A 57,671-nucleotide genomic window follows, 5' to 3' on the forward strand; every position below is an offset into this window, starting at 1 on the left:
GCCAGCGCTGCGCATTAGCCCTACAAAATGGCGCTAGCGCGTTGCGATTGCTCATCACCCCAATGCCTCCTCGACAATCCTCCCCAGTTCCGGGGCAATGGCAGTCAAATCCTCCTCGTCCTTGATCAGTACGCCGATGGCGCGGCGGAAGGCTTGCGGCCATGGGCTGCCGCCTTTTTCGAGGATCGTAGCGGCATTCGCCCATTCGACCGCTTCGGCGATGCCGGGCGGCTTGGCCAGTGGCCGCGCGCGGATCTCCTGCACGGCGTTGGCCACGGCACGCGCGGTGGCTTCCGCGACGCCCCCCGCGCGCAGCATGATGATCTCGGCCTCGCGCGCGGCGTCGGGATAGCCGATCCAGTGATAGACGCAGCGCCGGCGCAAAGCCTCGGCCAACTCGCGGGTTCGGTTCGAGGTAAGGATGACGATCGGCTGCGTCGCGGCGCGGATCGTGCCGCGTTCCGGGATGCTGATCTGGAAGTCGGACAGGAATTCGAGCAGCAGCGCCTCGAACTCGTGATCCGAGCGGTCGATCTCGTCGACCAGCAGCACGCGCTGCTCCGGCGCGCGAAGCACCTGCAGCAGCGGCCGGGCGATCAGGAAGCGGTCGTCATAGATGTCGATCTCGTGCTCGCCGGCATGGCGGATGGCGAGCAGCTGGCGCTGGTAGTTCCACTCGTAGAGCGCATGCCCGGCGTCGATGCCCTCATAGCATTGCAGCCGCACCAGCTCGCGGCCGAGCAGTTCGGCGACAGCCTTGGCGGCTTCGGTCTTGCCGACGCCCGGCGCGCCTTCCAGCAGCAGCGGCTTGCCGAGCCGGATCGCCAGGAAAATCGCGGTGGCGAGGCTGTCGTCGGCCAGGTAGCGCGAAGCGGCAAGGCGCGCGGTGATCGCCTCCGGCGAAGCCGCGACCTCAACGGCGTCGCTGCTGGTCATCTCCCCTCAACCCGCCGCCTGCGTCTTCAGCGCGCGCAGGATGCGCTCCGGCGTGATCGGCAGCGTGTCGATGCGCACGCCGACGGCGTCGAAGACGGCATTGGCGACGGCCGGGATCTGCGGGTTGGCGCACATCTCGCCCGGACCCTTGGCGCCGAACGGCCCATCGGCGGAAGGACGCTCCAAGACGATGATCTCGGTCTCGGCCAGGTCCCCTGGGCCCGGCATCAGATACTGGTTGAAGTCCGTGCCGCCATGGTCGCGGCTCGGATAGTACGGTTCGGTCGTCTCGTAGAGCGCGTGGCTGATGCCCATCCAGGAGCCGCCGACGAGCTGCTGCTCGACCATCTTCGGATTGAGCGCGCGGCCAATCTCGAAGACGTTCTTGACGGTGAGAACCGTCACCTCGCCGGTCTCGTCGTCGACCTCGACCTCGGCCACCGTGCACGCGTGGGCGTAGCACGTGGACGGCTTCATCGCGCCCGTCTCCTTCTCCGGGTAGGAGCGCGGAATGAGGAACATGCCGCGCCCCGAGATCGAGCGGCCGCGCTTGAAATGCGCCGACAGCGCGACATCGAAGATCGAGATCGATTTCTGCGGCGCGCCCTTCACCTGTATGTTGCCCTGGCCGTCGGTCTCAAGGTCGGAGGCGTTCACCTCCAGCTCCTCGGCGGCCACTTCCAGCATCACCTGGCGGGCTTCCTTGGCCGCCTGGATGACAGCATTGCCGGCGCGGTGCGTGCCGCGCGAGGCGAAGGTGCCCATGCAGTGCGGACCGGTGTCGGTGTCGGCGGTGTCGATAACGACGCGGTCGGTTGGCACGCCGATCGTCTCGGCGCAGATCTGCGCCATGATCTGCTTCATGCCCTGGCCGAGATCGACGCTGGAGAGCGTGACCATGAAGTTGCCGGTCGGCGTCGAATGGACCAGCGCCTGCGTCGGGTCGCCGCCGAGGTTCATGCCGGTCGGATAGTTGATCGCGGCGACGCCGCGTCCACGCCGGATCGCCATCTTAGACTCCCTTCCTGTAGGAGGACATCGCCATGTATTTTTCCGCCACCGGCCAGTTGGCGGCCCGCGAGGCTGCCTGCATGCATTCGATCAGCGCCGCGCCTTCGGTCGGCTGGCGATGCGCCTTCATGTCGCCGTCGCGATAGGCGTTGATGAAGCGGAATTCGAGCGGGTCCATTCCGATCAGCCGCGCCAGCTTGTCCATCTGCACCTCCAGCGCGAAGTCGCCGATGGTGACGCCGAAGCCGCGCATGGCCGACGATGGGGTGCGGTTGGTGTAGACGCAATAGGTGTCGATCCAGACATTCGGGATCGTGTAGGGGCCGGGATAGTGCGCGGCGCCCTTCTGCGCGCCATAGGGCGAGTGACGCGAATAGGCCCCGGCATCGGTGTAGCCGGTCACCTTGCGCGCGACGATGCGGCCGTCTTTCATGACGCCGTCCTTGATGACGACCTTCTCGGCGGCGCGCGGCGAGGAGATCTGCATCTCCTCCTCGCGGCTGTAGATAAAACAGACCGGGCGTCCGGTTAGCTTGGCCGCGAGGATGGCGATCGGCTCGACGATGACGTCGACCTTGCCGCCGAAGCCGCCGCCGACGGTGCCGCCGACGAAATGCAGCTTCGAGCCGGGCATCTGCAGGATGATCGAGGCGTTGTCGAGCGTGAAGAACATCGCCTGCGTGTTGGTGTAGCAGGTGAAGCGGTCATTGCCCTCGGGCGTCACCACGCAGCCCGTGGTTTCGGTCGGCGCGTGCTCGATCGGCGAGGACTGGTAGGACTGTTCGAGAATGTGGTCGGCCTGGGCAAAGCTTGCGTCGACATCGCCGAAGCGCACCTTGCGGCACTCGCCACTGTCATAGAGATAGTAATTCTGGCCGTGATATTCGTTGACCAAAGGCGCGCCTGGCTTCAGCGCCTCCTCCATGTCGAAGACGGCGGGGAGCACCTCGTAATCGACCTTGACCTTGGCGGCGGCTTCCTGCGCCGCGCGCTCGGTCTCGGCCAGCACCGCAACCACGGCCTCGCCCTTCCAGCGCACCTTGCCGTCGGCGAGCACGGTTTCGTCCTCGGGGCCGATCTGGATCAGGATCAGGATGGTGTAGACATTGTGCGGCACATCCTTGGCGGTCAGCACGCGCACGACGCCCGGATGCTTTTCCGCTTCCGACGTGTCGATCGAGCGTATGCGGGCATGGTGGTGCGGGCTGCGCACCATCTTCAGATGCAGCATGCCCGGGAAGTTGCGGTCGGCGAAATAGGCGGTCTTGCCGGTGACGTGGCCGGGCGAATCGAGCCGCGGGCGGCCCTGGCCGATCTCGTGCAGGCCGTCCTTGCGGACATCGGCGAAATAATCCTTGCGCAGTTCCATGGCTCGTCCCCCCTCAGGCGGCGTTCTGCGAGTTGGCGCGCGCGGCGGCGAGCACCGCCTGGATGATCGGCTCGTAGCCGGTGCAGCGGCAGATGTTGCCGGACAGCGCCTCGACCACATCCTCGCGGCTTGGGTTGGGCGTGCGGTCGAGCAGCACTTTTGCGGCCATGATCATGCCCGGCGTGCAGAAGCCGCATTGCGTGGCGAAGGCATCGAGGAAGGCGCGCTGCAGCGGATGCAGCACGCCGCCTTCGGCGAGACCGGCGGTGGTCCTGATGTCGGCGCCGCCGCAGGTCTCGGCCAGCGTCAGGCAGGAGAGCCGCAATTCGCCATCGATGATGACCGAGCAGGCGCCGCAGGTGCCTTGGTGGCAGCCGCCCTTGGGCGAGGTGTCGCCGATCTTGTCGCGCAGCGCGTGAAGCAACGTCGTGCCGCTTTCGACGAACTCGGCTTTTTCGGAGCCGTTGAGTGTGAATTGAACCGGGACCTTCGCCATTTTTCCTCCCTGCGCGCCTGCCCGGATCGGCCGGACAGACGCGCGTCCCCACGGATGTTAGTCAAGCAGCAGCCGGCCGAGATAGACCGGCAGGACCTCGGCGCGATACCAGGCGCTGGCGATCGGGTCGGTGATCGGCGCGATGCCTTCGCCCGCGGCGGCCAGCGCCGGCGCGATCTCCTGCGGCGTGAGCTTGCAGCCGAGCAGCGCCTTTTCGGCCGCTAAAGCGCGGATCGGCCGATCGGCCATGCAGCCCAGCCCGATGCGCGCCGATGTCACCGTGCCGTCCGGCGCGAGTTCCAGAAGCGCGGCGATGCTCAGCACCGACACACCTTTCGGCTTGACGCGCGATACTTTCAGGAAGCGGAAGCTCTCGGCTTTGGGCGATGCAACATCCACCGCCGTCGCTATGGCGCGGCTGGTGTCGCGATCGGCCAAAAAAGTCTCGACCGGCACTTCGCCGTCTTCGGTGACGACGGTCGCGTCCAGCGCCAGCAGCGCCACCGCGAAATCGCCGTAAGGGGCAGGGGCGAACAGATTGCCGCCGACGGTCGCCATGTTGCGGATCGCCGGCCCGCCGACGGCGCGCGCGGCCGGCGCAAGCGCGGTGAGCTCTGGATGACGGGCAATCGCGGCCATGGTGACGGAAGCGCCGAGCCGGACCTTGCCGCCGGAAATCACTATTTGCGAGAGCCCGGGATCGGTGACGCGCACGAGGCTGGAGACGGAAACGTCGCCTTCATTGGCGGCGCGCACCACAAGCGTGCCGCCGCCGAGATAACGCGTGCCGGCGGCCCGCAGCGCGGCGTTGGCGTCTTTCACGCTCGAAAAAGTCTGCAGCGCAAGCGACATGGCGCGCTCCCGTCAGCTCTGGCCTGCGAAATGGGCCTTCAGGGCGTTGAAGCCGCCCTGGAAGACATTGGCGCCCATGCCCTCGGCCAGCTTGTCGGCTTCCTCGGGCGCTGCGTCGAAGCTCGCTGTCCATTCGGCATAGGTGCGGTTGCCGTCGGTGACGCGCCGCAACTGCAGCGTCGCCTTGTGATTGGTGAGCGGTTGCGGCGTTTCGAGGATCGAATAGCTGACCAGGAAGTTTTCATCCGAGAAGTCCAGCAGCTTCTCGCGCAGCCTTGCGCCGCTGACCAGTTGGAAGTTGCGCACGCAGCCGATCGTGGTGGCGTCCTTGCCGTCCTCGATATGGCTTTCCACCATGCGCGGATGCCAACTGGGCAAACCGTTGAAGTCGCGGATGCGCGCCCAGACCTGCTCGACCGGCGCGTCGATGACGCTGGAGATGGTGACTTTCGCCATAGACTGGTCCTCTTGCAAAGATCGGGAGCAGGCTAGAGCGGCCGACGGGCTCGCGCTTATCAATGCGTCTTGAGCGCATATCAACCAGTCGGAAAAACCGGCGCGTCGATATTCAGGTGATGCCGGCCTGCAAATGGCGGCTTCCTGCGCTTCCGGTGCTCACGTACCTAAAGTACGCTCCGCTCCGGTTCTCGGAAGCCACCACTTTCGGCTCGGCCTGACCTGAATCTCAACGCGCCTTACGCTGTCGCCCGAGCGGCTTCGCGGTAGAGCGTCGGCGGCACGCCGACATGGTCGCGGAAGAAGCGCGAGAAATTGCCCTGGGTGGTGAAGCCGAGATTGCAGGCGACGGAGATCAGCGGTTCCTGCGACCACTGCAGCTGGCGCACGGCTTCCTCCATGCGCAGCGTGTTCCAGTAGACGTTTGGCGTCAGGTTGGTCTGTTCCTTGAAGAGCGCGAAGAAATGCGGCCGGGAGAGCCCGACCGAACGAGCCACGTCGTCGAACGAGATGCGCTCGCAGACATTGGCCTTCATCAACTGGATCGCCTTGCGGACACGGAAGTCGAGCATCGTGTTGATGCGGGCCCGCGCGGCTTGCGGCGCCGAAGCATCCGCCGCGTCGAGCACGCTGTCGACGAAACGCTCGATCTCGTAGTTGGCGACGTCGTCGATGCTCTCATTGTCGGTCAGGTGATCGAGCAGGTTCGCCGCCGCCTGGTGCAGCCAGGGCTCCAGCGTGATTGCGGCCTGCGTGAACAGCGGCGCCGACGAGGGAAGGTCGCGGCGCCGGCGCGCCCAATCCGGATCGATGTAGAAGGCGAGGAACAGGCCGGGCTTGCCGTCGCGGGAAAGGGCGTGGCTGTGCGGCTGGAACGAGTTGATGCCGGCTGCCGTGTCCGGTCCAAGCCGCACCGTTTCGCGGCCGATGGTCATTTCGCCTGCCGTGCCTTCCAGCCATATGATGAGATGCGCCTCGCCATGGGCATGGGTGACGAAGTCATTGGCGACATTCAGCACGGAAACATGTCCGAACCGGCCCCAGTAGAGCCTGATCGCGTCCGTCATGGGTATCGTTCCTCCCGCAGGCGACTGGCCTCCCTTCGCCTGCCTGGGGATTGTGCGGCTGAGTTCGGGTGCGCGTCAAGGCGCGGCGGAACGGAGGGCGTCACGCGTCGTCCGTCAGGGCCGATTTTCAGACTGGGCGATAGGAGCGCCCACCTTCTCCCACAAGGGAAAGCTAATCACTACGCCTGAAATTGCGGATGCGGTCGAACAGCACCGCCAGGATGATCGCGCCGCCGATGAAGGTGCCTTGCCAGAAGGCGTTGATGCCGAGCAGGCCGAGGCTGTTGCGGATTACCTCGATGAGGGCAGCGCCGACGACGGCGCCGAGCGCGGTGCCGACGCCGCCGGCGAGATTGGCGCCGCCGATGACGGTAGCGGCAATCACCTGCAGCTCCATGCCGTTGCCGAGATTGGTGGTGACGGCGCCCAGCCATCCGGTCTGGATGATGCCGGCAATCCCTGCCGACAGCGCCGAGATCATGTAGACGACGACCTTGATCTGCTTGACGGGAACGCCGGTCAGCGTCGCCGCATGCTCATTGCCGCCGATGGCGAAGATGTGCCGGCCGAATTTGGTCAAGCGCAGGATGAAGCCGGTGATCAGCGCCAGGATGATCATGTAGAGCACCGGATTGGCGATGCCGAACACCCACGCGCCGCCGCCCAGCGCCAGAAGTTTTTGGTGGTCCGGTCCGAACTGGAAGACCACCGTGTTGTTGGACGCGACCATGGCGAGGCTGCGCGCCACCGACAGCATGCCGAGCGTCACCACGAAAGGCGGGAAGCCGAGATAGGCGATGAGCATGCCGTTGAAGGCGCCGATCGCAAGCGCGGTGGCGATCGAGGCCAGGATGCCCACCTCAATCGAATAGCCGGCATGCATGGTGACGGCGAGCACCATCGAGGAAAGACAGAGCACCGAACCGACCGAAAGGTCGATGCCGCCGGTGATGATGACGAAGGTCATGCCCAGCGCGACGATGGCGACGAAGGTGACGTTTCGGGTGATGTTGAAGATGTTCTTCGACGTGGCGAAGGAATCGGTGGCGACGGACAGGAACAGGCAGGCGAGGATGACCGCTATCACCACCCAGAAAGTCTGGTTGGCAAAGAGCCGCGACACGAAGGTGTGCTGCTTCTGCGCGATCGTCTGGTCAAGTGTGACTGCCATTATCGACCTTTCCTGAGAGGCGGGGCGCGACGTTCCGCGCGATCACGCAACCTGTTCGATGGCGCCGGTGATCAGCCCGGTGACTTCCTCGGGCGAGCTCGAGGCGATCTTCTTGTCGGCCACCTTGCGGCCGCGCCGCATGACGATGACGCGGTCGGCAACGTCGAACACGTCGGGCATGCGGTGGCTGATCAGCACCACCGCGATGCCCTGGTCGCGCAGGTGGCGGATGAGATTGAGCACTTCGGCGACCTGCCTGACCGAAATCGCCGCGGTGGGCTCGTCCATCAGCACGATCTTGGCCTGCGACAGCATGGTGCGGGCAATCGCCACCGCCTGGCGCTGGCCGCCCGACATCTGCTTGACGAGGTCGCGCGGCCGCGTTTCGGATTTCAGCTCGGCAAAGAGCTGGCCGGCGCGCTTGTACATCGCGCCATAATCGAGGATGCGGAGCGGGCCGAAGCCGCGGCGTAGCTCCCGGCCGAGATAGACATTGGCAGCGGCCGTCAGATTGTTGCAGAGCGCAAGGTCCTGGTGGACGATCTCGATGCCGTGCTGGCGGGCTTCCGCCGGCTTGTGCAGGACAAGCTCCTTGCCGTCCAGCCGCATGGTGCCGTGGCTCGGGTGGAAATTGCCGGCAATCATCTTCACCAGCGTCGACTTGCCGGCGCCGTTGTCGCCCATCAGGCCGACGACCTCGCCGGCTTCCAGCGAAAACGATACATCGTTGACCGCCTGGATGGCGCCGAAATGCTTCGAGATGTTGGCGAGTTCCAGAACCGACACCAGCCTTAAGCCTCCCCTTTATTGGCTTTATTGGCGCAACTGGCCACCGAACCCGGCGGCGCCGCTTGCGTCTTGCCCCGTCCATCTCCTCCGGAACGGTGCTTCCACGCATTTAGGCAAAAGCGGAGGGGGGCGTCAATCAATTGTCTGACGATTAATTTCGAGACTCGACGAAAAATCGGTTTTGTAGGACAAATAGCAATTGACGCTGGCGAAAAGCCGATATTAGCTAAGCTTCGAAGGAAGGCTTTGCCAATCGTCCGTCCATCCGGCGGAGGGCGGGCAGATGGTTTGATGGTCAAGGATTCGGCTGCGTCGGTATTCGGGCAGACGGATCGGCAAATGCTTATCAGCCCGGGGGCGGGACGCGAACATCATGAGATGCTCGTCATGGTTCTTATGCATCCGGACTGATCAGTGTGGCGGGCACGCGGTGTCCGTCTGTTTCAAGGGAGGACTGATATGAGGAAAACACTTTTGCTTGCCGCCGTCGCCGCCATGGCGTTGGGCGCCGGGCCGGCTTTGGCCAAGAAACAGCTCGTCATCGTCGTGAAAGGTCTCGACAATCCGTTCTTCGAGGCCATCCATCAGGGCTGCGAGAAATGGAACAAGGAAAACGCCAGCTCGGAATATGAATGCTTCTACACCGGCCCGGCATCGACCTCGGACGAAGCCGGCGAGGCGCAGATCGTGCAGGATATGCTGAGCAAGCCCGACACGGTAGCGATGGCTATCTCGCCGTCGAACGCGCCGCTGATCGCGCAGACGATCAAGAGTGCCAATCCGTCGATCCCGATCATGACGGTCGACGCCGACCTTGCCAAGGAAGACGCCGCCCTTCGCAAGACCTATCTCGGCACCGACAACTACCTGATGGGCAAGAAGATCGGCGAGTACATCAAGAAGGCCAAGCCGAATGGCGGCACGATCTGCACGATCGAGGGCAATCCGGCGGCCGACAACATCCTGCGCCGCGCGCAAGGCATGCGCGATGCGCTGTCGGGCAAGGAAGGCCTCTCGGCGCTGAAGGGCGAAGGCGGCTGGACTGAAGTCGCCGGCTGCCCGGTGTTCACCAATGACGACGGCGCCAAGGGCGTGCAGGCGATGACCGACATCCTCGCCGCCAACCCGAAGCTCGACGCCTTCGGCATCATGGGCGGCTGGCCGCTGTTCGGCGCCCCGCAGCCCTATCGCGACCTGTTCAAGCCGATGGCCGACAAGATCGCCAAGAACGAGTTCGTCATCGGCGCCGCCGACACGATCGGCGACGAGGTGGCGATCGCCAAGGAAGGCCTGGTGACCGCGCTGGTCGGCCAGCGGCCGTTCGAGATGGGCTACAAGGCGCCGGCAGTGATGCTCGACCTCATCGGCGGCAAGAAGGTCGACGATCCGGTCTTCACCGGCCTCGACGAATGCACCAAGGAAACGGCCGACACCTGCATCCAGAAGTAGGTGCCGGCCATCCGGAACAAACGAAAAAGGGGCGCCGCGAGGCGCCCCTGACTTTTTCAAAGTTTGCATTCTGGATGAAGGGCGCTTTCGTCTCTCAGATCTTCTGCTTCACGCCGTCCTTCGACGGCATCAGGTCGACGCCATTGAGCTTGCCGATATGGGTGGCAAGCATCGGCACATACTGTTCCGCAGGACCGGTGGCGAAGGCCGTCGCAAAGGAATTCTTCGTGGCGTTGCCGAGCGGGTTGGCGATGCCGGCCGCGCCCGCCATCGATTCCAGATAGGTCAGGTCCTTGAAGGCGTTGGCGATGGTGAACTTGTGCGCGTCGCGGTCGCCTTCCAGAGTCCAGCGCATGAAGGTCTGGTAGAAGCCGCAATCCATGCGGCCATTGCGGATGACGCTGTCGAAGCGCGCCGGCGAGATGCCGACCTTCTCGGCCAAGGCGAGCGCTTCCGAATAGATCGCGGCGTAGCCGAGCGAGACGAAGTTGTTGAGCAGCTTCATGCGGTGGCCGTCGCCGGTGTCGCCGATATGGACGATGCGGCCTGCCCAGGTCTCGATCACCGGCTTCAGCCTGGTGAACACCGCGTCCGGCGCGCCGACCATGGCGTCGAGCGTGCCTTCCCAGGCCTCCTTCGGCGTGCGGCTGAGCGGCGCGTCGACATAGTCGACGCCGAGCGCCTTGAACTCGGCAGCCAGGGCCATGGTCGAGACCGGGTCGGAGGTCGAGCAATCGACGACCACCGAGCCCTGCCTCAGTCCTTCCTTCAGCCCGCCGGGGCCGCGGATGATCGCCTCCACCTCACGCGAGCCGGTCACGCAGATGAAGACGATGTCGGAGGCAGCGGCCACCTCCGTGGACGTGGCCGCTTCCCTGGCGCCGCGTCCCAGAAGGTCTTCCGCAGGCTTGCGGTTCTTGCGGCCAAGGAAGGTGAGCGGATAGCCCTTGTCGACGATGTTCTTGGCGATGCCGTGCCCCATCAGACCAAGGCCGATGAAACCGATGTTCTCGCGGGCAGCGTTGGTGCTCATGTCGTCTCTTCCCTGTCTTTCGTGGTGATGGGCGCCCGCGCGGCGGGCTATTGTCGAGAAGGTTTCCGCGGATCGCGGGTGGCGGGCGGTCGCGGAATACCATATTGTCTGACAATACACATAATTCTCAAGCCTTGTGGAGAGCAAAATGACGAAGCGGATCATGTTCACCGGCGGCAGCGGCAAGGCCGGCCGGCATGTCGTCGAGTATCTGGTCGAACATGGCTGCCAGGTGCTCAACATCGACGCCAAGCCGCTCGATAATCCGAGGGTTCGCACCTTGATCACCGACATCACCGACAGCGGGCAGGTGTTCAACGCGCTGTCGAGCTATATGGGCCTGCACGAGTTCGACCCGTCGCTAAGGGCACAGCCGGTCGACGCCGTAGTGCATTTCGCCGCCATCCCGCGCATCATGATCACGCCCGACAACGAGGTGTTCCGCATCAACGCGATGGGCACCTACAATGTCATCGAGGCGGCGGTGAAGCTCGGCATCCGCAAGGTAATCATCGCCTCCTCGGAGACGACCTATGGTCTGGTCTTCGCCAACGAGCCGCGCAACCCCATGCATTTCCCGCTCGACGAGGATTATGACGTCGACCCGATGGACTCCTACGCGCTGTCGAAGATCGTCAACGAGAAGACGGCTCGGGCCTTTGCGTTGCGCAGCGGCGCCGACATCTATGCGCTGCGCATCGGCAACGTCATCGAGCCGCACGAATATTCGCTGTTCCCGAAATGGTTCGCCGATCCCGGTTTCCGCAAGCGCATCGCCTGGAGCTACATCGACGCGCGCGATCTCGGCCAGATCACCTTGCGGGCCATCGAGAAGGACGGACTGGGCTATCAGGTGTTCAATGCGGCCAACGACGATACCTCGTCGGACCTGCCGACCGCAGAGCTGTTGAAGCGGTTTTATCCAGGCGTGCCGGTCAAGGCCGAACTCGGCGAATATGAGACGCTGCTTTCGAACCGCAAGGCGCGCGACGTGCTCGGCTTCCGGCCCGAGCACAGCTGGCGCAAATACGTCAAGGCGGCGTGAGGCGGCGGCAAATGGCGGTTGAGCTGTGCACATCTTGGCAGGTTGTGGCAAAGCGGGCTTGCCGCGCTTGACAGGCTCTGAAAACGGGATTTTGTGAACCTATGCGGGACGCGAAGCCGAACAACGAAAAAAGGTCGACAAAAATGGCAACGGCGGAACGTCCGTCCGGCATTCGCAGGGCCAACGCGTCACGCATCCCCGGTGCCAGCGTGCATGCTTCGCTTGCGAGCGAAATCGGCCTTCGCATCGTGCGCGGCGACTATCCGCCGGGCACCATCCTGCCCAATGAAGCCAAATGGTCGGAGACCTTCGACGTCAGCCGCTCCGCGGTGCGCGAGGCGATCAAGATGCTGATGGCAAAGAGCCTTCTGGCCTCGCGACCGAAGATCGGCAGCTGGGTCGAACCGAAGGAACGCTGGAACCTGCTCGATCGCGACGTGCTGTCCTGGTACGCGACGTCGCCGGATCGCGAGGTTTTCCTGAGGACGGTGCAGGAATTCCGCCACATCATCGAGCCGGAGGCGACGGCCTTCGCTGCGCTGCGGCGCACCGACGAGCAGATGGCCGAGATCAGCCAGGCCTGCCGCGAAATGGGCGAGGCTACCAATCTGCAGGAGCGCACGCGCGCCGACACGCGTTTCCATCTCGCGATCCTCAGGGCCTCGGGCAACGACCTCCTGGTGCCGCTGGGCGTCTTGATCGAATCCGCCTTCGACCATCTCTTCACCTACACCACGCGCGAGCGGGACGACCTGCATCACGCCCAGAAATTGCATGAAGCGATCGAGAGGAACATTCGCCTGAAGAGGCCGGACGCGGCGCGCAACGCGGTCCGCAAACTGCTGGCCAATACCGACGAAGTTATTCAATCGCGTTAGGGTCTTGTACTGGACCAGTTCGCCAGCACAGAAACTTTGACCGCTGCCCGTGCGTGCGTTGGCAGATCCCATGCCTTGGCGATTGGCCAAGACGCCTATCCCGATCGTCATCCACGGGCGGAGCAAGGAGCGAAGCGACGCGCGCAGACCCGAGGATCCATGCCGTGACTTGGAAGCGCTGCGGCGGTCCAGAATTCTGCACCGTTGCACACTTCGGTCGATGTAACGGCATGGATTCTAGGGTCTACGCTCCGCTTCGCGTAGCTCCGCCCTAGAATGACGAGGTTGGGGTCTTCAGCTCATCGCCAGCGTTTGCGCTGGCTACCCCAAACGGACGTTGATAGCCTTGCCCGACAAGCCTGCATCCAAATCCCTGTGTTGAGGAGCTGGTGCTGGCCAGCTCTCAGCAACCTCAATCCTGCTTCTCGCGGCCGAAGGCGACACGCAGTTCGTCCTTTGCTTTTTCCAGCACCCTCTTGCGCTGTTCGGGCAGATTCTTGCCAGCACGGTTGATGTAGAAATTCAACATCGACATGGCGGACTGGAACGGCTCGGCCTTGCGGCGGTCGCTGTGCTCGGCCGAGCGCTTCAGCGAGGCGGCGATCTTCTTGGCGTCATCGGATTCGAAGACGTGCTCCTCGAGATCGAGCGCGTCGCTATGCTCGGTCACGTCAGCCGACCATTTCCTTTTGGCGGTCATGGCGAAACTCCTTCCTTTCAGAGAAACCCCATGAGGCGAGGCGGGTTCCCGGCTCTGGAGCCACGGATTTGCCCGTCGTGGCGCTGCTCGGCTCAGGAAATGGGCCGATAGTGCGCTCAAACGCGCGATCTCGAAGAAATCGCGAACAGGAGACGCCGTGACGACAATTCCAGGAAACGCGGCAAACAGCGCCGGCATAGACAGCTTCTATGCATGGACGCGGCTCGGCATTTCCTTGCTGCTGGCGACAATCGGCGGCGTCGGCATGTGGGCCGTAGTCGTGGTCCTGCCCGCCGTGCAGGCCGAGTTCGGCGTCGACCGTGCCGCCGCGTCGATGCCTTACACCGCTACCATGGTCGGCTTCGCCGCCGGCAATGTGCTGGTCGGCCGCGCCATCGACCGCGTCGGTTACTGGATCCCGGCGTTGGTTTCCTCGATGGCCCTGGTTGCCGGCTTCGCACTGGCGTCGCTCTCCACTTCGATCGTGCAATTCACGCTCGCCCAAGGCTTGCTCATCGGGATCGGGACATCGGCGATTTTCGGACCGCTGATCGCCGACATCTCGCACTGGTTCAACCGCCGGCGCGGCGTTGCCGTGGCAACGGCCGCGGCCGGCAGCTATCTCGCCGGAACGGTCTGGCCAGCAATCATACCGCCGCTGATGAAGGCGGAGGGTTGGCGCTTCACCTATGTGGCTATCGGCATCGCTTGCCTAGTGACTATGGCGCCGCTGGTCATAATGCTGCGACGTCGCGCCCCGGTTGTCGTCGCAGGCTCGCCGGGCGCACGGCCGGTCCAGCCGATTTCATTGTCGCCGGCCGCCCTTCAGGCGCTGCTCGTCATAGCCGGTCTTGGCTGTTGCGTGGCGATGTCGATGCCGCAGGTGCATATCGTCGCCTATTGCATGGACCTCGGCTATGGCGTCGCCCACGGCGCCGATATGCTGTCGATCATGATGGCCGCCGGCGTCGTCAGCCGCCTTGTTTCCGGCTTCGCCGCCGACCGTATCGGCGGGGTGAAGACCTTGCTGATCGGCTCGGTGCTGCAGTGCCTGTCGCTGTTCTTTTATATTCCCTTCGACGGTCTTGCCTCGCTCTATGTCGTCTCGCTGATGTTCGGCCTATCGCAAGGCGGCATCGTGCCCTGCTATGCGATCATCGTGCGCGAATACATGCCCGCCAAGGAAGCCGGCCAGCGCGTCGGCATCGTCATCATGGCGACGATTTTCGGCATGGCTATCGGCGGCTGGATGTCGGGCTGGATCTACGATCTCACCGGGTCTTACGCGGCAGCGTTCCTGAATGGCATCGGCTGGAATCTCGTCAACCTCGCGGCCATCGCGCTGTTGATGTGGAAAGCAAACCGCAGCGTCACGGCGGTCGCCTGACCGACCTCGGGCACCGACATCGGCTTGCTTGACAACGGTTGACGCATGCGCGACGCCAATCGGCAATGCTGATTTGGCGGGCTGACTTGGTGGCGCGATGACACGGATGCCGATCCTGATGTTGCAGCCGCGCGTCGAAGGCAGCGGGACAAGGCGTTGACCAGGCCGCGCTCCCGTCGTGGCGGCGGCCGTCCGACCATTGCCGACGTGGCGCGCAAGGCCGGTGTCGGCGCGATCACCGTGTCGCGCGCGCTGCGCGAGCCCGGACGGGTGTCGGAGGACCTTCGCCGGCAGATACAGGCCGCGGTCGACGAGCTCGGCTACGTGCCCGACCCGAACGCCCGCGCGCTTGCCTCGGCGCGCGCCGAGGTGTTCGGCGTGCTGGTTCCTTCGCTGACCAACAACGTCTTCGCCGAAGTTGTGCGCGGCATCTATGACAGCCTGTCCGACAGTCCGTTCCGCATCCAGATCGGCAACACCCATTATTCGGGCCTCGAGGAAGAGCGGCTGTTGCAGGTCTTCGGATCGCAACGACCGGCGGCGCTGATCGTGGCCGGCATCGACCAGACCCCCGGCGCGCGACGACTGCTGGAGAATGCGGGCTGCCCGGTGGTCCAGGTGATGGAGACCGGGCCGGACCCGGTCGACATGATGGTCGGCTTCTCGCATTTCGACGGCGGCAGGACGGCCGCCGAGCACCTCCTTGAAGCGGGATACCGCAAGATCGGCTTTATCGGCGCCAGGATGGATCCGCGCTCGCAGCGGCGTCTTGCCGGCTACCGCGCCGCCATGGAGGCCGCCGGTCTGTTCGATCCGCGGCTGATCACCACAACGCCCGTGCCGTCAAGCGTGAGCCTCGGGCGCGAGCTGTTCCGCGACGCGCTGGCCAAGATGCCGACGCTGGACGGCGTGTTCTGCAACAATGACGATATCGCGCTCGGCGTTCTGTTCGAATGCCGTCGCGCCTCCATCGACGTGCCCAAGCAGATCGGCATTGTCGGGTTCAACGATCTCGACATGATGCAGGTGTCGTTTCCGTCGATCACCAGCGTGCGGACGCACCGCTATGAAATCGGCACCCGCGCCGTCGCCATGGCGTTGTCGGCAATCGCCGGAAACCGGCCGGAACAGCGGATCGTCGACCTCGGTTTCGAGCTCAAGCGGCGCGAGAGCACCGCGCGCTGAGAATACCGAAAAATGATGAAACGCGGCGCTTTACAGCCTCACATGGTAGCGCTACCATTTGTCTGTAAAATCGACATTAATTCGGAATCGAACTTGTTTATTATACATAAGCAACAGACGCTCGCTTGTTTATTATGGATAATATGATAAAGTTCTAATGTCGCGCAGGTGAGGGGGAGAGGAGGATCAGGGCGGCGCAGACCGCTCGCCAGGCTGTTCGCCGGCGAATGACGCCGAACGACAGCGCCAGATTTCATAAACAAGCAGAACTGCAACTGGGAGGAATATCGATGATCAAGTCACTCGTTGGCGGCGTCATTGCCGCCACTGCATTCGTCATGCTGAGTTCATCGGCAATCGCCGGTCCTGAAGTGGTCAAAGGGCCTGGGGCGGAGCCGGGCTGCTTCGCGCCTTGGGCGGCCGACACGCAGTTTTTCAAATATCCGAAGAAGGAAGGGCCCTACCGCATCGCGCTCGCCAACGGCTACATAGCGAACACCTGGCGCATTCAGATGATCCAGACCGCCAAGGCCTATGCGGCGCAGCCCGATGTCGCCAAGAAGCTCAAGGAATTCAAGGTCGTATCGACCGGCGAGGATGTGCCGGCGCAGATTTCGGCGATCAACAACTTCATCGATTCCGGCTTTGACGCGATCGTCGTGAACGCACAGAATCCGACCGCCTTCGGACCGGTCATCAAGCGCGCCAAGGAAGCGGGCGTCGTGCTTGTCGCCTTCGACAACATCCTCGACACCAAGGACGCCATCAACGTCAATGTCGACCAGAAAGGCCTCGGCGAGCTCTGGGGCAAATGGCTGGTCGCGCATGTGCCGAACGGCGGCAAGGTGCTCGAGGTGCGCGGCGTTGCCGGCACTTCCGTCGACACCGATCGCCACAAGGGTATCCACGAGGTGCTCGATGGGTCGGGCAAGAAATGGAATGTCACCGAGGTCGTCGGCAAGTGGGATGACGGCGTGGCGCAGAAGGCCACGGCCGATGCGATCGCCACCAGCGGACCGTTCGACGGCATCACAGGGCAAGGCGGCGACACCGGGATCGTGCAGGCGATGATCGACGCCAAGCATCCGTTCGTGCCGTTCGGCGGCGAGACGGAAAACGGCTTCCGCAAATTCTGTGCCGCGCATGCGGCCGACGGGCTGAAATGCTCGTCCGCCGGAACCGGCCCGGCCCAGGTTGCGGTCGCCATCAAGACGGCGATTGCCGCGCTCGAAGGCAATGTCGTGCCGCAGTCGATCAAGCTGCCTTTGGCCATCGTCGAGGATCCGAACTTCAAGGCGGGGCAGGATTTCTTCCCCGACCAGTCCGACAATTTCTTCGTCGGCAATTCCTTCCCGACCTGCGGCATCAATTTCACCGCGCAGGAAATCATGGGCCAGACCAAGGAAAACAAATAGTCTGACACGCCGGCGTCGCGAAAACCGCGACGCCGGCGCTCGATGCCAATCACGAACTGGCCTAGGGAGGGCAGATGGACGGCGCGGCTCCGCTCTTCCGCATGGAAGGCATATCCAAGCGCTATGGCGGCGTGCGCGCTCTGGAAAAGGCCGATCTCACCGTCACAGCCGGCAGCATCCACGCCATTCTCGGTGAGAACGGCGCCGGCAAATCGACTTTGATCAAGGTCATGGCCGGTGTGGTCGCGCCGGATGAAGGTGCTATGAGCTTGGACGGCCGCGAGGTGACATTTGCGTCGCCGGCCGCGGCCAATCAGGCCGGCATCGTTTGCATTTTCCAGGAACTGTCGCTGATTCCGGAATTGAGCGTTGCCGACAACATCGTCATTTCCGATCCACCGAAGCGCTTCGGCATGATCGACCGCAAGGCGCAGCGGCGCATCGCGGAGGAAGCGCTGGCACGCGCCGGCGCCTCCGACATCCATCCCCGAGCCCTGGTCAAGGACCTGCCGCTGTCGCGCCGGCAGATGGTGGAGATCGCCAAGGCGCTGGCTCGCAAGCCGCGCATCCTGATCCTCGACGAAGCGACCTCGGCGTTGACCGCGGCGGATGTCGCCAAGGTCTTCGCGGTGTTGAAGCGGCTGCGCTCGGAAGGACTGGCGCTGCTCTATATCTCGCACCGCATGAACGAGATCGCGGAACTCGCCGACCATTGCACGGTGTTCCGCAACGGCCGCAATGTCGCCAGCTACCCAGCCGGCTCGAAGAGCGACAATGAAGTGGTCGAGTTGATGATCGGCCGCGAATACAGCCATATCTTCCCGCCGAAACCCGTTGGCGCCTCGGCCGCCACGCCGGTGCTCGAAGCGCGCAATCTCTCCTGGGCCGACCGGCTGGACAACATCTCGTTGAGCGTCAGGGCCGGCGAAGTCGTCGGCCTGGGCGGCCTCGATGGGCAAGGTCAGCGCGAATTGCTGTTGGCCTTTTTCGGTGTGCTGCGCGGCCTGCGCGGCGAGGTGCTGATCGACGGCAAGCCGGTTTCGATCGCCAGCCCGACCGCGGCCAGTCATGGCCGCGTCGGCATGGCGCTGATCCCTGAGGATCGCAAGACCGAAGGACTGATGCTGCCGATGACGGTGCGCGAGAACCTGTCTTTCGCGGCGCTCGACAGGTTGTCGAAAGCGGGCATTATCGACCGCGCCGCCGAACAGCGCCTGATCGACGACATGGTCGGGCTGCTGGCGATCAAGACGGCGGGGCTCGACATTCCCGTCGGCGCGCTCTCGGGCGGAAACCAGCAGAAGGTGGTCATCGCCAAATGGCTGATGCGGCAACCGCGCATCATCCTGCTCAACGATCCGACGCGCGGCATCGATGTCGGCACCAAGCAGGAACTCTATCAGCTGATGCGCAAGCTGGCGGATGCGGGCGCCGCGATCCTGTTCTATTCGACCGACTATGACGAGCTGATCGGCTGCTGCGACCGTGTGCTGGTGCTCTATGACGGTGCGATCAAACGCGAACTGGTCGGCGAGGGGATCACCGAGCACGCGTTGATCGCCACCGCGCTCAACATCCATGGCGATGACCGCCGCACCGGGCTGGGAGGAAAGGCGTGAAGGATTGGCGCTACTGGCTGGCCGAGGAGCGCGGAACGCTTCTGGCCTTCGGCATCTTCATCGTCATGTTCGCCATCTACAGTGCCAACCACCCGGCGGGCTTCACCGCCAATGTCGTGCAGACGGCCGCCAACAAGGGTGTGCTGCTCGCCTTCGTCGCCATGGCGCAGACACTGGTCGTGATCACCGCCGGCATCGATCTTTCCGTCGGCATGATCTTCACGCTCACCAACTGCATGGCTTCCTGGCTGGTGGTCGGCACCGGCCTGGAGACGGTCTTCGGCGTGTTGGCGGTGCTCGGCACCGGGCTCATCTGCGGGGCGGTCAACGGCGCCATCGTCATCTATGGCCGGCTGCAGCCGATCGTCGCCACCATCGCCACGGGCGCTGTCTTTTTCGGCCTGGCGCTGCTTTTGCGTCCGGTTCCCGGCGGCTCGGTCAACGAGGACCTCGCGGATTTCCTGACCGGGCGTTTCTTCGGCGTGGTGCCGGCGAGCCTCCTGGCGCTGCTCGTCATCGTGCTTATCGTCTGGGTGCCGTTCAGTCGCTCCGAACTTGGGCGCGCCGCTTATGCTGCGGGCTCATCGGAGACCGCGGCCTACATGTCTGGCGTGCCGATCCGCAGAGGCAAGTTTCTGGCATACACGCTTGCCGGCCTGCTTGCGGCCATCGGCGGCCTGTTCCTCACCTTCTTCACCTATACGGGCGAGGCGGCCTATGCGAGCGGCAACGCCTACACGCTGTTCTCGATCGCGGCGGTCGTGCTCGGCGGCGTGTCGTTGTTCGGCGGCAAGGGCAGCGCCATCGGAGCGATCTTCGGCGCGCTTGCCTTCCGCACCATCGGCGACCTCCTGTTCGTCTTCGACTTCGATCCGCTCTGGCAGCCGTTGTTCCAGGGCGTTATCCTGCTGATCGCGGTCAGCCTTGGCGCCTTCGCGCTGTTTCGGGTACGCAACCGGCTGGAGTGGTTCCTGTGAGCGAAACGACGCTTGGCGGCATCATGGGCGGCATCGCCGGCCGCATGCCGAAATTCATCCGCCGCGCCGACCCGGCGGTGCTGACGGCCTTCGCCTGCATCATCATCCTGCTGCTGCTCGGCAGCCTCTATTCGCGCAGCTTCCTGTCGCCGGAATATCTGCTGCAGCAATTGAAGGTCGCATCCTTCCTCGGCGTCATCGCAACCGGCATGATGCTGGTCATCCTGCTCGGCCAGATCGACCTCTCCGTGCCGTGGTCCGTGGCCGCCGGCGCCATGATGGCCTGCGCGGCCGCCGCCTACGGCCCGGTCGGTGTTGCCCTCGCCATCCCCTTCGGCGTGCTGTGCGGCGTGGCGATCGGCATCGTCAACGGCATCGGTGTCGCCTATCTGCGCATCCCTTCGATGATCATAACTTTGGCCACCAACGCCGTCGCGCAAGGGCTGATGGTGGTCTACACGGGGGGCTTCTCGCCGCAGGATTCGGCGACCGCCGCGATGCGATACCTAGCGACTGGCTTCACCATTCCGGGCGTTCCCAATGCCGTCATCATCTGGGCGCTGATCGGCGCTGCGATGGTCTTCGCTTTGACCCGCACCAGCTTCGGCCGCGCCGTCTACGGCATCGGCAATCGCGAGCGTGCCGCCTATCTTTCCGGCATCGACACGCGCCGCATCGTGATGATCGCCTTCGCCGTCTCCGGCGGGCTGTCGGCCTTTGGCGGGGTGCTTCTGGCGGGCTATGCGTCGAAGGCGGCCCAGTCCATGGGCGATGCCTATCTCCTGCCGTCGATCGCTGCCGTCGTGCTTGGCGGCACGTCGATCCTGGGCGGGCGCGGCTCCTATCTCGGCACGGTGGCCGGCGTGATTCTGATCACGCTCCTGCAATCCATCCTCTCGGTCATGCAGATGCCGGAGGCGGGGCGGCAGATCATCTATGGCGTCGTCATCGTCGCCATGCTTCTGCTCTACGGGCGCGCGCCGGCAAGCCGCTGACCGTGGATGAGGCGAGCGCAAGACCGCAGACCCCGGAGCTTTGCATGAACGATCTTCGTACGGCGCCGGCCATCGTCGTGATGGGTGTTGCCGGCTGCGGCAAGACGGCCGTCGGCGAAGCGCTCGCCGAGGCGCTGGGCGCCGACTTCATCGAAGGCGACCGGTTGCATCCGCCGGAGAATGTGGCGCGCATGGCGCGCGGCGAGCCGTTGACCGATGCGCTGCGCGCGGGCTGGCTCGACGCCATAGGCGAGCGCATCGCGGCCTCGCTCGCCGGCGGGCGGAAACCAGTGGCGGCGTGCTCAGCGCTGAAGCGAAGCTATCGTGACCGGCTGAGCCGCTTCTGCCCTGATATGGCCTTCCTCTATCTCAAGATCGATCGCGAGACCGCCTGGCGGCGGGTCGCGAACCGCAAGGGGCATTTCATGCCCGCAAGCCTGGTCGACAGCCAGTTCGCCACATTGGAAGAGCCTGCCGCGGACGAACAGGCGGTAACGGTCGACGGAACGCGAAGTGTTGCCGGGATCGTCAAACAAGTCGTCGACCCGGGTCGGTGATTTCAGAATACGCACCGGACGGAGGCTTCAGGCGCCCTCGTTGCCGATCGCGGCCTCGGTTGGCCGCTCCGTCAGCCGCACGGCGCTCGACCAGGCCATCATCTGCTCAGGACAGAGTTTGAGCGTCTCCAGCATCTGGTCCCGCTTCGACAGGATAAATCCCGCCTGAACGACGAGGTTCTTCCCTGTCGTATCCCTGGCAGACGATGCGGGCGCCTCTGGGCTCGCGCTCAGCTCTCTGACAATCGCCCGATATTGGCGAAAGGGCGCCGTCTCGATGGTCGCCATATGAAACAGCGCAGCGCCCGCGCGCGCGGCGAAGTTTGCCGGCGCCGAGGCGAGGTGGGTCCAGCCGCGCTCGCCCATGGCCGCCTCGGTGAAGGCGGAGCCGGCATAGATGGTGTTGGTCATCAGCACCACGCCGTTTGCTTTCAGCACTTTCTGGATGCGCGTGGTAACCTGATAGGCGTCGGTGCGCTCAAAGACGATCCGGCTTTTCAGGAAGCGGTTCTCGACCTTGACCAGCGGCGGGTTGATCATGCGCAGGCCGAACTTGGTCGGCGAAAAGCCGTGGTACTGCGCGCTCACCTGATGGGTATCGACGCCAGCCTCATGCAGGGCGCGCTTGCCCATGATCGTCTGCGCCGTGAACTGGTCGCACCATATGATGGCGCCGCGCCCGTTGCGCAGGGCCTGTTGCAGCGCCTCAAGGCCTTCGAGCCGGATCTCAGGCGGCCAGCGCCAGCCGGCGACGAGATGCGCCGCAAGCGTCAGCCGCCGGCGGTGAATGGCGGCGAGTAGCGCCTCGAACATGCTTTTCGTGTCGACGGCATCGCCGAGCACGGCTCTCACCGCGATGTCGTAACGGCCAAAGTCCTTGCGGAAGTGGCGCTTGCGCCTGAGCCCGGATACCCAGCCGCAGATCGGGCTCCACCAGGAGACCGGCAGCATCGCCGCGACGCCGAGATAGAAACAAGACAGCAGGCTCTCGCGCAGGTCCCGATTGGTGAAGCGGCGCAGTTTTCCGGGCCGGGTAACCTTGCGGCTGAAGAAGCGAACGGACTCGTTGCGCTCCGGCACCGGCACGTCGGCGATGATCTCGGTATGATAGATGTCGTTCGACGATGGCTGCCGGCTGGCCCTGCGGGAATTGCCAAGCCAAGGCAGCCTCATGCGTCAGAGCCCTGTTTCATCCTCCAGCCGCTTTACTGCGTCGGCGGTAGACTGGCAACGGGGCGACAGGTCAGGGCCGCGGCTCGTCGTTTGGCGCAATTGCGGGCGGAAGCTTGTGGCGAAGCGGCCGAACCTGGCCGCTGCACGCTTGGCTCAAATCTGAGACGTGAGTTCCGCCGGGAAATCGTCGTTGTCGGCGTCGCGCATGGCGGCGAGGCTGCGGTTGTCCAGCACCTCGGCGATCGCCTGGCGCACTTCCAGCATCATGTGGCGGACCTGGCAGGTGGCCTCGTCGCAATCCTCGCAGCGTTGGTACTGCGTGCGGCTGGCGCAGGGGATCGGCGCCAGCGGTCCGTCGAGCACGCGCACGACATGGCCGATCTTGATCTCGGAAGCGGGCCGGGCGAGGCGGTAACCGCCTTCCTTGCCCTTGCGGCTCTGGACGAAACCGGCATTGCGCAGCTCGCCCAGGATGGCATCCAGGAATTTCTTCGGGATGTTGTTGGCGACGGCGATGTCGTTGACGAATGCAAGCTGGCCAGCCGGCAGGCCGGAAAGATGCACGAGGGCCTTGAGGCCGTATTTGCCTTTTTTGGTCAGCATGCCCGATTCAATTCATCAAACCCCAATGCGCCTGCATCTGGCGGTTGTTTGTGTGCAAATCATGACAGTTGACCGCCTGGCACAATAATTTGCCCGGCAGCTTAGGCACAAACGCGTTGATTCTTCGTAACGTTTTTCACATTGGACACCGGATTTCTCCCGCGAAATGCCGGCGGGCTCAAACGAGGAAAGCCGGCTAAAGCCGGCTTTCCTGCGCTTCCTGATTGTGCGGCGGCTCAGCGGCTGCCGTAGGCCTGATCGAGCAGTCCGCCGGCGGCGAAATGCTCCTTCTGTACTTTGTCCCAGCCGCCGAAGACTTCCTCAACGGTCAGCAGCCGGACATCCGGGAAGTCGGCCTTGTGCTTGGCGGCCACCGTCGTATCGCGAACCCGCAAGCCGTTTGTGGCGGCGATCTCCTGGCCGTCCGGCGTGTAGAGGAAGTCGAGATAGGTCTTGGCGAGATCGCGGCTGCCATGCTCGTCGGCAACCTTGTCGACGATCGCCACGGGGAACTCGGCGAGCAGGCTGACGGAAGGCGTGACCTGCTCGAATTTGTCGTCGCCATATTCCTTGCGGATGCCGCGCGTCTCCGACTCGAAGGTGATCAGCACGTCGCCGATCTCGCGCTGGACGAAGGTGGTGGTGGCGGCGCGGCCGCCGGTGTCGAAGATCGGTACGTTGTTGAACAGCTTGGTGATGAATTCCTTCACCTTGGCGTCGTCGCCCTTGAAGGCTTCCTTGGCGTAAGCGGTGGCGGCGAGATAGGTGTAACGCGCATTGCCGGATGTCTTCGGGTTGGGGAAGATCACCTGCACGTCGTCACGCACCAGATCGTTCCAGTCCTTGATATGCTTGGGATTGCCGGCGCGCACCAGGAAAGACGGCAGCGAATAGAAGGGCGAGGCGTTGTCTGGAAAATCCTTCTGCCAATCGGCTGAGATCAGTCCCTTCTTGACCAGGAAATCGACATCGGTGACCTGGTTGAAGGTGACGACATCGGCGCCAAGACCTTCAGCGATCGCGCGCGCCTGCGCCGAGGTGCCGGCATGCGACTGATCGACCGTGACGCCGGGGTGCTTGGCGATGAAGGCCTTGTTGATGTCGACGAACAGCTCGCGGCCGACGTCGTAGGACGCATTCAAAAGCTTGTCGGCCGACCAGGCTTGGGAGGACGCGAGGACGAGACCGGCAACAGCCGCGATGCCGAGCAATAGACGCTTCATGAAAACAGGCTCCGACGAAAATATGCTAACTGACGAACGATAGCCGGAGTCCCGGTTCGCGGCGAGACATGCGGGCGGCACGATGGCGCCGCAACGAGAAAAGATATCGCTGACGTAGTCGGTTATTAGGATTTCTTTCCGGCGAGAGCCTCGCTTTAGCCAGGCCTAGAAGCAAAAAGATTGCATTTTGGCGCTTCAGCATATACATTTGGCATATACAAGGAATGCTACATGACCCGATATCGCCATGCAGCGACGCCGCCGAAGGAGGCAAAGCTGTTCCGCAACAACCGCAGCCAGGCGGTACGGATTCCAGTCGAATTCGAACTTCCCGGGGACAAGGTCTTGATCAGCCGCGAAGGCGATCGTCTCGTCATCGAGCCGGTTCGTAAATCAGGTCTCACGGCGTTGCTTGCGCAATGGGCGAAAGAGCCCCCGCTCGGTTCCGAGGATGACTTCCCTGAGATCGACGATGGTCCGGTCAAACCCGAGAGCATCTTTTGATGCGGTTCATGCTCGATACGAACATCATAAGCGATATGATCCGAAACCCGGCCGGCAAGGCCGCCGGCGTCATGGCGCGCGTGGGAGACGCTGCCGTGTGCACCAGCATTGTCGTCGCTTCGGAACTGCGGTACGGCTGCGCCAGAAAGGGATCGACCAAGCTGCTCAAGAAGGTCGAGGAGCTGCTGGCAGAGATTCCGGTCCTGCCGCTCGACGTGCCGGTTGATGCCGAGTACGGCGCGTTGCGCGCCGAACTGGAAGGCAGGGGCGAGACCATCGGCCACAACGACCTTTTTATCGCTGCTCACGCCTGCGTATCGGGCACCACGCTGGTAACGGCCAACACAGCCGAGTTCGCCCGCATCAGAAAGCTGAAGGTCGAGAACTGGCTGGAATAACGCTCGACGCGACGGTCAAGCCGCCGGAAAAAGCTTCCAGCGACGCGGCCTGAAGGCCACGCGGCTCTTCTGCGCCGCGGGATGGTCGACCGGCAGCTCGATCTCGACGCGCTGGCGCTCGCCGCCGACCTCGAGCTCGACACGCCTGGTGCCGGCGACGCGGCGGCTGGCGGCAACCGTGCCGGCGATGCAGCCGCTGCAGCCGTCGAGCAGGTCGACATCGTGCGGGCGGAAGTAGAGAACCGCCTCGCCGGACGGCGCATGCGGCGCCGAGAGCCCGATCGGCCGGTCGGCGATCCAGACCTCGCCGTTCTCGACCTTGACCGGCAGTGAGCTCGACTCGCCGATGAAGGAATAGACGAAGGGCGAGTTCGGCGTGTCGTAGATGTCGTCGGCGGTACCAACCTGCTCGATGCGGCCCTGGCTCATGACCACGACGCGGTCGGCGAGCTCCAGCGCCTCTTCCTGGTCATGCGTGACGAAGACGGTCGTGTGGCCGGTGCGGTCATGGATCTCGCGCAGCCAGCGGCGAAGCTCACGGCGAACCTGCGCGTCGAGCGCGCCGAAGGGTTCGTCGAGCAAAAGCACCTTGGGCTCGATCGCCATGGCGCGCGCCAAAGCCACGCGCTGGCGCTGACCGCCGGAAAGCTGCGCCGGATAGCGCTTTTCCAGGCCAGACAACTGGACGAGGTCGAGCAGTTCGAGCGCCCGGCGGCGGATTTCCTGCCCCGAGGGCCTTGCGCCGTGCCGGACTTTCAGGCCGAAGCCGATATTGTCGGCAACCGTCATGTGGCGGAACAGCGCGTAATGCTGGAAGACGAAGCCGACATTGCGCTCCTGGATCGACTTCTGCGAGGCGTCCTCGTCGCCGAAGAAGATCGCGCCTTTGGTCGGCCGCTCCAGGCCGGCGATCAGGCGAAGCAGCGTCGTCTTGCCGGAGCCCGACGGGCCGAGCAGCGCGATCAGCTCGCCGGACCTGATGTCGAGCGACACATCGTGGAGCGCCGGAAACCGCTCGAACTCCTTGCGCACGTTGACGACGCGAACTTCCATGCAAATCCCTCAGTCCGTTGATGCTGTCGTTGTTCCCAAAATTGCCAGGCAACTCTTCGGCGACAGATAGTGTTCAGTGTCCGCGCGTCGCGGCGATCTCGGCGCCGTAGCGCATCTCGAGAAGCGTTTTCAAGACCAGCGTCACCAGCGCCAGGCCGGCGAGCAGCGAAGCGACGGCAAAGGCGCCGACGGCGTTGTATTCGTTGTAAAGGATCTCGACATGCAGCGGCATGGTGTTGGTGAGGCCGCGTATGTGGCCCGACACCACCGAGACCGCGCCGAACTCGCCCATGGCGCGCGCATTGCACAGAAGCACGCCGTAGAGCAGTCCCCATTTGACGTTGGGCAGCGTCACATACCAGAAGGCCTGCCAGCCGCTGGCGCCCAGCGAAAGCGCCGCCTCTTCGTCGCCATTGCCCTGTTCCTGCATCAGCGGGATGAGCTCGCGCGCGACGAAGGGGAAGGTGACGAAAATGGTAGCCAGCACGATGCCGGGCACGGCGAAGAGGATGACGATGCCATGCGCCTTCAACCAGGCGCCGAGCAGTCCCTGCGCGCCGAAGAGCAGCACATAGACAAGGCCCGAGATGACCGGCGACACCGAGAAGGGCAGGTCGATGAGGGTGGTCAGGAACGCCTTGCCCTTGAATTCGAACTTGGCGATCGCCCAGGCGGCCGAGATGCCGAAGATGACGTTGAGCGGCACCGAGATCGCCGCCACAAGCAAGGTCAGGCGGATGGCGGAGCGCGTGTCGGGGCTGGAAAGGGCTTCCGTGTAGGCGCCGATGCCTTTGGCGAGCGCCTCGTGGAAGACGACGATCAGCGGCAGGAGCAGGAAAACGGCGAGGAAGGCAAGGGCGATTGCCATCAGCACGGCCTTGACGGGTCGGCTTTCGGTCACTGCGGCCGACTGGCTCTCGTGATGCAGCTCGTAGGATTTGATCTCGGGATCAGCCATAGCGCTTGCGGCTCCATGTCTGGACGAGATTGACGACCAGAAGCATCAGGAAGGACAGCGCCAGCATGATCGCGGCGATCGCGGTCGCCGCCTCGTAATTGTATTCCTCGAGCCTGATCACGATCAGAAGCGGCGCGATCTCGGACTTGAAGGGCAGGTTGCCGGCGATGAAGATGACCGAGCCGTATTCGCCGACGCCGCGCGCGAAGGCGAGCGAGAAGCCGGTGATGATCGCCGGCGCCAGGCCTGGGAAAAGCACGCGGGTGATAATCTGGAAACGGTTGGCGCCGAGCGTGGCGGCAGCTTCCTCGACCTCCTTGTCGATCTCTTCCATGATCGGCTGGACGGTGCGCACGACGAACGGCAGGCCGATGAATACCAGCGCAACGACGATGCCGAGCGGCGTGTAGGCGACCTTGATGCCGAGCGGCATCAGAAGTTGGCCGATCCAGCCGTTCGGCGCATAGAGCGTGGTGAGCGCGATGCCGGCGACGGCCGTGGGCAGGGCGAAGGGCAGGTCGACCATCGCGTCCGCGATGCGGCGTCCGGGGAAACGGTAGCGCACCAGCACCCAGGCGACGGCCGTGCCGAACACGACGTTGACGACAGCCGCGAGGAAGGCGGTGCCGAAGCTTATCTTCAGCGCGTTGAGGGTGCGCCGGTCAGCGGCGATTGCCCAGAAATCGGCCCAGCCAAGCGCGGCCGAGCGCCAGACCAGCCCCGAAAGCGGGATGAGGATGATGAGCGTGAGGTAGGCAAGCGAGAAGCCGAGCGTCAGTCCGAAACCCGGAATGACACTCGGCTGCCTGAATCGCCACCCCGTCTTGACGGGTGCTGTGTTCATACTGTTCTGGATCGTCCCTTCTATTCAAACCAGAATGGCTTTGCGCAGTCGCATTTGGCTGCCGTGGCTCGCCGGCCGTCCGGCCTCACTGCGCCGGCTTGTAGATCTGGTCGAATATACCACCGTCGCCGAAATGGTAAGGTTGCGCTTTCTTCCAGCCGCCGAATTGCGGGTCGTCGATGGTGACCAGCTTGATTGCCGGGAGCTTGGCGAGGTCCTCGGCAGGCACAAGGTCGGGCTTGGCTGGGCGATAGTGGTTCTTGGCGATGATGGTTTGCGCTTCCTTGGAATAGAGCCAGCTCAGATAGGCCTCCGCGACCTTGCGCGTGCCCTTGGCATCGACATTGGCGTCGACGACCGCAACCGGCGGCTCGGCCAGGATCGAGGTCGGCGGGTAGACGATGTCGAAATTGTCGGCGCCGAATTCGTCGAGCGCGAGATAGGCTTCATTCTCCCAGGCGATCAGCACATCGCCCAGGCCCTTCTGCGCGAAGGTCACCGTCGAGCCGCGCGCGCCGGTATCGAGGACCGGGACGTTCGCATAAAGCTTGCCGACGAACTCCTTGGTCTTGGCTTCGTCGTTGCCGTCATTGGCGTTTGCGTAAGCCCAGGCGGCAAGATAGTTCCAGCGGGCGCCGCCGGACGTCTTCGGGTTCGGCGTGATGACCTGGACGCCGTCCTTCACCAGATCGCTCCAGTCGTGGATGCCCTTGGGATTGCCCTTGCGCACCAGGAAGATGATGGTCGAGGTGTAGGGTGCGGAGTTGTTCTCGAACTTCGTGCGCCAGTCCGGGCTGATCTTCTTCGTCTTCGAGACGATGGCGTTGATGTCGCCTTCGAGCGCCAGCGTCACGACGTCGGCGTCGAGGCCGTCGATCACCGCCCGAGCCTGCGCGCCGGAACCGCCATGCGACTGCTGGATGGTCACGGTTTCGCCGGTCTCAGCCTTCCAGTGCGCGGCAAACGCCTCGTCATAGGCTTTGTAGAGTTCACGTGTCGGGTCATAGGAAACATTCAGAATGGTCGTGTCGGCAAACGCGAAACCGAGCGCGCCGAACTGGACAGATGTGGCGACCAGCGCGCCGAGCAGTTTCCTGAAATGAGGTTTGGTCATTCCGGCCTCCGTTGAACTGCTGCGAACTCTACCGAGTTTATAGAATTTAGATGCATTGAATGTTGCCTTTTTCATCTCCCTGAAGCAATTTTTCGCCGAGCTTGGGTCGGCTGAGGAAATAACTTCCTCAGCCAGCGGCCGCATGGCTCTTCATCCGCCGGCCCTAATTAGAAGCGGTCAGGGTAATGACAACCCTGGGCGCCTCAATTGGCGTTGACCGGAAAATCGAAGCGCTGTTTTGGGAAAGGCTCTTTTGCCAGGGTGAAGTGCCACCATTCGCGCGCATAGTTGCGAAAGCCGGCGGCACGCATGGCAGTCAGCAGCGTTTTGCGGTTCGCGGCGGCTTCGGCGCCGATCAAGGCGCTGGCGGTTTCGCTCTTTGGATCGAAGCAGTCGAAACCGGTGCCGAAATCGAGCGTGCCGCCGTTCGGCGCACCGCAGGCCGGATGAACTGCGCTTTTACTATCGGCGATAGCAAGGTCCACCGTCGAGCCTCGAGAATGGCTGGAGAACTCGCCGATATAGCCTTTGGCGATGAGATCGCCACGTTCGACGGTCGGATACCATTGCGGGTCGGGCCGGCCGCCTTCTCGCGTCCATTTGCCCATATCGGCAACCGCGCGCGCCGGCCGGTAGCAGTCGAACACGACCAGCGTCAGGCCTCTGGCGGTCATGGCTTTCTGGACGCTGGACAGTGCCTTCGCGGCCTGAGCAGTGAGGATGCAGACCGGCGCGTCATAGCCGTCGGCCTTGCGGTGCAGGAAGTTTTCCAGGCCGGCGTAGCGGATATCCTGGCGAATGGTCGGGTCGATATCGGCTAGTCTTACGAAGCCGGCGGGCAGGGGATCGGCGCGAACTGGGGCGGAGGTTGTGAGTAAAAGCGCTAGCGTGGCGAGGATGGCAGCGGCTGATTGCCAAAGTTGGCGCGAGGCACCCCCCTCTGCCCTGCCGGGCATCTTCCCCGCAAGGGGGGAGATTGGCAGTTTCGGCGCTGGCTCTATCTTTCTCAGGTTGATGATTGGCGAAAGCGGTGAAGCGAATAATCTCCCCCCTTGCGGGGGAGATGGCCGGCAGGCCAGAGGGGGGTGCCTCGCGCCGGACATCAGGCCAAGAAACGCAATTCCCTGAATCGCTTGCCGCGTTCTATTCAACGAACACCTTCACGCTCGCCGCGCGTCCGGCCGCATCGATCACGGTCAGGGTCGAATAGCCGGTGCCGTCAGGCTGCCAGGTCGCCGTGCGGCGACGGTCGATGCCGGCGAGCGGCTTGCCGTTGGCGAGCCAGCGGAACGGCGCCCGGCCGCCCTGCAGTTTCAGCACCAGCGGCATCGCCTCGGCCGAATTGGTGCCGAGGTCGACGCGGGCGCCATTGGGCGGGAAGATGATGGTCGGAGCCGGCTCGGTGGCGGTCGCCTGCATCAGACCGTCGGCGCCGGCGCCGAAGCGGGCGAGCGTCACCGGCAATTCGCCGCGCTTGGGGTTGAAGACGCCCGGCGGCGGGCCGGGCAATGGCACGCTGGCAAGGCCGGAACGGACGAAGCCTTCGAACAGGATGGGCGCCGCCGAGACATAGCCCGACAGGCCGGGGATGGGGCTTGCATCGGCGCGGCCGACCCACACACCCAGCACATAGCGGCCGTCGAAGCCGACGGACCAGGCATCGCGATAGCCGTAAGAGGTGCCGGTCTTGTAGGCGATGCCGCGCTGCATGGCGCCTTCCGGCGGCTTCACGCCGGACAGGATGTCGTTGATCTGCCAGGCCGCCTGGTCGTCGAGAATGGTGGCGGTGGTGCGCTCGGCGGCCGGCTCGGTGCCGTCATGCAGCGTGTGCATCTTGCCGCCATTGGCGAGGCCCGTATAGAGCTGCACCAGGTCGCGCAAGGTCACGCCGACGCCGCCAAGCCCGATCGCCAGGCCCGGCGCCTCGTTGACAGGCAGGATCGGGTTTACGCCGGCCTGGCGGAAGCGCGCCGTCAGCCGCGCCGGACCGACGGCGTCGAGCACGCGGATCGCCGGCACGTTGAGCGACAATTGCAGCGCCTGGCGGATCGAGACGTCGCCCTGGTAACCCATGTCGAAATTCTTCGGACGGTAGCCGCCGAAATCGGCCGGGCTGTCCTCGATAATGGTTTCCTGCGCCACCAGCCCCTGCTCGAAGGCCAGCCCATAGATGAAGGGCTTGAGCGTCGAGCCGGGCGAGCGCACCACCTTGGTCATGTCGATCCAGCCGGAGCGGCTGGCGTCGAAGAAATCGGCGGAGCCGACTTCGCCGAGAATGTCGCCGGTGCGCGCATCGGCCATGACCATGGCGACGGAAAGTTTCGGCCCGAGCTTCTTGGCGGCATCCCTTGCCACCTGTTCCAGCCCCTGCTGCACGCTTTTGCGGATGGTGAGCTGCAGCGGCCGGCCGGGCACGGCCTTGGGCAGCATTGCATAGGAGGCATGCGCGGCCAGCGCCGGCAGCTTGCGGCGTAGGCCGGCGACATCGTCGAGCGCTGCGCGCGCGGCTTCGCGTTCGCCGAGCAGTCCGGCCGAGACCATGCGGGTCAGCACGCGGTCGCGCGCCGCATGGGCGATGCCGAGATTGCGGTCGGGACGGCGCTTTTCCGGCAATTGCGGCAGCGCGACGAGCAGGGCGGCTTCCGAGACCGTGAGCCGCTTCGGCTCCTTGCCGAAATAAGCGAGCGATGCGGCGCGCACGCCTTCGAGATTGCCGCCATAGGGCGCCAGCGTCAGGTAGCGTTCGAGGATTTCCTGTTTGGTGAGCCGCCGTTCGATCTGGATGGCGCGCAGCAACTGCTTGAGCTTGGAGCCGAGGCTGCGGCTGTCGCGCGGCTCGATCAGCCTTGCAAGCTGCATCGACAAGGTCGAGCCGCCGGACACGATATGGCCGCTGGTGACGAGCTGGCCGGCGGCGCGGCAAAGCGCCAGGACGTCGACGCCCCGGTGATCCCAGAAGCGCTTGTCCTCATAAGCCACCAGCATGTCGACGAACTGCCTGTCGACCTGATCGAGGCGGGTCTCGAGCCGCCAGTAGCCGTCCGGCGTCGCGAAGGCGCGCAGCAGCTGTCCGTCGCGGTCCTGCACCTCGGTGGAGACCGTCAGCTTTGCCGGCAGCGGCGGCGGGAAGGCGCGGTCGAGCTCTACGAGCGCAGCGACCGAAAGCGCCGCGAAGCCGGCTAGAGAAATCCCGGCGATGGCGGTTCGACGCAGGAATTTCCTGGAGAGCATGGTGCTGCCCCTCATTGCCCTGCCGAGCATTTTTCCCCGTATAGTGACGGCGAGAAAGGGGCTTGCGCAGAGGCTTTCGCCAATTTCCAACGCTGCAGGAAAGAGGCCAATAATCGTGACGGTCCCCTTCTCCCCGTCGCTATGCGGGGAGAAGGTGCCGGCAGGCGGATGAGGGGCAGCGCCATCGTCCTGTCCATATTTCCTCGGCGCCTTATTCCGACTTGACCTCCATCACGCCGGTGGCAGTGCGGGCCGAATATTGCGGCCGGTACATATCCTCAACCGTTGCCGCCGGATGGGCGTAGGTGCCCGGCGTCACGGCGCGAACGACGTAGGCCAGCGTGATGTTGCGGTCGTGGTCGCCTTCATTGGGGTTGAAGGCGGCGACGAAGCGATCATCGCGGAACTCCAGATGCGCGGCATCGGTCTGCGCCAGCCAGGAGAAGTTAGACAATTGCGCGCTGGAAACCAGGCTCGGATTGTCGATCTCGAAGCCGGCCGGCAACAGGTCGGTGATCAGGAGCCGCGACGGCCATTTGTTCTGCTCATAGATTTTGAGCACGACCACATAGCGCTCGTTCTGCTTGGCCTCGGTGACATTGGCCTCGGTGCCGTCGAGCTTGTAATAAGTGCGCGCGATGGTGAAGCCGTCGCCGCCGGCCGGCAGCGGCTCGACCGGCGCGGCCACCGCGGTCACCACCGCCTGCAGCGGCGTCGCGCCGGTGTTGGCGATGGTGAGCGGGCTGTCGACAAGATTGCTGCCGGCAACCTGGTCGGAATAGCCGCCCGAATGCGGTGCGCCGTTGACGGAAAGCGTGATGGAATCATTGCCTTCCTTCAGCGCCCGCGCGGCGAGCAGCATCCAGGATTCGTCCTGCGTGCTCGTCCAGCGGGCATCGGCGCGCGCCACGCCTACCAGCTTGATCAGCTTCGGCATGATGCTGGGCACCGGCTTCGATTCCGCCGCCAGCGCCAGTATCGCCGCGCCGTCGCGCAACCGCGAGCCATAGTCCGAGCGGTACCAGTCGTAGTCGGTTTCCGACTGCGCCAGCCTGAGCGCCGTCTGGAAGGTGGCTTCCGAACGCTGCGCGTCGCCGTAGAGCGCCAGGCTTGCCGCCAGTTGGGCGACGGCCATCGGGCTGGAGAAGGCTTCGAGCTGCGTGTCGGCGTAATAGCGCAGATCGCCGATCGAGGCCTTCTTGTTGCGGGCGAGCACGTAAAGCGCATAGGCGATCTCGCTGCCCTTGTCCTGGACATCCTGGTCGTAGCCGAGCGAGTTCTGCAGGTTGTTCAGTGCCTGGCTCATGGCCAGCGCCGGCACATCGTACTTTTCCTCGCGCGCCCGGGTCAGGAACTCGGTGACATAGGCGTCGAGCCACAGATCGCCGGAGCCAGGCCCCCAGAGGCCGAAGCTGCCGCTTGCCGCCTGGTAGGACAGCACCTTGTAGATGGCGTCCTGGATGCGGCCATGCAGGTCCGGATCGGTCTCCATGCCGATGCTCTTGGCCATGTCGTTGACATAGAGCAGCGGCATGGCGCGGCTGGTGGTCTGCTCGGCGCAGCCATAGGGGTAGCGATCTAGCGACATCAGAAGCGACGGCACGTCGAGCGCGGACGACTGCGAAACGCCGACGCTGACCGAAGCGCCGTCGAGCACGCTGGCGGCAAGCAACTCCTTGTCGACGCGCAACGAGCCGCCATTGGGCTTCAGGTCGACAACCATGCGGTTGGTGACCGGAAGCTGCGCCGGGCGCACCGGCAGATAGAGCGTCTGCTCGACCTCGGTGCCGCCGGCATGGGCCAGCTTGACGGTGACCGAGGCATCGCCCGCGGTCTTGGCGACCAGCGGGAACGTGAGCGACTGCCGCTTGCCCTGGGCGAGCGTCAGCTTCGCGGGCAGCGGCTTGTCGCCGGTCGACAGGTCGCCGGTCGTGGTGACCGAGAGCGCATAGTCGCCGGCCGGACCGTCGGTGTCGGCGATGTCGAGGCGCATGGTCGCCGCATCGCCCGGCGCCAGGAAGCGCGGCAGGCCTGCGGTGATCACCACCGGATCGCGCACGATGACGTCGGTCTGGGCATGGCCGACCGCATCCTTGGTCCAGGCGACGGCCATGACGCGCACGGTGCCGTTGAACTGCGGGATGTCGAAATCGACGCGCGCTTTGCCGTTGGCGTCGAGCTCGACCGGGCCGGAGAAGAAGGCGACCAGCTTTTCGGTCGGCGGGCTGCCTTGCGCCTGCATGTTCGCCCCGTCGCCGCCGGTGCGTATCTTACCCATGGTGCCGAGCGAGCCGTCGATCAGGCGTCCATAGAGGTCGCGGATCTCCAGCCCCAGCATGCGCTGGCCGAAGAACCAATCCGCCGGATCGGGCGCCTTATAGTTGGTGAGGTTGAGGATGCCGACGTCGACGGCAGCCACCGTCACATAGGCATTGCTGCCGGCCTGGGCGCCGCTAACGGCGACCGGGATCGACAGCTGCTGGCGCGGGACGGTTTTTTCCGGCGGCGTCAAGCTGACCGCCAGCTTCTTCGAGCCCGGATCGACCGACAGCCATTGGATGCCGATGGCGCGGGCCGGCATGCGTGATTCCTGCGCGTCGCCGGGCCGGAACAAGGTCGCCGTGACATAGGCGCCGGCGCCCCAGTCGTCGCCGACAGGGATGTCGACGGTGCTGCCGCCGGCAGGCACCGAAGCGGTGACGGTTTTCAACAGCTTCTCGGCGCCAATGGTGACCAGCAACTCGCCGGCAAAATGCGGCGAGACCTTCAGCTTGGCAACTTCGCCGGCAGCGTATGTGTCCTTGTCCAGCGCGATCTCCAGGCCGTCGGGCGTCTCGGTGGTGGTGGAGGCGACATACCAGCCGGCATCGAACTCATAGCTCGTCGCCGGCCCGTCCGGATCGGCGGTCTCGACCTCGAGCCGGTAGCGGCCCCAGTCGACGGGCAGCGACACGGTCGCCTCGCCATTTGCCTTCAGGTCGACCGCGCCATTGGCGACGGCCTTGGTGAGGTTCACCGCCTCGTAGTTCCAGGAATTGTTGGAACGGTACCATTGATAGTTCCGCTCGACCTTGACCAGCGACCACTGCGCGCCCTTCAGGTCCTCGCGCTTGCCGTTCGGGTCGACGGCGATGATGCTGAACTTGGCGGTCCCGCCCTGCGGCACCTCATCGCCCTCGAAGTCCGGGCGAATGCCGATGACGTCGCGTTGCGGCCGCACGCCGATGTCGAGCGAGCGCTCGACGGCGCGGCCGCCGGCCTCGCGCATGCGCACGGTGACCTTGGCATTGACCAGCTTGGTGGTCGACGGCAACTGGGCGATCGTGACCGGGAATGTCGCCTTGCCGTCGTCGCCGACCACGGGAAGGTTGGCGAGAGGCGTCACGGTCGGCTCGCTCGACTGCTCGTCGGCCAGACCGAAGCTGAAATCCTTGAAACTGTCCCAGGTGCTGGTGGTCGACAGCGTCAGCTCGCCTTCAAGCGCGAGGCCCGCAGCCGGCGCGCCATAGAGGAAACGGCCGTCGACGGTGGCGTTGGCGGTCTCGCCTTGGGCGATCTCCTTCTTGTCGGCGGTCAGGTCGAATTCGATACGATCCGGCACGAAGTCTTCTACCAGGAACATCTGGCTGGCGACCGGCGACTGCTTGGGATCGGTGTAGATCGACACCGTCCAGGTGCCGCGCATGGCGTTGGGCTCGAGCGGCAGGTCGACAGCGTGGCCGCCGGCGGACTCGCCATTGCTGACGATACGGCGGTTCTCGACGCCGTCGGGGCGGGTGAAGATGAAGGTGAGCGGCAGGTTCTCGACCGCTTTTGCCGCGCCGTCGCGGGCAAGGGCTGCGACATGCACGTCCTCGCCGGCGCGGTAGATGCCGCGCTCCGTCCAGGCATAGACATCGAGCGCGCCTGGCGAGGCGCGCCCCTCGACGCCGCGATCCGACAGGTCGAAGCCGGCCTTGCCCATGTCGAGGAAGACGAAGTCGTTGTCGCCCTGCTTGGCCATCAGCACGGCCGGCACCATGCCGTTTTCGCCGCGGGTCAGACCAGGATTGAAGACGGCGTGGCCTTCGGCATCGGTGGTCGCGGTGCCGAGAATCTCGTTGTTCTTGGCAAGCAGCGTCAGTTCGGCGCCGGAAATCGGCTTGGCCGAGCCCAGCGAACGGGCAAAGACGTTGAGTCCGTCCTGGCCGGTATAGGTGGAAAGGCCGATATCGGAGACGACGAACCACTGCGTGGCGCGTGAACCATAGTCGTCGCTCTTGTCATCGACCGGCTGCGCGGTCAGCACATAGACGCCGGGCTTGCGCTGCGGGATCGCCTCGTCCACCGGGAACGAAGTGGTAACCTCCTTATTGAGATCATTGGCGATATCGAGGGTGCCCGACCAGACGGGGGCGCCCATCTGGTCGGAAATGGTGGAGATGTCATAGCCATCGAGCTGATGCAGGAACTGATAGCCGGTCAGAAGCTGCGCCAGCGAACGATCGCCGATCCGGTAGAGCGTCATCTTGGCGGCGTTCATGTTGACGGTGACGACCGGAATGCCGCGGCGCGCGCCGGCCGGCAGCACGAAGCTGTCGCCGGTGAAGCGTGCGGACGGGGCGCGGTCCTGGATGTAAATCGACAGCACGACGGGCGCGGCGATCGTCTCGCCGATCGCCGCCGGCAGGCCGGCGCGGAAGGTCACGTCATAATGCTGGCCGTGTTCCAGGCCTTCGACGCAGATCTGCTTATCCTTGGCCTCGACGGCCTTGGGCGCTGCGTTGTCGACCGTCACGAACTGCGAATAATCGACTCCGGTCTTGACCAGTTCCTCGGAAAACTGGGCGCAGATTCGCGGCGAGGACGAATCGGCGTCGACAGTGTGCTCGACGACGCGAAAGCCCTTGCGCGCCTTGAGGTCGGCATAGTCGGCCTGGACGGCCGGCGAGCTGACCAGCGCAAGGCTCGCCTCATAGGCCTGCAGCGAAGGCCGGTAGAGATCGCGCTTGTCGAGGCCGGCGCCAAGCAGCGCCAGCGCTTCGGCCCGGGTCTTCGCCGTGCGCACCAGCTTGTAGGCGTTGAAGGCCGCCGAGGTGACGTTCATCGGCAAAGTCGAAGGTTCGGTGGTGTTCGACGCCGGCTGCACGGCAAGCGTCTCGCGCGCCAGCGCCAGCCACAGCGCGCCGTCATCGGGCAGGACCGAGACCGCGGACTGGTATTTCTGCATGGCAAGGCGATGGTCGCCGGTAAGCGACGCCTGCTCGGCGGCGGCCTGCAGGGCGGCAAGGCCCTCGGTCGGCTTGTCGTAGGCCGGATCGGTCAGCTTGTTGCGGAACTGCTGAGCCTGGTCGGCCATCCAGTTGGGGAAAAAGGCCAGTGCCGGCGGAGCGCCGATATCGGGGTCGCCATCGACATTGGCGACCTTGCCGGCGACGGCGCCGGTGAAGGATTTCAACTGGTTATAGTCGGATTTGAGAAAACACCATTTGGCCTTGGTGTTGTAGGTGAAGGCCCGGCAGGCCGGGTCGCCGAGGCATGTTGTCTTGCACTGGTCGAGGCTGACATTCTGCTCCGACCTCAGGTCGAAACCGAAATAGTCGGAATTGTCGGTGGTCACGATTCGCCGGGCTTCGGCGGCAAAGGCCGCCCCGCCCAGGGCGAAAAAGATGAGAAGAAGGAGAGAGAGACCACGAGCCGCGCGCATTGCCATACCACCCTCCAGACATCGCCAGCGTCCGGGCATGATCAAGCTTCGTGCAGGCTTGTCAACGCCGGAGCGCCGCGGGTTTATTACCCGCGAACGGTTTCCATGCCGGCCAAAGGCCGGTATTTCGACAGAACCTCTGTGAGACGGATCACACTTTCTTGCGAAATCGCAAAAGGTGTGAATTCCAAGCCCGGTCTGTTTCAGACAATTGGATTGTGGCCCCTTTACGAACGTTGCGGAACTTCATTCCAATTTTAGTTTTGTCGACTAGGTTGTCTTAATGCCGGCGCATGAAACGCAGATGTCAAAGGGGATCGCGCCAGGGCGCGGGCTCCCGCGCGCCCTGCTTTTGGCGCTCGTCTGCTCGACCGTGCTGGCCGCGGAGGTACGGCAGGCGGCGGCTTTCGAGATTTTCGGCATCAAGCTTTGGGGCTCGTCCAAGGACGAAGATGCCGACATCGTCGATCCGCTGCGCTACTCGGTGACGATCAATACGCCTGATGCCGACAAGGATCTGATCAAGAGGCTCGAAAACGCCTCGGCGCTGAAAAATGACGAGGATCATCCGGTGTCGGGGTCGCTCGGCCTGATGGCCAAGGCGCGTGGCGACCGCGAACAGCTCGTCGCCGCTCTCTATGCCGATGCCCGCTACGAAGGCGTGGTCACCATCACGATCGAAGGCAAGTCGATCGACGAATTGCCGCCGGATGCCGAATTCAAAGGGCCACAGCCCATTCCGGTGGTCGTTACGGTTTCCCCCGGGGCGAAATTCACGCTGGGCAACATCCGGCTGAAGGGCGATGCGGCGGGGTTGGCGGCAGCCGATTTCGGCCTGATCGCCGGCGGCGATGCCGGCTCCGGCGCGGTGCTCAAGGCCGAAGCGCTGATCGTGCGGGCGTTGAAGGAAGAGGGCAGGCCGCTTGCCAAGGTCACGGACCGCGAGATCGTCGCCGAGCATGCCAGCTCGACGCTGGACGTGACGCTGACGGTGGCCGCCGGCCCGGTCGCCGGCTATGGCGACACGACGGTCGAGGGCACGGAGAAGGTCGATCGCGACTTCACCGAATACATGACCGGGCTGAAACGGGGCCAGCAATATTCGCCGCAGGAGATCGACGACGCGCGCGACCGGCTGCTCGGCCTCGAGGTCTTCAACAGCGTGACCATCAAGGAAGGCGACCGCCTCGACGCCAACGGCAACATCCCGATCGGCGTCCAGGTCAGCGAGCGCAAGCCGCGCTATTTCGGCGTCGGCGGCACCTTCTCGAACACGGAAGGCCTGGGGCTCGAAGGCTATTGGGGCCACCGCAACCTGTTCGGCCAGGCCGAGAAGCTGCGCATCGTCGGCTCGATCAGCGGCATCGGCAGCAATAGCCTTTCCGCGCTCAACTACAATGCCGGCGTCATGTTCGAGAAGCCGGGCGTGCTCGGGCCGACCTCAAAGTTCTTCACCGGCGTCAAGACGGTGCTCGAACACCCCGATGCCTATGACCACTTCTCGGTCAAGGGCGACGTCGGCGTCTCCTACGATCTCGACAAGAAGCAGCGGGTCTCGGCCGAATTCGATCTCGATTATTCGAAGATCACCGACGCCTTCGGCAAGCATACCTATCTGATCGCCAGCGTGCCGCTGCAATATGTCTATGACAGCCGCGACAACAAGCTGAACCCGACCAGGGGGTTCCGCTTCCTCGCTTATGCCGAGCCGAGCTACGACATATTGAACGGCGCAACCTTCCTGAAGCTGAAAGGCGAAGGCTATGCCTACCAATCGATCGACACGGCAAGCAGGTTCGTGCTCGCCGAACGCGCGACGCTGGGCTCGATCGTCGGCACCGGACTGCAGAACGTACCGGCCGACCGGCGCTTCTATTCAGGCGGCGGCGGCTCGGTGCGCGGTTATGCCTATCAGGGCATCGGCCCGAAGGACATCAACGGCCAGCCGATCGGCGGCCTCTCCCTCTTCGAAACCTCGGTCGAGATGCGCATCGGCGTCACCGATACGATCGGCATCGTGCCCTTCGTCGATGCCGGCACGGTCTCGACCAAGTCCTTCCCCGATTTCTCGAATGTGAAGGTCGGCGCCGGCGTCGGTCTGCGCTATATTACTCCCTTCGGGCCGTTGCGCATCGACGCTGCCGTGCCGCTCAACCGCGATCCAGGCGATCCGCATTTCGGCATCTATGCCGGCATCGGCCAGGCGTTCTGACGATGAAGATCTTCTGGCGCATCCTCCGCATCTGCCTCTACGCGCTGCTCATCCTGCTGGTGGTGGCGATCGGCGCGCTGGTTGTTTTGACCGGCACCGAAGGCGGCCGCCAGAATCTTGCCGGCCTCATTTCGAAGATGGCCTCCAACGAGGACCGCAAGGTCACGATCGCCGGCATCGAAGGCATCTGGTCGGGCGCGCTCAGGGTCGACCACGTCGTGCTGGAAGACCGCGCCGGCGCCTGGATGGTGGCGCGCAAGGTGGCGCTCGACTGGTCGCCGGCGGCGCTGCTGTCCCGGAATTTCAATGCCGACCGCTTCGCCGCCGAGCGCATTGAGCTGGCGCGGCTGCCGCAGCCGAGCCAGCAGCCATCGCAAGGTGGCTCGTCCAGCCTGCCGGTGTCGATCGACGTGAAGCAGATCGACCTGCCGGAGATCGCGCTGGGACAGGAGCTTGCCGGCAGCGGCATCGCCGAACTGGCCGCCAAGGGTTCGCTCAGGGCCGATCCGTCGCCGCTGGCGATCGAAAGCGTGCTCAACGTCAGCCGCCATGACGGCAAGCAAGGCAATGTCGACGCCAAGATCCACTTTGCGCCGGCCGACAACAAGCTCGACCTCGACCTCAAGGCGTCGGAGCCGGCCGGCGGCATCATCGCCAATTTGCTCAAGCTGCCGGATGCGCCGCCCGTCAACATCATCGTTACGGGCAGTGGGCCTTTCGCCAATTGGAGCGGCGTCGGCACCTTCATGGTCGACGGCCGGATCGTCAGCCAGTTGACCGGCCGGCACCAGCTGACCGACAAGGGCCACCGCATCGAGGCCAAGGGCGACGGCCAGTTCGAAGGATTCCTGCCGGAGAAGATAAAGGCGCTGTTTGCCGGCAAGACGAGCTTCGACCTTGCCGGAACGGCGACCGCGTCGGGTGGGATCGATATCGAGCAAGCCGTCATAGAGAGCGCATCCGTGCACGGCACTGCCACCGGCAATGTCGATCCGAAAGGCGCGAGCGACCTGTCGGTCGAGCTCTCCGCAAAGGACAAACCGGTCACCGTCGATGTCGGCAACAGCGCGGTTCCGATCCTGGTCGCGGTCGAAAAGGCCACGGTGCGCGCCTTCGGCGGCGGCAAGGCGCCGAAGGTCGATGTCGGCACGTCCCTTACTTCGGTCGCGGTCGGCGGCACCCAGCTCAACAATATTACGGGCGAGGTCCATTCCGACGGCTTCGACATCGAAGCCCTTAGCGGTCCGGTCGCCATCAAGCTCGCGGCCGCCGGCCTGAAGACCGATGTGGCGACACTGGCGCCGCTGGTGACCGGCAAGCTTGCCGCGGACCTTTCCGGCACGGTCAGCCGCGAGACCGTGACCATCGACAAAGGGACTTTGCGCAGCGATGCGCTCAATGCCGGGCTGACGGCAAATGTGGCGCTGGCCGACCTTTCGATGACGCTGAAGATGAATGCCGACGCCGTCTCGAAGGCATTGCCGCCGCAGATCAGCTCGCTGCTTGGCGAGCGGGTGAAATTCTCGGCCACTGCCACGCGCGATCCGCAGGGCGCCTTCGCCGCCAACTCGCTGGAGATCAGCTCCGGCTCCCTCAGCGCCAGCGGCACCGGCAGCATGCAAGGATCGGATATCCAGGCCAGCGTCAAAGGCACGTTGGGCGACGTCTCGCCACTGTCGTCGCTCGCCGGCACGCCGCTCGCGGGCGGGGTCAATTTCGCGCTGACGACCACCGGTCCGCGCTGGGCGCCGGATTTCTCCGTTTCAGCCGACAGCGCCAGCCTGACGGCGGCCGGCCGCACGGTGAAGGACATCAAGCTCTCGGCCAAGGGCAAGGCCGACATCGCCAATCCCACGGCCGAAATCTCGCTGACCGGCAGCGCCGAGGGGCAGGCGCTAGACATCGCAGCCTCACTGGTGACGGCCGACGGCAAGCGCTCGATCAGGGGTCTCAGCCTGGCGCTCGGCGACAACAAGGTGTCGGGCGATCTCACGCTCGACGACAAGTTCCTGCCGCTCGGCACGCTGACATTTGCCGTGCCCGACATCGGACCGCTTGCGGCGCTCGCGGATCAGACCGCCACCGGCGACATCAACGGCACCATCGCCTTCGCCAAGGACGGCGAGGCGCCGACTGTCACCATCAATGCGGCCAGCACGTCGATCGCGCGCGGCGATCTGGCGGCGAAAGCCATCACTGTCAACGCGCTGATCGCCAACTACCTCAAAGGGCCGGCGATCTCAGGCACCATCAAGGCCGACAGCGTGACCTCCGGCAGCACGGTCATCAGCGGCATCGGCATCGACTTGAAGCGCGACGGCGATTGGACGAACTTTACCGGCGGCGCCACGGCGTCCGGCATTCCGGCCACCGCCACCGGCCGCGTGAAGATCGCCAACGGCACGACAAGCGTGGAAATCGCTTCCGGCGAGGCGACGGTGCGCGGCATCAAGGCGGCCATCGCCGAGCCCTCCAGCCTCTCCATCGCCAATGGCGTGACTTCCATCGAGAAGCTCGCGCTCAATCTCGGCGGCGGCTCGGCAACCATTTCCGGCAGCGCCGGTCAGATCCTCGACCTCACGGCAAACCTCGCCAACCTGCCGTTGGCCCTCGCCAACGACTTCATGCCCGGACTTGACGGGACCGGAACGCTGGAGGGCACGGCACACGTCACGGGTCCATCGTCCAACCCCGACATTCAGTTCAACGCGAAGATGGCGGGCGCCGAGACCAGCCAGACCCGGCAGGCGGGGCTCGGGCCGCTGGATCTGGACGCCGCCGGCACCTACACGCTGGCAGGCGGCGTCGCCCTGGACCACGCTACGCTTTCGGGCGAAGGGATTTCGGGCAAGGCCGCCGGCACCCTAAACCCGAACGGCGCCAGCGATTTCTCCCTCGATCTTACCTCGTCCGGAGCCAGCCTGCCGTTGACGGTCGGCAGCGCCGAGAGCCCGGTCAAGATCGCGGTCCGGTCCTTGTCGGCAAAGATGGCGGGCGAAAGCACACAAGCGCGGCTCGATGTGTCAGCAATCCTGCCTTCCGTTGCCGCCAGCCAGGCGACGGTGGACGGCCTCACCCTGGTACTGCATTCGGAAGCCTTCGACCTGAAGGGGCGGGCAGGTCCGGTTTCCGGCACGGTGTCGGTGGACAGGATCGGCCTCGACAATCCGATGATCGCGCCGCTGATCGCCGGCAAGGTCACGGCCAAGGTCAATGGCCGCCTGACGACCGATGCCGTCGCCGTGAACAGCGGCTCCTTGACGAGCGATGCGCTCAACAGCCAGGTAGCCGGCCGGATATCGCTGGGTGACGGCGCGGTCGACCTCAACATGACAGCCAATGTCGCTTCTTCCGCTTTGCCGCCCGCAGTGCGCGGCGCGCTTGGCGAGAGGGCTGAGTTGAGCGCCGTGCTGAAGCGCGATGCCAATGGTAATGTGAATGTCGACGGGCTGAAGCTGAATTCGGGCGCGCTCAGCGCCGATGGGCAGGCAAGCCTTGCCGACGGCAAGCTGGCCGCCGGGATCAGAGGCGCGTTGAGCGACGTTTCGGGGCTGTCGAAAGACGCCAAGGGCGCCATCGCCTTTGCCTTGAACGCGCAAGGCCCGGTTACCGCGCCGGACCTGTCGATGACGGTGAGCAGCGACCGGCTTTCGGTGGCGGCGCGCGAGATCACCGGGCTGAAGCTCACGGCCAGCGGCAAGGCCGATGCCGCCAATCCGGCGGCCAATGTTGAGCTAACCGGCAATGTCGCCGGGCAGAATCTGCAAGGCAGCGCGGTGCTGGCCACGACCAATGGCAGCCGTGCGATCAATGGGCTTTTGCTGTCGCTCGGTCCGAACAAGATTTCGGGCGATCTCGCGCTCGACGACGCCTTCGTGCCGGTCGGCACCGTTTTGCTCGACCTGCCCGATATCGGGCCGCTGGCCGCGCTGGCCTTGGAAAAGGCCGAGGGCAATGTGCGCGGCACGATCGCTTTTACCAAAGCAGCCAACGGACCCAATGTCGCCGTCAAGGCGAACACCTCGCAGATCAAGCGCGGCGATCTTTCCGCCAGGAATGTCGCCATCGACGCGCAGATCGCGAACTACATGGCAGCACCGGTCATCGCCGGTACGGTGCGCGCCGAGAGCGTGACTTCCGGCGGAACCGCCATCACCGGTATCGATGTCGACCTCAAGCGCGACGGCGACTGGACCGGCTTTTCAGGCGGCGCCACCGTCAAGAATATTCCGGCCAAAGCCGCCGGCCGGGTGAAGGTCGCCAACGGCACGACGACGGTCGAGCTCGCGTCGGGCCAGGCGACGGTGCAGGGCATCAAGGCCGCGATCGCGCAGGCCTCGACGATCAAGGTTGCCAACGGTGTGACGACGCTCGACCGGCTGGTGCTCAACCTCGGCGGCGGCACGGCAACGGTGACGGGCAAGGTCGCGCAGGCGCTCGACATCAACGCCAATCTGGCGAAGGTGCCGATCTCGCTCGCCAACAGTTTCTCGCCGGGTCTCGACGCGGCCGGCTCGGTCTCGGGCACGGTCAAGGTCACTGGCGCGCCGGCGGCCCCCTCGGCCGCCTTCAACATCGATGCGTCCGGCGTGCAGACCTCGCAGACGCGCGGCGCCGGTCTCGGCGGCATGAATGTGTCGTCGTCGGGAACCTTCGCCGGCAACAAGCTCGCTTTCGATGCCGACGTCAGCGATGGCGCCGGCCTCGGCCTCAAGGGTGGCGGCACGGTGACGACGGCGGGCACGCCCACCTTGGCGCTCGACTTCAAGGGCAAGGTGCCGTTTTCCTTCCTTGCCGCCAAGCTTGCCGCGCAAGGCCTGGCGCTCAACGGCACAGCCAATGTCGATGTGCAGGTGCGCGGTCCTGCATCCGCGCCCGTGATCAGCGGCAAAGTGACGACGTCGGGCGCGCGCCTTATCGATGCGCGTTCCGGCCTGGCGGTCAACGACATCGCCGCCGACGTTTCGATCGGCGGCGGCGTCGCCAGGATCAACCGCCTGACCGGAACGCTGTCGACGCGCGGCAGCCTGTCGGCGAGCGGCACGGTAGGCATCACCCCGGCGCAGGGCTTTCCGGCCGACCTGTCCATCAAGCTTACCGACGGCCGTTATACCGACGGCCGGGTGGTGACCGCCAATCTCGGCGGAGACCTGACGATCAAGGGACCGCTCGTCTCGGCGCCGGTGATCGCCGGCACCGTCAACCTGGCGAGGACGGTCATCACCGTTCCGGACAAACTGCCCGGGTCACTCTCGGAACTCAACGTCAAGCATAAGAATGCGCCTCGCGCCGTGCGGGCACAGGACAAGGCCTTGCACCCGGCGACATCCAGCGGCAGCAATGGCGGCAGCGGGCTCACCCTCGATCTGACAGTGAATGCGCCTAACCAGATTTTCATCCAGGGCAGGGGCGTCGACGCCGAACTGGGCGGATCGCTCAAACTAACGGGCCCGGCGTCGTCACCGCAGGCCGTGGGCACCTTCACCTTGCAGCGCGGGCGGCTAACGATCCTCGCCAAACGGCTGACATTCACGGACGGTACGGTCGGGTTCCAGGGATCGCTGGTACCTTACCTCAACCTCACCGCGACCACGACGACAAGCAGCGCCACCGTGACAATCGTGGTTTCCGGCGAGGCGACCAATCCGAAATTCAACTTCTCCTCTGTTCCGGCGCTGCCGGAGGACGAGGTCTTGGCGCAGCTGATCTTCGGCCGTTCGATGTCGAATCTTTCGCCGCTGCAGATCGCCCAGCTCGCCGACGCTGCCGCTCAATTGGCAGGCGCCGGCGGCTCGACCTCGCTGCTCGACAACCTGCGCAACGCGATCGGCATCGACGATCTCGACGTGACGACGGACGAGAAGGGCGGCACCGCGGTTTCGGCTGGCAAATACCTCAACGACCGCACCTATGTGACCATACAGAAGGGCGACAAGCCGGGCTCCGGCAAAGCCACGATCGACCTTAACGTCGGTCGCGGCGTGAAGCTGCGCGGCGAGGCCAACGATGCCGGCGAAGCAAAGGGCGGCGTCTTTTACGAACGCGAATATTGAGGCCGCGCCGGCGCTTCTCTGCCTGCCCGGCGGACTGTCCGCCGCGGGGGGGCGGGCCGTTATCCGTATAAAATTTATTGATTTAATCGCCCGCGACGATTTTTTGAGAAATCCGCCTCGCGATAACAAATTTGCGTCATGACTGTCGCTATCGCGCGAACCGGGTTGCAGCCAAAGATGCACATTCCTGGCATGTTCCTACTCCACACCGTCTTTTGACAACGCGGTCTGGATGCGGAATGTTAAAAGGCGGAAAGCCAACAATGGGAGTAAGTCATGGCAATCTATAAGAGCAATGGTGATCGCGTTCCCGATCACATCCTGAAAATGGCCGAACAAGCCAAATCGGGCGGCGTGGACCGCCGCGAATTCCTGGCTTTGGCCAGCGTCTTCGGCGCATCGACGGCAATGGCCTATGGCATGCTCGGCCTCGCCGCGCCGACCTCGGCCCGGGCCGAGGACGTGCAGGGCAAGAAGGGCGGCGTGCTCAAGGTCGCAATGTCGATCAAGGATCCGAAGGATCCGCGCACCGCCGACTGGTCCGAAATCGCCAATGCCGAGCGCCAGGCGCTCGAGCCGTTGGTGAAATACACCAAGGAATACACCTTCGCGCCCTACCTCCTGGCGAGCTGGGACATCAATGACGACGCCACCGAATACACGCTGCATGTGCGGCCGGGCGTCGAATGGAACAACGGCGACAAGTTCACCGCCGACGACGTGATCCACAATTTCACCCGCTGGGCGGATAAGGGCGCGGAAGGCAACTCGATGCCTGGCCGTCTCGGCAGCCTCGTCGACGAGAAGACCAAGAAGCTGCGCGAAGGCTCCGTCGTCAAGGTCGACGACATGACGGTCAAGCTCAAGCTGTCGAAGCCAGACATCGCCATCATCCCGAACCTTTGCGACTATCCGGCGCTGGTCGTGCACAAGACCTTCGACGAGAAGGGCGCGAACTTCAAGAACTGCCCGATCGGCACCGGTCCGTTCGAGCTCGTCTCCTACGACGTCGGCCAGAAGGTGGTCTACAAGCGTCGCACGACCGGCAAGTGGTGGCAGGGCGAGGCGTTCCTCGACGGCGTCGAGTTCATCGACTACGGCACCGATCCGGCCGCGACCGTCTCGGCCTTCGAGTCGGGCGAAGTCCAGACCAACCACGAAACGACCGCCGACTACATCAAGATCATCGCCGACGTCGGCGCGCCGGTCTCGGAAGTCGTGACGGCGGCCACCGTGGTTTCGCGCTTCAACGTCACGCACAAGCCCTATGACAACCAGAAGGTTCGTCAGGCGATGTTGCTTGCCGTCGACAACGCCACCGTGCTGCAGCTCGGCTACGGCAATGCCGGCACGCCGGCCGAAAACCACCACGTTGCGCCCATCCATCCGGAATACGTCAAGCTGCCGGAGATCAAGCGCGACATCGCCAAGGCCAAGCAGATGCTGACGGAAGCCGGCGCGATCGATTTCGAGCACGAGCTGATCAGCAACGACGAGGACTACCACAAGAACACCACGGACGCGATCGCGGCCCAGCTGCGCGAAGCCGGCATCAAGGTGAAGCGCACCGTGCTGCCAAGCTCGACCTTCTGGAACGACTGGACGAAGTATCCCTTCTCGGAAACCAACTGGAACATGCGCCCACTGGGCATCCAGGTGATCGCCATCGCTTACCGCAGCGGCGAAGCGTGGAACGAGACGGCCTACGCCAATCCGGACTTCGACAAGAAGGTGAACGAGGCGCTCGGCATCGCCGATGCGGAGAAGCGCAAGGTTGTGATGAAGGATATCGAGCAGACCCTGCAGGATTCCGGCATCATCATCCAGCCTTACTGGCGCAAGCTCTACATCAATATCAAGCCCGAGGTGAAGAACCACTCGATGCACCCCACCTACGAGCACGACTTCGGCAAGGTCTGGCTCGAGCAGGCATGATCCATGGCGCGATGAATACGAGGGGCGGCGGCCCCTCGTATTTGCAGCTTCGTCGCCGTTGCATATCCTGCAGCGGTGGCGGGGCGTCATCGGCTTTTCGAAACAGGGTTGAACGTATCTGACCCCAACCCGGCCGGCAGGGGGGCACATGTTCTCATTCATCGCCAGACGCATCGGCACGATACTGCTCACGATGCTGTGCCTGACGCTGGTCGTCTTCTTCCTCGTCAATCTCGAGCCCAATCTGAAGAAACTGGCGATCAGCCAGACCGAGATGCATACGCCCGCCGACCAGCTCGAAAGCTGGCTGGTCAATCATGGCTACCGGCAGAACTTCTTCCTGCGCTACGGCCAGTGGCTGGGCGTCCTGCCGAAGCATCCGATCACCGATCCGGCGACCGGCAAGACGACGCAGCGCTTCTCCTTCTGCAATGATCCGACGGAGCCGCAATTCTCCGGCGTGCTGCAGGGCGATTTCGGCTGCTCGACCAAGTTCAAGACAACGGTCGCGGCCAAGCTATTCCCCGCGCTCGGCGCCACGGGCTTGCTGATGTTCTGGGTGCTGGCGGTGATGGTGCCGATCTCGCTGCTGATCGGCATTCTCGCCGGCATGCGCGAAGGCTCGCGCACGGATCGTGTGCTGTCGGTCGCCTCGATCGCCTCGACGGCGACGCCCGAATATGTGTCGGGCGTCATCTTCACCGTCATTTTCGCATCCTGGCTCGGCTGGCTGAACGGTTCGGCGGCGTCCGCCAGCCAGGGCATCACCTTCTACAATTTCACGCTGCCGGTGATCACGCTGGCGATCTACGGCATCGGCTATATCGCGCGCATGACACGCGCCTCGATGGTCGAGGTGATGACGCAGCAATATATCCGCACCGCCCGGCTGAAGGGCCTGTCCTTCAGCAGCGTGGTCATCAAGCATGCGTTGCGCAACGCGCTGATCGCGCCCTTCACCGTCATCATGCTGCAGTTCCCGTGGCTGCTCACCGGCGTCGTCATCGTCGAGGTGATGTTCCGCTACCAGGGTTTCGGCTACACGCTGGTCGAGGCCGCCGGCAACAACGATATCGACCTGCTGCTCGGCTGCTCGCTGGTCTCGGTGTTCATCGTGCTGATCACGCAGCTGATTTCCGACGTCGGCTACGCGTTTCTCAATCCGCGTATCAGGGTTCAGTAGAGGGCAGGGCCGATGCAAACGGAATATATCAGCGCCTTCGACGTGGTTCTCGGCGTGCTCTGGCGGTTCTGGCCGGTGTGGGCCGCGCTCATCCTGGTGATGGGCGCCAGCTTTGCCTACAAGAAGCGGCTCGGGCTCTACGGCCAGCTCTTCGACAGCGGCGTCGGCATTGCCGGCGTCTTCATCTGCCTGTTCTGGCTGTTCACGGCGATCTTCGCCTCGACCATCTCGCCCTTCGATCCGCTGGCGCAGGTCTCGGTCATGAAGGACACGCTGCCCGGCGCGATCGAGCCGGCGTCGAAGCTCGTCTATTATTTCGGCGGCGACAAGCTCGCCCGCGATGTATTCTCGCGCATGGTCTATGGCAGCCAGATCGTGCTGATCATCGCGCCGGCCGCCACCGGCTTCGCGCTGATGGTCGGCATCACCCTCGGCCTGCCGGCCGGTTATTATGGCGGCAAGATCGATACGCTCTTATCGTTCCTTGCCAATCTGGTGCTGGCCTTCCCGGTCATCCTGTTGTTCTACCTGCTGGTGACGCCGGGCATCATGGACACGCCGATCCCCTATGGCATGGCGGGACTGTTCTTCCTGTTTCCGATCATCTTCTTCTGCGTGCTGTTTTGGACCCGCTACAAGAAACGGCCGGACCGGCTTTATATCCTGCTCGGCATTACGCTGGTGCTGGGCGGCTGGATTTATGCGGGCCTCGTCTTCGACAAGGACCCGCTGCACATCGTGCACATCGATCCCAACCAGCTCAACATCTTCGTGGCCGTGGTGTTCGCCTCCAGCCCCGGCGTGTTCCGCATCGTGCGCGGGCTGACCATGGATATCAAGACGCGCGACTATGTGGCGGCGGCGCAGACGCGCGGTGAATCGCCCTGGTACATCATGCTGTGGGAGATCCTGCCCAATGCGCGCGGTCCGCTGATCGTCGATGCCTGCCTGCGCATCGGCTACACGACGATCCTGCTCGGAACGCTCGGCTATTTCGGCCTGGGCCTGGCGCCGGAAAGCCCCGATTGGGGCACCGCGATCAAGGACGCCAGCCGGCTGTTGCGGTCCTTCATCCACCCGGCGCTGCCGCCCACGATCGCCCTGATGTCGTTCGTGCTGGGGCTGAACCTTTTGGCGGACTCGCTGCGCGAACAGTCGATGAAGGATTGATGGTCAGGGTTCAGGCCCTACCTGCTGAAACAATTTAGGATTGGAGCGACCCATGAACGAGGCAGTTCGAAATCCGGCTCAACCAATCATCGAGATCGAGAACCTCTCGATCTCCTTCTTCACCCGCAAGGGCGAGATCCCGGCTGTGATGGATTTTTCCTGCACGGTCATGCCCGGCGAGGCGATGGGCATCGTCGGCGAGTCCGGCTGCGGCAAGTCGACCGTTTCGCTCGGCATCATGCGCGACCTCTCCAATATCGGGAAGATCGTCGGCGGCAAGATCAAATTCCAGGGCAAGGACATGGGTGAGCTCTCCGAGGATGAGCTGCGCTCGATCCGCGGCAACAAGATCGCCATGATCTATCAGGAGCCGATGGCGAGCCTTAACCCGGCGATGAAGATCGGCCAGCAGCTGATGGAAGTGCCGCTGATCCACGACAAGGTGTCGAAGGAAGAGGCGTACAACCGCGCGCTGGAGATGGTGCGGGCGGTGAAGCTGCCCGACCCGGAGCGCATGATGCGCTCCTATCCGCACCAGCTTTCCGGCGGTCAGCAGCAGCGCATCGTCATCGCCATGGCGCTGCTGTCGAAACCGGCGCTGCTTCTGCTCGACGAGCCGACCACCGCGCTCGACGTCACCGTCGAGGCCGGCATTGTCGAACTGGTCAAGGGTCTGGGCGAGAAGTTCGGCACCTCGATGATCTTCGTGTCGCACAATCTCGGCCTCATCCTGGAGACCTGCGACAAGATCACGGTGATGTATTCCGGCGAGGCTGTCGAGACCGGCAAGATCGAGGACGTGTTCGACCGGATGCGCCACCCTTATACGCAAGGGCTGTTCCGCTCGATCCCGCTGCCGGGCGCGGACAAGAATTCACGGCCGCTGATCTCCATTCCTGGACAGTTGCCGCTGCCGCATGAGCGGCCGAAGGGCTGCAATTTCGGACCGCGCTGCCACCATTTCGTCGAGGGCGTCTGCAATGCGGCGGAAATCCCGATGATCCCGGTCGAGGGCCATGAGGGGCATTTCTCGCGCTGCGTGCGCTTCAACGAGATCGACTGGGAGGCGCTGCCGCCCGGCGCCAAGAAGGTCAACGAAAAGGTCGAGCCCGGCGCGCCGGTGCTGAAGATCCAGGATCTCAAGAAGTATTACAAGGTCGGCGGCAGCGAGGTGTTCGGCTCCAGCGAAGGCCGCGTCGTCAAGGCCAATGAGACGATCTCGTTCACCGCGCGCGAATCCGAGACGGTGGCGATCGTCGGCGAGTCCGGCTGCGGAAAGTCGACGCTGGCCAAGGTGCTGCTGGGCCTCGAGACTGCCAGCTCCGGCACGGTGACTTTAGCCAATAAGGAGATCCAATCTACGGGCATCGAGCGCCGCGGCGTCGATACGGTGTCGTCGATCCAGATGGTGTTCCAGAACCCGTTCGACACGCTGAACCCGAGCCACACGGTCGGCTCGCAGATCATCCGCACGCTGGAGAAGTTCAATGTCGGCAAGAATGTCGCCGAGCGGCGCCAGCGCATGCTGGAATTGCTCGACCTGGTGAAGCTGCCGCGCGCCTTCGAGACCCGCAAGCCGCGCCAGCTGTCGGGAGGCCAGAAGCAGCGCATCGGCGTCGCGCGCGCCTTTGCCGGCGATGCCAAGGTGGTGGTGGCCGACGAGCCGGTCTCGGCGCTCGACGTCTCGGTGCAGGCGGCGGTGACGGAGCTGTTGATGGACATCCAGCGCAAGAACAAGACGACGATGCTGTTCATCAGCCACGATCTGTCGGTGGTGCGCTACATCGCCGACCGCGTCGTCGTCATGTATCTCGGCTATATCGTCGAGCAGGGCACGACCGACCAGATATTCTCGCCGCCTTACCATCCCTATACCGAGGCGCTGCTGTCGGCGATCCCGATCGCCGACACCAGCGTGGTCAAGAAGCATGTCGTGCTCGAAGGCGACATTCCCTCGGCGATGAACCCGCCGACCGGCTGCCCGTTCCAGACGCGATGCGGCTACAAGAAGCTGGTGCCGGACAATCTGTGCGAGACCAAGGTGCCGCCGGTGAAGAATCTCGGCGGCGGCCATACGAGCCTGTGCTGGCTTTCGGACGACGTGCTGGCCAGGATGGAGCCGGTCATCAGGTTCGACAAGGAACATGCCGCGCGTGAAGGCGTGCCGGACGACGCGCCGCACGGCGAAGGGCCGGGCTTTGCGGGTGCGCCGCCGCAGCGTCCGGATGGCAAAAACGCCACTGCGGAGGCCGATGCGACCGAAGAGGTCTTGAAGGAGAACGATGCGGTGCTCAAAGCCCGTCGCCACGAAGTGCGCGATGAGGATTCGGAAACCGGTGTCTCAAGGCCGAAGGATACGACAAGGCGGCACTAACTCCAGAAGGGTATTAGTTTCCGCATTGCCGTAGCTGCGCCTGGTAGTCGCGCGCCATCTGGTCGGTGGCGCGCGCGTAGCTTTGAACGCCGGCGTCGCCGCGGTTGCCGCGGCCATAGGCGGTCCAGCCGAGATAGTAGGCGAGATAGAGATTGTAGGTGTCGTTGCGGGCGACACCGAAAGTGTCGGCGGTCTTGGAGTGGTACCAGCCGACGAAATCGATGGCGTCGGCAAAGCGCGTGCGGCGCGCCGCCCAGTTGCCGGTCTCGCTTTGATATTGCGACCATGTGCCGTCGAGCGCCTGCGAGTAGCCGGTGGCGCTGGAGACATGCGTCCACGGGATGAAGCCGAGCAGCTTGGTGCGCGGCGGGCGGGCATTGCTCTTGAAGCCGGATTCCTTGCGCACCGTCGCCATCAGCACGGGAACGGGAATGCCGTATTTCTGTTCGGTCCGCTCGGCGGCGGATTGCCAGTTGTCGAACCAGCCGTCATTCTGGTCGAAGACGGCGCAGACATTGTTGATGTGGCTGGGCGCCGTCGCGCAGGCCGAAAGCGCCAGCAGCACGGAAACAGCGACAATTTTACTAAAACTCGACTTACGCATTGGAAGACGAATAGGCCGAAATCATAAAAGGAGTGTTGCGCGCTTCCTTAACGCGGGCGTGGGAGGTGCGAAAAGCTGAGTATCGATATTACGACTGTTCGTGTCGCTATTATTTTCCTCGATTTTGAAAAATGCCGCCTTGGCTAAAATCACGCCGGCAAATGGCGAATTCCTGACAGCCCGCATGTGATGCCGGCGCTCTGATGCACGCATGAGCGAACCAAGACGCAAGCGCGGCGCCGAGCGCACCAGCAACCGGGGACCAGCCGCCATCCCGCAACTGCCGGCGCGGCGGGTGGAGAATCCCTATCCGCCCATGACGCTGCTATCGGCCGACCAGATCGAGGCCATCCACCAGGCATCGATGCACATCCTGGAGAATTTCGGCATCGAGGTGATGAGCGCACGCGCCCTGTCGCTGTTCGAGCGCGCCGGCGCCAAGGTAGACCACGGCTCGATGAATGTGCGCATCGATCGCGGCATGGTCGAGGAGGCGCTGAAGTGGACGTGCAGCAACTACACGCTTACTCCGCGCAATCCCGGTCGAGCCATCCATCTTGGCGGCAGCACCATCAATTTCACGCTCGTTGCCGGCCCGCCCAATGTGCACGACATGGAACGCGGCCGCCGCGCCGGCAACCTTGCGGATTATTCGGACCTCGTGCGGCTGGCGCAGCATTTCAACTGCATCCACATGCTGGGCAACCAGGTCTGCGCGCCGATCGAGCTGCCGGCGAACACAAGACACATGGACACCTATTTCGCCAATCTGACATTGACCGACAAATGCTTCCATGTCTCGGCGATCGGCCGGGGCAGGGCGCTGGACGGCATCGAGATGATGGCGATCGCGCGCGGGCTGACGCTCGAGCAGATGGGAGAGGATCCCGGCGTCACCACCATCATTTCGGTCAACTCGCCGCGCCGCTTCGACGAGATGATGGCCGAAGGCCTGATGACGATGGCCGAATACGGCCAGTCGGTGGCGGTGACGCCATTCACGCTGATGGGGGCGATGAGCCCGGTGACGCTGGCCGGCGCGCTGGCGCAGCAGAATGCCGAGGCGCTGTTCGGCATCGTGCTGACGCAGCTTGTGCGTCCGGGCGCGCCGGTGATGTATGGCGCCTTCACCTCCAATGTTGACATGAAGTCGGGCGCGCCGGCCTTCGGCACGCCGGAAAACACCAAGGCCAACATTGCTTCGGGACAGCTGGCGCGGCGCTACAAATTGCCGTACCGCACGACGCCGGGCTCGGCCTCCAACGCCGCCGACGCGCAGGGCGCGTATGAGACGATGATGGCGCTGTGGGGCACGGTGCTTGGCCACGGCAATCTCGTCTATCATGCCGCCGGCTGGCAGGAGGGCGGGCTGACGGCCTCGTTCGAAAAGCTCATCATTGATGTCGAGATGATCCAGCACATGATGGAATTCCTGCGGCCGATCGCGGTCGACGAGGCGGAGCTTGCGGTCGAGGCGCTGGGCGCGGTGCCGACCGGCGGCCATTTCTTCGGCGAGCCGCACACGCTGGAGCGCTACGCCACCGCCTTCTACCAGCCGATGCTCTCCAACTGGCAGAATTACGAGGCCTGGCAGGAGGCCGGGGGCCTCGACACGACGGCGCGCGCGACGCGGCTGTGGAAGAAGGCTCTGGAGGAATATGTCCAGCCGGCCATGGATCCCGCCGTGCGCGAGGCGCTCGAAGCCTATATGGCGCGCCGCAAGGAAGCGATCGGGCAGGGTGAGCCGTGAGGGAACAGCTTCCCGTCCTAACTCATTTCAATCTCTCAACTCACTGAACCAACGAGAAAAATCCATGAAGTCGCATGCAAAGGTCGTTGTCATCGGCGGCGGTGTCGTCGGATGCTCGGTGCTGTTCCATCTTGCCCGGCATGGCTGGACCGATGTCGTGCTTTTGGAGCGCGACGAGCTGACCTCGGGCTCGACCTGGCATGCGGCCGGCGGCATGCACACCATCAATGGCGACCCCAACGTCGCCAAGCTGCAGAAATACACGATCTCGCTTTACAAGGAGATCGAGGAACTGTCGGGGCAGGCCACCGGCGTGCATCTCACCGGCGGCGTGCTTCTGGCAGCGACCGAGGCGCGGCTCGACTGGCTGCGCGGCGTGGTTTCCAAGGGCCGCTATCTCGGCATCGATCTCGAAGTGATCTCGGCCAAGGAAGCGGCGGAATTGATGCCGCTCATCGATCCCAGCCAGTTTGTCGGCGCCGTGCGCAATAAGGAGGACGGTCACCTCGACCCGTCCGGCGTGACGCATGCCTATGCCAAGGCGGCGCGGAAACTGGGGGCCGAGGTCGAGCGCTTCACCAAGGTCGAGGACATCGTGCGCCGTCCCGACGGGCTCTGGCGGGTCATCACCAACAAGGGCGATATTATTGCCGAGCATGTCGTCAATGCCGGCGGGCTGTGGGCGCGCGAGGTCGGCCGCATGGTCGGGCTTGAGCTGCCGGTGCTGGCCATGGAGCACATGTACCTGATCACCGAGGACATGCCGGAGGTCGCCGACTGGAACAAGAAGACCGGCACCGAGATCATCCACGCGGTCGATTTCGACGGCGAGCTCTATCTGCGCCAGGAGCGCGGCGGCATGCTGATGGGCACTTACGAGAAGGCCAACAAGGTCTGGTCCGAATTTTCCACCCCCTGGAATTTCGGCCATGAACTGCTGGAGCCGGACATCGACCGCATCGCGCCGTCGCTCGAAGTCGGCTTCCGCCATTTTCCGGCCTTCCAGAAAACCGGCATCAAGCAGATCATCAACGGCCCCTTCACCTTCGCCCCCGACGGCAATCCGCTGGTCGGCCCGGTGCGCGGCCTGCCGGGCTTCTGGGTCGCCTGCGGCGTCATGGCAGGCTTCAGCCAGGGCGGCGGCGTGGGGCTCGCGCTCTCCAACTGGATGATCGAGGGCGACCCGGGCGCCGATATCTGGGCGATGGACGTGGCGCGCTATGGCGACTGGGCGACGATGGCCTACACCAACGCCAAGGTGCGCGAGAATTATTCGCGCCGTTTCTCGATCCGCTTCCCCAACGAGGAACTGCCGGCCGGGCGGCCGCTGAAGACGACGCCTCTCTATGACACGCTTGCCGCCAAAGGCGCGCAATGGGGCGTGTCATACGGCTTGGAGGTGCCGCTCTGGTATGCGCCGGATGGCGTCAAAGACGAGTTCTCATGGCGACGCTCGACCGACTTCGACCATGTCGCCGAGGAAGTCGCGTCGGTACGCAACGGCGTCGGCCTGTCGGAGATTTCGAACTTCGCCAAATACAAGGTGACAGGCGAGGGCGCGGCCGCCTGGCTCGACCGGATACTTGCCTGCAAGCTGCCCAAGCGCGGCCGTATGACCCTGGCGCCGATGCTGAAGGAGGACGGCAAGCTGATCGGCGATTTCACTTTAGCCAACATCGACGACGCAGAGTGGTTCATCGCCGGCTCAGGTATCGCCGAGCAATATCATATGCGCTGGTTCGAGGCGCATCTGCCCAAGGAGGGCTCGGTGCGGATCGAGGCGCTGGGGCAGAAGCTCGCGGGTCTCGCAATCGCCGGGCCGAAGGCGAGGGCGGTGCTCGCCAAGGTCACTCGCGCCGACGTTTCCAGCGCGGCATTTCCCTTCATGGCAGTGGCCAGGATGGATATCGGCATGGCGCCGTGCCTCGTCGGCCGCGTCAGCTATACCGGCGACCTCGGCTATGAGATCTGGGTGGCGCCGGAATACCAGCGCGCCGCCTACCAGGCGCTGCTGGCTGCGGGCGAGGAATTTTCGATCGGCCTGTTCGGCTCGCGCGCGCTCAATGCGCTGAGGCTCGAGAAGAACTATGGCTCATGGGCCCGCGAGTACCGGCCGATCTATGGGCCGGTCGAGGCCGGGCTCGATCGCTTCGTCGCCTATGGCAAGGACGCCGATTTCATCGGCAAGCAAGCGGCGCTCGCCGAGCGCAAGCAAG

42 protein-coding genes (1 of these 42 running past the window's edge) are annotated in these 57,671 nt (G+C 64.2%); 20 read left to right on the plus strand and 22 right to left on the minus strand.

Translation table 11 applies throughout. The annotated features are described in order from the left end of the window. Nucleotides 1–54 precede the first annotated feature (54 nt). The 9 genes from LB565_RS12240 to LB565_RS12280 form a co-directional block, all read right to left on the minus strand. A complete protein-coding gene (locus LB565_RS12240; protein WP_224584202.1) occupies nt 55–936 on the minus strand; it encodes an AAA family ATPase in 882 nt (293 codons plus the stop codon). A 6-nt stretch (nt 937–942) separates the two neighbouring features. After that, nucleotides 943–1,947 (minus strand): xanthine dehydrogenase family protein molybdopterin-binding subunit, encoded by a 1,005-nt coding sequence (locus LB565_RS29835; RefSeq protein WP_263488461.1) that lies wholly within the window; start codon nt 1,945–1,947, stop codon nt 943–945. A 1-nt stretch (nt 1,948) separates the two neighbouring features. After that, a complete protein-coding gene (locus LB565_RS29840) occupies nt 1,949–3,316 on the minus strand; it encodes a xanthine dehydrogenase family protein molybdopterin-binding subunit (protein WP_263488462.1) in 1,368 nt (455 codons plus the stop codon). A 13-nt stretch (nt 3,317–3,329) separates the two neighbouring features. Next, on the minus strand, nt 3,330–3,812 hold the full coding sequence (locus LB565_RS12255; RefSeq protein WP_224584204.1) for a (2Fe-2S)-binding protein: 483 nt from the start codon (nt 3,810–3,812) through the stop codon (nt 3,330–3,332). A gap of 57 nt (nt 3,813–3,869) precedes the next feature. Beyond that, entirely contained in the window at nt 3,870–4,664 is a 795-nt protein-coding gene (locus tag LB565_RS12260) for an FAD binding domain-containing protein (protein WP_224584215.1), read from the minus strand. A gap of 12 nt (nt 4,665–4,676) precedes the next feature. After that, nucleotides 4,677–5,120 (minus strand): SRPBCC family protein, encoded by a 444-nt coding sequence (locus LB565_RS12265; protein ID WP_095770203.1) that lies wholly within the window; start codon nt 5,118–5,120, stop codon nt 4,677–4,679. Nucleotides 5,121–5,359: 239 nt separating this feature from the next. Next, nucleotides 5,360–6,187, minus strand: coding sequence for a helix-turn-helix domain-containing protein (locus LB565_RS12270; RefSeq protein WP_224584219.1), 828 nt, complete (start codon nt 6,185–6,187; stop codon nt 5,360–5,362). A gap of 172 nt (nt 6,188–6,359) precedes the next feature. Further along, nucleotides 6,360–7,358, minus strand: a complete 999-nt coding sequence (locus LB565_RS12275; RefSeq protein ID WP_224584221.1) for an ABC transporter permease — start codon at nt 7,356–7,358, stop codon at nt 6,360–6,362. Nucleotides 7,359–7,400: 42 nt separating this feature from the next. Continuing rightward, on the minus strand, nt 7,401–8,144 hold the full coding sequence (locus LB565_RS12280; protein WP_224584224.1) for an ATP-binding cassette domain-containing protein: 744 nt from the start codon (nt 8,142–8,144) through the stop codon (nt 7,401–7,403). Between the two features lie 462 nt (nt 8,145–8,606). On the opposite strand from LB565_RS12280, the gene LB565_RS12285 reads away from it, so the two are divergent. Then, nucleotides 8,607–9,596, plus strand: a complete 990-nt coding sequence (locus LB565_RS12285; protein ID WP_224584226.1) for a sugar-binding protein — start codon at nt 8,607–8,609, stop codon at nt 9,594–9,596. Nucleotides 9,597–9,690: 94 nt separating this feature from the next. Here the strand turns inward: LB565_RS12285 and LB565_RS12290 are convergent, their stop codons facing one another. Continuing rightward, nucleotides 9,691–10,629, minus strand: a complete 939-nt coding sequence (locus tag LB565_RS12290; RefSeq protein ID WP_224584235.1) for an NAD(P)-dependent oxidoreductase — start codon at nt 10,627–10,629, stop codon at nt 9,691–9,693. Between the two features lie 148 nt (nt 10,630–10,777). Here LB565_RS12290 and LB565_RS12295 point away from each other — a divergent pair, with 148 nt between their 5' ends. Beyond that, entirely contained in the window at nt 10,778–11,674 is an 897-nt protein-coding gene (locus tag LB565_RS12295) for an NAD-dependent epimerase/dehydratase family protein (protein WP_224584236.1), read from the plus strand. A gap of 101 nt (nt 11,675–11,775) precedes the next feature. Further along, nucleotides 11,776–12,552, plus strand: a complete 777-nt coding sequence (locus tag LB565_RS12300; RefSeq protein WP_224584237.1) for a FadR/GntR family transcriptional regulator — start codon at nt 11,776–11,778, stop codon at nt 12,550–12,552. A gap of 412 nt (nt 12,553–12,964) precedes the next feature. Here the strand turns inward: LB565_RS12300 and LB565_RS12305 are convergent, their stop codons facing one another. Next, on the minus strand, nt 12,965–13,252 hold the full coding sequence (locus LB565_RS12305; RefSeq protein ID WP_224584239.1) for a DUF3175 domain-containing protein: 288 nt from the start codon (nt 13,250–13,252) through the stop codon (nt 12,965–12,967). A gap of 157 nt (nt 13,253–13,409) precedes the next feature. Here LB565_RS12305 and LB565_RS12310 point away from each other — a divergent pair, with 157 nt between their 5' ends. From LB565_RS12310 to LB565_RS12340, 7 genes are all read left to right on the plus strand, one after another. Then, on the plus strand, nt 13,410–14,639 hold the full coding sequence (locus LB565_RS12310; RefSeq protein WP_224584242.1) for an MFS transporter: 1,230 nt from the start codon (nt 13,410–13,412) through the stop codon (nt 14,637–14,639). 156 nt (nt 14,640–14,795) lie between these two features. Next, entirely contained in the window at nt 14,796–15,824 is a 1,029-nt protein-coding gene (locus LB565_RS12315; protein ID WP_224584244.1) for a LacI family DNA-binding transcriptional regulator, read from the plus strand. Between the two features lie 290 nt (nt 15,825–16,114). Next, on the plus strand, nt 16,115–17,239 hold the full coding sequence (locus tag LB565_RS12320; RefSeq protein WP_224584246.1) for a sugar ABC transporter substrate-binding protein: 1,125 nt from the start codon (nt 16,115–16,117) through the stop codon (nt 17,237–17,239). Nucleotides 17,240–17,313: 74 nt separating this feature from the next. Further along, a complete protein-coding gene (locus LB565_RS12325) occupies nt 17,314–18,858 on the plus strand; it encodes a sugar ABC transporter ATP-binding protein (protein WP_224584248.1) in 1,545 nt (514 codons plus the stop codon). Beyond that, entirely contained in the window at nt 18,855–19,835 is a 981-nt protein-coding gene (locus tag LB565_RS12330; RefSeq protein WP_224584249.1) for an ABC transporter permease, read from the plus strand. The genes LB565_RS12325 and LB565_RS12330 overlap by 4 nt, the downstream gene beginning before the upstream one ends. Nucleotides 19,836–19,858: 23 nt before the next feature. Then, nucleotides 19,859–20,830: an ABC transporter permease gene (locus LB565_RS12335; protein ID WP_263488467.1), complete on the plus strand. Its 972-nt coding sequence runs from the start codon at nt 19,859–19,861 to the stop codon at nt 20,828–20,830. A gap of 44 nt (nt 20,831–20,874) precedes the next feature. Further along, complete coding sequence (locus LB565_RS12340) at nt 20,875–21,387, plus strand: gluconokinase (RefSeq protein WP_224584253.1); 513 nt, start codon at nt 20,875–20,877, stop codon at nt 21,385–21,387. 27 nt (nt 21,388–21,414) lie between these two features. Here the strand turns inward: LB565_RS12340 and LB565_RS12345 are convergent, their stop codons facing one another. From LB565_RS12345 to LB565_RS12355, 3 genes are all read right to left on the minus strand, one after another. Continuing rightward, entirely contained in the window at nt 21,415–22,560 is a 1,146-nt protein-coding gene (locus LB565_RS12345; protein WP_224584255.1) for a hypothetical protein, read from the minus strand. Nucleotides 22,561–22,713: 153 nt separating this feature from the next. After that, the gene (locus LB565_RS12350) at nt 22,714–23,163 is read right to left on the minus strand and encodes an RrF2 family transcriptional regulator (protein ID WP_040984137.1); all 450 of its coding nucleotides are present in this window, start codon (nt 23,161–23,163) and stop codon (nt 22,714–22,716) included. A 236-nt stretch (nt 23,164–23,399) separates the two neighbouring features. Beyond that, nucleotides 23,400–24,386, minus strand: coding sequence for a sulfate ABC transporter substrate-binding protein (locus LB565_RS12355; RefSeq protein ID WP_224584258.1), 987 nt, complete (start codon nt 24,384–24,386; stop codon nt 23,400–23,402). A 231-nt stretch (nt 24,387–24,617) separates the two neighbouring features. On the opposite strand from LB565_RS12355, the gene LB565_RS12360 reads away from it, so the two are divergent. Together LB565_RS12360 and LB565_RS12365 are read left to right on the plus strand one after the other, a co-directional pair. After that, nucleotides 24,618–24,890, plus strand: coding sequence for an antitoxin (locus tag LB565_RS12360; RefSeq protein ID WP_224584259.1), 273 nt, complete (start codon nt 24,618–24,620; stop codon nt 24,888–24,890). After that, entirely contained in the window at nt 24,890–25,288 is a 399-nt protein-coding gene (locus tag LB565_RS12365) for a type II toxin-antitoxin system VapC family toxin (RefSeq protein WP_224584261.1), read from the plus strand. Before LB565_RS12360 ends, LB565_RS12365 begins: the two co-directional genes overlap by 1 nt. Nucleotides 25,289–25,303: 15 nt before the next feature. Here LB565_RS12365 and LB565_RS12370 read toward each other — a convergent pair whose 3' ends face one another. The 7 genes from LB565_RS12370 to LB565_RS12400 all read right to left on the minus strand — a co-directional run bounded on the left by LB565_RS12370 (nt 25,304) and on the right by LB565_RS12400 (nt 38,180). Further along, nucleotides 25,304–26,341, minus strand: a complete 1,038-nt coding sequence (locus LB565_RS12370) for a sulfate/molybdate ABC transporter ATP-binding protein (protein ID WP_224584263.1) — start codon at nt 26,339–26,341, stop codon at nt 25,304–25,306. 73 nt (nt 26,342–26,414) lie between these two features. Then, nucleotides 26,415–27,299: a sulfate ABC transporter permease subunit CysW gene (cysW, locus tag LB565_RS12375; RefSeq protein ID WP_224584265.1), complete on the minus strand. Its 885-nt coding sequence runs from the start codon at nt 27,297–27,299 to the stop codon at nt 26,415–26,417. Then, the gene (gene cysT / locus LB565_RS12380) at nt 27,292–28,143 is read right to left on the minus strand and encodes a sulfate ABC transporter permease subunit CysT (protein ID WP_224584267.1); all 852 of its coding nucleotides are present in this window, start codon (nt 28,141–28,143) and stop codon (nt 27,292–27,294) included. Before cysT ends, cysW begins: the two co-directional genes overlap by 8 nt. An 85-nt stretch (nt 28,144–28,228) precedes the next feature. After that, nucleotides 28,229–29,257, minus strand: coding sequence for a sulfate ABC transporter substrate-binding protein (locus LB565_RS12385; protein WP_224584270.1), 1,029 nt, complete (start codon nt 29,255–29,257; stop codon nt 28,229–28,231). A gap of 203 nt (nt 29,258–29,460) precedes the next feature. Further along, nucleotides 29,461–30,213, minus strand: coding sequence for a M15 family metallopeptidase (locus LB565_RS12390; protein WP_224584272.1), 753 nt, complete (start codon nt 30,211–30,213; stop codon nt 29,461–29,463). Nucleotides 30,214–30,400: 187 nt separating this feature from the next. Next, complete coding sequence (pbpC, locus tag LB565_RS12395) at nt 30,401–32,488, minus strand: penicillin-binding protein 1C (protein ID WP_224584273.1); 2,088 nt, start codon at nt 32,486–32,488, stop codon at nt 30,401–30,403. A 211-nt stretch (nt 32,489–32,699) separates the two neighbouring features. Further along, the gene (locus tag LB565_RS12400) at nt 32,700–38,180 is read right to left on the minus strand and encodes an alpha-2-macroglobulin family protein (protein ID WP_224584275.1); all 5,481 of its coding nucleotides are present in this window, start codon (nt 38,178–38,180) and stop codon (nt 32,700–32,702) included. Nucleotides 38,181–38,457: 277 nt separating this feature from the next. Between LB565_RS12400 and LB565_RS12405 the strand changes: the two genes are divergently transcribed. From LB565_RS12405 to LB565_RS12430, 6 genes are all read left to right on the plus strand, one after another. Beyond that, nucleotides 38,458–40,386, plus strand: coding sequence for an autotransporter assembly complex protein TamA (locus LB565_RS12405; RefSeq protein ID WP_224584277.1), 1,929 nt, complete (start codon nt 38,458–38,460; stop codon nt 40,384–40,386). 2 nt (nt 40,387–40,388) lie between these two features. Then, nucleotides 40,389–46,439, plus strand: coding sequence for a translocation/assembly module TamB domain-containing protein (locus LB565_RS12410; protein WP_224584297.1), 6,051 nt, complete (start codon nt 40,389–40,391; stop codon nt 46,437–46,439). Between the two features lie 276 nt (nt 46,440–46,715). Then, entirely contained in the window at nt 46,716–48,374 is a 1,659-nt protein-coding gene (locus tag LB565_RS12415; protein ID WP_224584299.1) for an ABC transporter substrate-binding protein, read from the plus strand. Nucleotides 48,375–48,522: 148 nt separating this feature from the next. Continuing rightward, the gene (locus tag LB565_RS12420; protein ID WP_040984157.1) at nt 48,523–49,557 is read left to right on the plus strand and encodes an ABC transporter permease; all 1,035 of its coding nucleotides are present in this window, start codon (nt 48,523–48,525) and stop codon (nt 49,555–49,557) included. Nucleotides 49,558–49,569: 12 nt separating this feature from the next. After that, nucleotides 49,570–50,727, plus strand: a complete 1,158-nt coding sequence (locus LB565_RS12425; RefSeq protein ID WP_224584301.1) for an ABC transporter permease — start codon at nt 49,570–49,572, stop codon at nt 50,725–50,727. A gap of 52 nt (nt 50,728–50,779) precedes the next feature. Further along, the gene (locus LB565_RS12430) at nt 50,780–53,101 is read left to right on the plus strand and encodes an ABC transporter ATP-binding protein (protein ID WP_224584303.1); all 2,322 of its coding nucleotides are present in this window, start codon (nt 50,780–50,782) and stop codon (nt 53,099–53,101) included. A 13-nt stretch (nt 53,102–53,114) separates the two neighbouring features. Here LB565_RS12430 and LB565_RS12435 read toward each other — a convergent pair whose 3' ends face one another. Further along, nucleotides 53,115–53,705, minus strand: a complete 591-nt coding sequence (locus LB565_RS12435; protein ID WP_224584305.1) for a transglycosylase SLT domain-containing protein — start codon at nt 53,703–53,705, stop codon at nt 53,115–53,117. Nucleotides 53,706–53,916: 211 nt separating this feature from the next. On the opposite strand from LB565_RS12435, the gene LB565_RS12440 reads away from it, so the two are divergent. Together LB565_RS12440 and LB565_RS12445 are read left to right on the plus strand one after the other, a co-directional pair. Next, nucleotides 53,917–55,455, plus strand: a complete 1,539-nt coding sequence (locus LB565_RS12440; RefSeq protein ID WP_224584306.1) for a trimethylamine methyltransferase family protein — start codon at nt 53,917–53,919, stop codon at nt 55,453–55,455. A gap of 64 nt (nt 55,456–55,519) precedes the next feature. Beyond that, nucleotides 55,520–57,671, plus strand: the 5' portion of a protein-coding gene (locus tag LB565_RS12445) for an FAD-dependent oxidoreductase (protein ID WP_224584308.1). Its footprint extends 275 nt past the window's final position; the window shows 2,152 of its 2,427 coding nt (coding positions 1–2,152); it begins with the start codon at nt 55,520–55,522; its stop codon lies off the right edge, out of view.

The sequence above is a fragment of the Mesorhizobium sp. CA14 genome, from assembly GCF_020165195.1.
Lineage (GTDB): Bacteria > Pseudomonadota > Alphaproteobacteria > Rhizobiales > Rhizobiaceae > Mesorhizobium.

Coding starts and splice junctions, on each gene's coding strand:
- LB565_RS12350 (WP_040984137.1), bottom strand. CDS start 23,163: ATGCTGACCAAAAAAGGCAAATACGGCCTCAAGGCCCTCGTGCATCTT.
- LB565_RS12335 (WP_263488467.1), top strand. CDS start 19,859: ATGGGCGGCATCGCCGGCCGCATGCCGAAATTCATCCGCCGCGCCGAC.
- LB565_RS12285 (WP_224584226.1), top strand. CDS start 8,607: ATGAGGAAAACACTTTTGCTTGCCGCCGTCGCCGCCATGGCGTTGGGC.
- LB565_RS12260 (WP_224584215.1), bottom strand. CDS start 4,664: ATGTCGCTTGCGCTGCAGACTTTTTCGAGCGTGAAAGACGCCAACGCC.
- LB565_RS12340 (WP_224584253.1), top strand. CDS start 20,875: ATGAACGATCTTCGTACGGCGCCGGCCATCGTCGTGATGGGTGTTGCC.
- pbpC (WP_224584273.1), bottom strand. CDS start 32,488: ATGCTCTCCAGGAAATTCCTGCGTCGAACCGCCATCGCCGGGATTTCT.
- LB565_RS12355 (WP_224584258.1), bottom strand. CDS start 24,386: ATGAAGCGTCTATTGCTCGGCATCGCGGCTGTTGCCGGTCTCGTCCTC.
- cysW (WP_224584265.1), bottom strand. CDS start 27,299: ATGGCTGATCCCGAGATCAAATCCTACGAGCTGCATCACGAGAGCCAG.
- LB565_RS12270 (WP_224584219.1), bottom strand. CDS start 6,187: ATGACGGACGCGATCAGGCTCTACTGGGGCCGGTTCGGACATGTTTCC.
- LB565_RS12305 (WP_224584239.1), bottom strand. CDS start 13,252: ATGACCGCCAAAAGGAAATGGTCGGCTGACGTGACCGAGCATAGCGAC.
- LB565_RS12275 (WP_224584221.1), bottom strand. CDS start 7,358: ATGGCAGTCACACTTGACCAGACGATCGCGCAGAAGCAGCACACCTTC.
- LB565_RS12435 (WP_224584305.1), bottom strand. CDS start 53,705: ATGCGTAAGTCGAGTTTTAGTAAAATTGTCGCTGTTTCCGTGCTGCTG.
- LB565_RS12320 (WP_224584246.1), top strand. CDS start 16,115: ATGATCAAGTCACTCGTTGGCGGCGTCATTGCCGCCACTGCATTCGTC.
- LB565_RS12390 (WP_224584272.1), bottom strand. CDS start 30,213: ATGCCCGGCAGGGCAGAGGGGGGTGCCTCGCGCCAACTTTGGCAATCA.
- LB565_RS12365 (WP_224584261.1), top strand. CDS start 24,890: ATGCGGTTCATGCTCGATACGAACATCATAAGCGATATGATCCGAAAC.
- LB565_RS29835 (WP_263488461.1), bottom strand. CDS start 1,947: ATGGCGATCCGGCGTGGACGCGGCGTCGCCGCGATCAACTATCCGACC.
- LB565_RS12345 (WP_224584255.1), bottom strand. CDS start 22,560: ATGAGGCTGCCTTGGCTTGGCAATTCCCGCAGGGCCAGCCGGCAGCCA.
- LB565_RS12265 (WP_095770203.1), bottom strand. CDS start 5,120: ATGGCGAAAGTCACCATCTCCAGCGTCATCGACGCGCCGGTCGAGCAG.
- LB565_RS12370 (WP_224584263.1), bottom strand. CDS start 26,341: ATGGAAGTTCGCGTCGTCAACGTGCGCAAGGAGTTCGAGCGGTTTCCG.
- LB565_RS12420 (WP_040984157.1), top strand. CDS start 48,523: ATGTTCTCATTCATCGCCAGACGCATCGGCACGATACTGCTCACGATG.
- LB565_RS12295 (WP_224584236.1), top strand. CDS start 10,778: ATGACGAAGCGGATCATGTTCACCGGCGGCAGCGGCAAGGCCGGCCGG.
- LB565_RS12425 (WP_224584301.1), top strand. CDS start 49,570: ATGCAAACGGAATATATCAGCGCCTTCGACGTGGTTCTCGGCGTGCTC.
- LB565_RS12410 (WP_224584297.1), top strand. CDS start 40,389: ATGAAGATCTTCTGGCGCATCCTCCGCATCTGCCTCTACGCGCTGCTC.
- LB565_RS12300 (WP_224584237.1), top strand. CDS start 11,776: ATGCGGGACGCGAAGCCGAACAACGAAAAAAGGTCGACAAAAATGGCA.
- LB565_RS29840 (WP_263488462.1), bottom strand. CDS start 3,316: ATGGAACTGCGCAAGGATTATTTCGCCGATGTCCGCAAGGACGGCCTG.
- LB565_RS12430 (WP_224584303.1), top strand. CDS start 50,780: ATGAACGAGGCAGTTCGAAATCCGGCTCAACCAATCATCGAGATCGAG.
- cysT (WP_224584267.1), bottom strand. CDS start 28,143: ATGAACACAGCACCCGTCAAGACGGGGTGGCGATTCAGGCAGCCGAGT.
- LB565_RS12400 (WP_224584275.1), bottom strand. CDS start 38,180: ATGGCAATGCGCGCGGCTCGTGGTCTCTCTCTCCTTCTTCTCATCTTT.
- LB565_RS12290 (WP_224584235.1), bottom strand. CDS start 10,629: ATGAGCACCAACGCTGCCCGCGAGAACATCGGTTTCATCGGCCTTGGT.
- LB565_RS12240 (WP_224584202.1), bottom strand. CDS start 936: ATGACCAGCAGCGACGCCGTTGAGGTCGCGGCTTCGCCGGAGGCGATC.
- LB565_RS12405 (WP_224584277.1), top strand. CDS start 38,458: ATGCCGGCGCATGAAACGCAGATGTCAAAGGGGATCGCGCCAGGGCGC.
- LB565_RS12385 (WP_224584270.1), bottom strand. CDS start 29,257: ATGACCAAACCTCATTTCAGGAAACTGCTCGGCGCGCTGGTCGCCACA.
- LB565_RS12440 (WP_224584306.1), top strand. CDS start 53,917: ATGAGCGAACCAAGACGCAAGCGCGGCGCCGAGCGCACCAGCAACCGG.
- LB565_RS12255 (WP_224584204.1), bottom strand. CDS start 3,812: ATGGCGAAGGTCCCGGTTCAATTCACACTCAACGGCTCCGAAAAAGCC.
- LB565_RS12325 (WP_224584248.1), top strand. CDS start 17,314: ATGGACGGCGCGGCTCCGCTCTTCCGCATGGAAGGCATATCCAAGCGC.
- LB565_RS12415 (WP_224584299.1), top strand. CDS start 46,716: ATGGCAATCTATAAGAGCAATGGTGATCGCGTTCCCGATCACATCCTG.
- LB565_RS12360 (WP_224584259.1), top strand. CDS start 24,618: ATGACCCGATATCGCCATGCAGCGACGCCGCCGAAGGAGGCAAAGCTG.